The 56888-nt window shown below is 72.3% G+C and carries 52 protein-coding genes and 1 riboswitch (1 of these 53 only partly in view); of the genes, 45 read left to right on the plus strand and 7 right to left on the minus strand.

What is annotated here, in order from left to right; translation table 11 throughout:
* The 12 genes from alaS to nusB all read left to right on the plus strand — a co-directional run.
* A protein-coding gene (gene alaS, locus ACFUJY_RS10220; RefSeq protein WP_383297215.1) for an alanine--tRNA ligase crosses the window boundary here: on the plus strand, positions 1–415 show its end. 2255 nt of this gene lie to the left of the window's left edge; only the last 415 of its 2670 coding nucleotides appear in the window; the start codon falls outside the window, past its left edge; it ends in the stop codon at positions 413–415.
* Positions 416–423: 8 nt separating this feature from the next.
* Positions 424–897, plus strand: coding sequence for a Holliday junction resolvase RuvX (gene ruvX / locus ACFUJY_RS10225; RefSeq protein WP_383297473.1), 474 nt, complete (start codon positions 424–426; stop codon positions 895–897).
* A gap of 95 nt (positions 898–992) precedes the next feature.
* Positions 993–2804 (plus strand): endolytic transglycosylase MltG, encoded by a 1812-nt coding sequence (gene mltG / locus ACFUJY_RS10230; RefSeq protein WP_383297218.1) that lies wholly within the window; start codon positions 993–995, stop codon positions 2802–2804.
* Positions 2801–3628 (plus strand): shikimate dehydrogenase, encoded by an 828-nt coding sequence (locus ACFUJY_RS10235; RefSeq protein WP_383297221.1) that lies wholly within the window; start codon positions 2801–2803, stop codon positions 3626–3628. Before mltG ends, ACFUJY_RS10235 begins: the two co-directional genes overlap by 4 nt.
* Positions 3629–3772: 144 nt before the next feature.
* Entirely contained in the window at positions 3773–4957 is a 1185-nt protein-coding gene (gene aroC / locus ACFUJY_RS10240; RefSeq protein ID WP_383297223.1) for a chorismate synthase, read from the plus strand.
* Complete coding sequence (locus tag ACFUJY_RS10245; RefSeq protein WP_383297225.1) at positions 4954–5496, plus strand: shikimate kinase; 543 nt, start codon at positions 4954–4956, stop codon at positions 5494–5496. The genes aroC and ACFUJY_RS10245 overlap by 4 nt, the downstream gene beginning before the upstream one ends.
* Positions 5493–6587, plus strand: a complete 1095-nt coding sequence (aroB, locus tag ACFUJY_RS10250) for a 3-dehydroquinate synthase (protein ID WP_383297228.1) — start codon at positions 5493–5495, stop codon at positions 6585–6587. The genes ACFUJY_RS10245 and aroB overlap by 4 nt, the downstream gene beginning before the upstream one ends.
* Positions 6584–7024, plus strand: a complete 441-nt coding sequence (aroQ, locus tag ACFUJY_RS10255) for a type II 3-dehydroquinate dehydratase (protein WP_018103898.1) — start codon at positions 6584–6586, stop codon at positions 7022–7024. Before aroB ends, aroQ begins: the two co-directional genes overlap by 4 nt.
* 125 nt (positions 7025–7149) lie before the next feature.
* Positions 7150–8004 carry a Pro-rich N-terminal domain-containing protein gene (locus ACFUJY_RS10260; protein WP_383297231.1) on the plus strand — a complete coding sequence of 285 codons (855 nt, stop codon included), beginning with the start codon at positions 7150–7152 and terminating at the stop codon, positions 8002–8004.
* A gap of 91 nt (positions 8005–8095) precedes the next feature.
* Positions 8096–9202, plus strand: a complete 1107-nt coding sequence (locus ACFUJY_RS10265) for a M24 family metallopeptidase (RefSeq protein ID WP_383297234.1) — start codon at positions 8096–8098, stop codon at positions 9200–9202.
* Between the two features lie 51 nt (positions 9203–9253).
* Positions 9254–9820, plus strand: coding sequence for an elongation factor P (gene efp / locus ACFUJY_RS10270; RefSeq protein ID WP_365684109.1), 567 nt, complete (start codon positions 9254–9256; stop codon positions 9818–9820).
* Between the two features lie 2 nt (positions 9821–9822).
* Positions 9823–10254, plus strand: coding sequence for a transcription antitermination factor NusB (gene nusB, locus ACFUJY_RS10275; protein WP_365684107.1), 432 nt, complete (start codon positions 9823–9825; stop codon positions 10252–10254).
* A 157-nt stretch (positions 10255–10411) separates the two neighbouring features.
* Here nusB and bldD read toward each other — a convergent pair whose 3' ends face one another.
* A complete protein-coding gene (bldD, locus tag ACFUJY_RS10280; RefSeq protein WP_018103903.1) occupies positions 10412–10912 on the minus strand; it encodes a transcriptional regulator BldD in 501 nt (166 codons plus the stop codon).
* Between the two features lie 221 nt (positions 10913–11133).
* Here bldD and pyrR point away from each other — a divergent pair, with 221 nt between their 5' ends.
* The 14 genes from pyrR (at position 11134) to ACFUJY_RS10350 (ending at position 27736) form a co-directional block, all read left to right on the plus strand.
* Positions 11134–11718, plus strand: a complete 585-nt coding sequence (gene pyrR / locus ACFUJY_RS10285; protein WP_383297239.1) for a bifunctional pyr operon transcriptional regulator/uracil phosphoribosyltransferase PyrR — start codon at positions 11134–11136, stop codon at positions 11716–11718.
* Positions 11719–11802: 84 nt separating this feature from the next.
* Positions 11803–12792, plus strand: a complete 990-nt coding sequence (locus tag ACFUJY_RS10290; protein ID WP_383297475.1) for an aspartate carbamoyltransferase catalytic subunit — start codon at positions 11803–11805, stop codon at positions 12790–12792.
* Positions 12793–12794: 2 nt separating this feature from the next.
* Positions 12795–14081, plus strand: a complete 1287-nt coding sequence (locus tag ACFUJY_RS10295; protein ID WP_383297242.1) for a dihydroorotase — start codon at positions 12795–12797, stop codon at positions 14079–14081.
* Positions 14078–14653, plus strand: coding sequence for a hypothetical protein (locus tag ACFUJY_RS10300; protein WP_383297244.1), 576 nt, complete (start codon positions 14078–14080; stop codon positions 14651–14653). The genes ACFUJY_RS10295 and ACFUJY_RS10300 overlap by 4 nt, the downstream gene beginning before the upstream one ends.
* Positions 14650–15789, plus strand: coding sequence for a glutamine-hydrolyzing carbamoyl-phosphate synthase small subunit (gene carA / locus ACFUJY_RS10305; RefSeq protein WP_383297247.1), 1140 nt, complete (start codon positions 14650–14652; stop codon positions 15787–15789). The genes ACFUJY_RS10300 and carA overlap by 4 nt, the downstream gene beginning before the upstream one ends.
* A complete protein-coding gene (carB, locus tag ACFUJY_RS10310) occupies positions 15782–19090 on the plus strand; it encodes a carbamoyl-phosphate synthase large subunit (protein ID WP_383297250.1) in 3309 nt (1102 codons plus the stop codon). Before carA ends, carB begins: the two co-directional genes overlap by 8 nt.
* A gap of 63 nt (positions 19091–19153) precedes the next feature.
* A complete protein-coding gene (locus ACFUJY_RS10315) occupies positions 19154–20263 on the plus strand; it encodes a quinone-dependent dihydroorotate dehydrogenase (protein ID WP_383297477.1) in 1110 nt (369 codons plus the stop codon).
* Complete coding sequence (gene pyrF / locus ACFUJY_RS10320; protein ID WP_383297253.1) at positions 20260–21099, plus strand: orotidine-5'-phosphate decarboxylase; 840 nt, start codon at positions 20260–20262, stop codon at positions 21097–21099. Before ACFUJY_RS10315 ends, pyrF begins: the two co-directional genes overlap by 4 nt.
* A gap of 245 nt (positions 21100–21344) precedes the next feature.
* Positions 21345–21668 carry an integration host factor gene (locus ACFUJY_RS10325; RefSeq protein WP_018103912.1) on the plus strand — a complete coding sequence of 108 codons (324 nt, stop codon included), beginning with the start codon at positions 21345–21347 and terminating at the stop codon, positions 21666–21668.
* Positions 21669–21706: 38 nt separating this feature from the next.
* Positions 21707–22324, plus strand: coding sequence for a guanylate kinase (gene gmk, locus ACFUJY_RS10330; RefSeq protein ID WP_026171628.1), 618 nt, complete (start codon positions 21707–21709; stop codon positions 22322–22324).
* Positions 22325–22406: 82 nt separating this feature from the next.
* The gene (gene rpoZ, locus ACFUJY_RS10335) at positions 22407–22679 is read left to right on the plus strand and encodes a DNA-directed RNA polymerase subunit omega (RefSeq protein WP_003970369.1); all 273 of its coding nucleotides are present in this window, start codon (positions 22407–22409) and stop codon (positions 22677–22679) included.
* Positions 22680–22824: 145 nt separating this feature from the next.
* Positions 22825–24027 carry a bifunctional phosphopantothenoylcysteine decarboxylase/phosphopantothenate--cysteine ligase CoaBC gene (gene coaBC / locus ACFUJY_RS10340; protein ID WP_383297257.1) on the plus strand — a complete coding sequence of 401 codons (1203 nt, stop codon included), beginning with the start codon at positions 22825–22827 and terminating at the stop codon, positions 24025–24027.
* 237 nt (positions 24028–24264) lie between these two features.
* Positions 24265–25473 carry a methionine adenosyltransferase gene (gene metK, locus ACFUJY_RS10345; RefSeq protein ID WP_383297259.1) on the plus strand — a complete coding sequence of 403 codons (1209 nt, stop codon included), beginning with the start codon at positions 24265–24267 and terminating at the stop codon, positions 25471–25473.
* A 130-nt stretch (positions 25474–25603) separates the two neighbouring features.
* Positions 25604–27736, plus strand: coding sequence for a primosomal protein N' (locus tag ACFUJY_RS10350; protein ID WP_383297262.1), 2133 nt, complete (start codon positions 25604–25606; stop codon positions 27734–27736).
* A 124-nt stretch (positions 27737–27860) separates the two neighbouring features.
* Here the strand turns inward: ACFUJY_RS10350 and ACFUJY_RS10355 are convergent, their stop codons facing one another.
* Entirely contained in the window at positions 27861–28337 is a 477-nt protein-coding gene (locus ACFUJY_RS10355) for a hypothetical protein (protein WP_383297265.1), read from the minus strand.
* 243 nt (positions 28338–28580) lie between these two features.
* On the opposite strand from ACFUJY_RS10355, the gene fmt reads away from it, so the two are divergent.
* From fmt to ACFUJY_RS10375, 4 genes are all read left to right on the plus strand, one after another.
* Positions 28581–29513 (plus strand): methionyl-tRNA formyltransferase, encoded by a 933-nt coding sequence (fmt, locus tag ACFUJY_RS10360; RefSeq protein WP_383297268.1) that lies wholly within the window; start codon positions 28581–28583, stop codon positions 29511–29513.
* Between the two features lie 67 nt (positions 29514–29580).
* Positions 29581–31014: an RsmB/NOP family class I SAM-dependent RNA methyltransferase gene (locus ACFUJY_RS10365; RefSeq protein ID WP_383297271.1), complete on the plus strand. Its 1434-nt coding sequence runs from the start codon at positions 29581–29583 to the stop codon at positions 31012–31014.
* 113 nt (positions 31015–31127) lie between these two features.
* Positions 31128–31811 carry a ribulose-phosphate 3-epimerase gene (rpe, locus tag ACFUJY_RS10370; protein ID WP_383297273.1) on the plus strand — a complete coding sequence of 228 codons (684 nt, stop codon included), beginning with the start codon at positions 31128–31130 and terminating at the stop codon, positions 31809–31811.
* Between the two features lie 147 nt (positions 31812–31958).
* Positions 31959–32975, plus strand: a complete 1017-nt coding sequence (locus tag ACFUJY_RS10375) for a sugar-binding transcriptional regulator (RefSeq protein ID WP_018524258.1) — start codon at positions 31959–31961, stop codon at positions 32973–32975.
* Positions 32976–33046: 71 nt separating this feature from the next.
* Here the strand turns inward: ACFUJY_RS10375 and ACFUJY_RS10380 are convergent, their stop codons facing one another.
* Positions 33047–34069, minus strand: a complete 1023-nt coding sequence (locus tag ACFUJY_RS10380) for a terpene cyclase (RefSeq protein WP_383297276.1) — start codon at positions 34067–34069, stop codon at positions 33047–33049.
* Between the two features lie 307 nt (positions 34070–34376).
* Here ACFUJY_RS10380 and ACFUJY_RS10385 point away from each other — a divergent pair, with 307 nt between their 5' ends.
* The 4 genes from ACFUJY_RS10385 (at position 34377) to ACFUJY_RS10400 (ending at position 39179) form a co-directional block, all read left to right on the plus strand.
* Complete coding sequence (locus ACFUJY_RS10385) at positions 34377–35843, plus strand: GuaB1 family IMP dehydrogenase-related protein (RefSeq protein ID WP_383297278.1); 1467 nt, start codon at positions 34377–34379, stop codon at positions 35841–35843.
* Between the two features lie 94 nt (positions 35844–35937).
* On the plus strand, positions 35938–36381 hold the full coding sequence (locus ACFUJY_RS10390; RefSeq protein ID WP_383297281.1) for an Lrp/AsnC family transcriptional regulator: 444 nt from the start codon (positions 35938–35940) through the stop codon (positions 36379–36381).
* A gap of 246 nt (positions 36382–36627) precedes the next feature.
* Entirely contained in the window at positions 36628–37425 is a 798-nt protein-coding gene (locus ACFUJY_RS10395) for a carbon-nitrogen hydrolase family protein (RefSeq protein ID WP_383297283.1), read from the plus strand.
* 53 nt (positions 37426–37478) lie between these two features.
* The gene (locus ACFUJY_RS10400; protein ID WP_383297286.1) at positions 37479–39179 is read left to right on the plus strand and encodes a flavin monoamine oxidase family protein; all 1701 of its coding nucleotides are present in this window, start codon (positions 37479–37481) and stop codon (positions 39177–39179) included.
* Positions 39180–39192: 13 nt separating this feature from the next.
* Here the strand turns inward: ACFUJY_RS10400 and ACFUJY_RS10405 are convergent, their stop codons facing one another.
* Both ACFUJY_RS10405 and ACFUJY_RS10410 read right to left on the minus strand, forming a co-directional pair.
* A complete protein-coding gene (locus tag ACFUJY_RS10405) occupies positions 39193–40584 on the minus strand; it encodes a uracil-xanthine permease family protein (RefSeq protein ID WP_383297288.1) in 1392 nt (463 codons plus the stop codon).
* 148 nt (positions 40585–40732) lie between these two features.
* The gene (locus tag ACFUJY_RS10410) at positions 40733–41959 is read right to left on the minus strand and encodes an MFS transporter (protein ID WP_383297291.1); all 1227 of its coding nucleotides are present in this window, start codon (positions 41957–41959) and stop codon (positions 40733–40735) included.
* A 122-nt stretch (positions 41960–42081) separates the two neighbouring features.
* Between ACFUJY_RS10410 and ACFUJY_RS10415 the strand changes: the two genes are divergently transcribed.
* Complete coding sequence (locus ACFUJY_RS10415) at positions 42082–43275, plus strand: ROK family transcriptional regulator (protein WP_383297294.1); 1194 nt, start codon at positions 42082–42084, stop codon at positions 43273–43275.
* Between the two features lie 40 nt (positions 43276–43315).
* Here the strand turns inward: ACFUJY_RS10415 and ACFUJY_RS10420 are convergent, their stop codons facing one another.
* Entirely contained in the window at positions 43316–45661 is a 2346-nt protein-coding gene (locus ACFUJY_RS10420; RefSeq protein ID WP_383297297.1) for a chitinase C-terminal domain-containing protein, read from the minus strand.
* Positions 45662–45938: 277 nt separating this feature from the next.
* A riboswitch (FMN riboswitch) is annotated at positions 45939–46069 on the plus strand.
* 154 nt (positions 46070–46223) lie between these two features.
* On the opposite strand from ACFUJY_RS10420, the gene ribD reads away from it, so the two are divergent.
* The 10 genes from ribD (at position 46224) to ACFUJY_RS10470 (ending at position 54755) form a co-directional block, all read left to right on the plus strand.
* Positions 46224–47324: a bifunctional diaminohydroxyphosphoribosylaminopyrimidine deaminase/5-amino-6-(5-phosphoribosylamino)uracil reductase RibD gene (gene ribD / locus ACFUJY_RS10425; RefSeq protein WP_383297299.1), complete on the plus strand. Its 1101-nt coding sequence runs from the start codon at positions 46224–46226 to the stop codon at positions 47322–47324.
* Entirely contained in the window at positions 47325–47933 is a 609-nt protein-coding gene (locus ACFUJY_RS10430; RefSeq protein ID WP_383297302.1) for a riboflavin synthase, read from the plus strand. It abuts the gene before it with no gap.
* Positions 47930–48574 (plus strand): nicotinamide riboside transporter PnuC, encoded by a 645-nt coding sequence (locus tag ACFUJY_RS10435; RefSeq protein ID WP_383297305.1) that lies wholly within the window; start codon positions 47930–47932, stop codon positions 48572–48574. The genes ACFUJY_RS10430 and ACFUJY_RS10435 overlap by 4 nt, the downstream gene beginning before the upstream one ends.
* Complete coding sequence (locus tag ACFUJY_RS10440) at positions 48571–49869, plus strand: bifunctional 3,4-dihydroxy-2-butanone-4-phosphate synthase/GTP cyclohydrolase II (protein WP_383297307.1); 1299 nt, start codon at positions 48571–48573, stop codon at positions 49867–49869. The genes ACFUJY_RS10435 and ACFUJY_RS10440 overlap by 4 nt, the downstream gene beginning before the upstream one ends.
* A gap of 29 nt (positions 49870–49898) precedes the next feature.
* Positions 49899–50384 (plus strand): 6,7-dimethyl-8-ribityllumazine synthase, encoded by a 486-nt coding sequence (gene ribH / locus ACFUJY_RS10445; RefSeq protein WP_383297310.1) that lies wholly within the window; start codon positions 49899–49901, stop codon positions 50382–50384.
* Positions 50385–50418: 34 nt separating this feature from the next.
* Positions 50419–50691, plus strand: a complete 273-nt coding sequence (locus tag ACFUJY_RS10450; RefSeq protein WP_018103937.1) for a phosphoribosyl-ATP diphosphatase — start codon at positions 50419–50421, stop codon at positions 50689–50691.
* Between the two features lie 63 nt (positions 50692–50754).
* Entirely contained in the window at positions 50755–51603 is an 849-nt protein-coding gene (hisG, locus tag ACFUJY_RS10455) for an ATP phosphoribosyltransferase (RefSeq protein WP_383297313.1), read from the plus strand.
* Positions 51604–51628: 25 nt separating this feature from the next.
* Entirely contained in the window at positions 51629–52093 is a 465-nt protein-coding gene (locus ACFUJY_RS10460; protein WP_383297316.1) for a PH domain-containing protein, read from the plus strand.
* 206 nt (positions 52094–52299) lie between these two features.
* Positions 52300–53661 carry a hemolysin family protein gene (locus tag ACFUJY_RS10465; protein ID WP_383297318.1) on the plus strand — a complete coding sequence of 454 codons (1362 nt, stop codon included), beginning with the start codon at positions 52300–52302 and terminating at the stop codon, positions 53659–53661.
* Entirely contained in the window at positions 53658–54755 is a 1098-nt protein-coding gene (locus ACFUJY_RS10470; RefSeq protein WP_383297321.1) for a hemolysin family protein, read from the plus strand. The genes ACFUJY_RS10465 and ACFUJY_RS10470 overlap by 4 nt, the downstream gene beginning before the upstream one ends.
* A gap of 48 nt (positions 54756–54803) precedes the next feature.
* Here the strand turns inward: ACFUJY_RS10470 and ACFUJY_RS10475 are convergent, their stop codons facing one another.
* Positions 54804–56693, minus strand: coding sequence for an AAA family ATPase (locus ACFUJY_RS10475; protein ID WP_383297324.1), 1890 nt, complete (start codon positions 56691–56693; stop codon positions 54804–54806).
* Positions 56694–56888: the final 195 nt, after the last annotated feature.

A 56888-nucleotide genomic window follows, 5' to 3' on the forward strand; every position in this document is an offset into this window, starting at 1 on the left:
GAAGGAGATCGAGAAGTTCCGCGCGGAGAAGGTCCTCGCGGCCGCCGCCGGTCTCGTGGACTCCGCGATCGACGTCCGGGGCGTCGCCCTGGTCACCGGCCAGGTGCCGGACGGTACGTCCGCCGACGACCTGCGCAAGCTCGTCCTCGACGTGCGCGGCCGCATCCAGGGCGGCCGTCCGGCCGTCGTCGCGCTGTTCACGACGGCCAACGGGCGCCCGCTGACGGTCATCGCGACCAACGAGGCGGCCCGCGAGCGCGGCCTCAAGGCCGGCGACCTCGTCCGCACCGCCGCGAAGACCCTCGGCGGCGGGGGCGGCGGCAAGCCGGACGTCGCCCAGGGCGGCGGCCAGAACCCGGAGGCGATCGGCGATGCCGTCGCCGCCGTCGAACGCCTCGTCACCGAGACGGCGTGACGCCGGACATGACGCGGATGCGCCGCGGTCGCCGGCTGGCGATCGACGTCGGGGACGCCCGGATCGGGGTCGCCTCCTGCGACCCCGAAGGCATCCTCGCGACGCCGGTGGAGACCGTGCCGGGACGCGATGTCCCGGCCGCCCACCGGCGGCTCGGACAGCTCGTCGCGGAGTACGAACCGATCGAGGTCGTCGTCGGGCTGCCGCGCTCCCTGGGCGGCGGCGAGGGCCCGGCGGCCGTCAAGGTCCGCGCCTTCGCCGATGTGCTCGCCCGAGCGGTCGCACCCATTCCGGTGCGCTTGCTGGACGAGAGGATGACCACAGTGACGGCCGGCCAGGGGCTGCGCGCCTCAGGCGTGAAGTCCAAAAAGGGCCGATCCGTCATCGACCAGGCTGCCGCTGTGGTGATCCTGCAGAACGCTCTGGAGTCGGAGCGTGCTTCGGGCAATCCGCCGGGCGAGGCCGTCGAAGTAGTGGTCTGATCGCAATACGGTAACGTTCCGCGCGATGCGGCGGTGTTCGAACAAACACCGCACAGCAAAGAGGCGGAACATCGTCTCGCGGCTCAAGGGGATCGATGACTGAGTATGGCCGGGGCCCCGGCTCCGAACCGTGGCATCCCGAGGACCCCTTGTACGGGGACCAGGGGTGGGGCGGCCAGCAGCCTGCCCACGGCCAGGCCCAGTACGACGACCAGAACCAGTACGGCACCCAGCAGCAGTACCCGCAGGGCCAGTACGACCCGTACCAGCAGCAGCAGTCGCACGACCCGTACGCGCAGCAGGACCCGTACGCCGCGCAGCAGCACCAGCAGCAGGACCCCTACGCCGCACAGCAGCAGGACCCGTACGCACAGCAGCAGTACCAGCAGCAGGCGTACGGGAACCAGCACGCGCAGGACCCGTACGGGAACCAGCACCCGCAGGACCCGTACGGGCAGCAGCCCCAGCAGCCGCAGCCCGGCTACGACACCGGCTGGGACACGGGCGCGCAGGCGGTGCCGCCGTACGAGGGCCAGCCCGTCGCCACGTACGGCTACGACGAGTCGAACGACTACTACGGCACCCCCGACGCCTACCCGCCGCCGCAGCCCCCGGGCCGCCGCGAGGCCGCACCGGCCGCGGAGCCGGAGCCGGCCCCGGACTGGGACCCGGCGGAGCAGCCGGAGGAGACCCACCCCTTCTTCACGGGCGTGGACGAGAAGGACGGCCGCAAGGCGCCCCGGGACGACGACTACGACGAAGACGGTGACGACGACCGCGACACCCGCGACGGTGGCGGCGAACGCCGGGGCAAGGGCAAGAAGAAGAAGGGCCGCAGCGGCTGCGCGTGCCTGGCCGTCTCCCTCGTCCTGGTCGCCGGCGTCGGCGGCGCGGGCTACTACGGCTACTCCTTCTACCAGGACCGCTTCGGCCCCGCCCCCGACTACTCGGGCAGCGGCTCGGGCTCGGTCGAGGTGGAGATCCCGAAGGGCGCGTACGGGTACGACATCGGCAACATCCTGAAGAAGGCGGGCGTCGTGAAGAGCGTCGACGCCTTCGTCTCGGCGCAGAACGAGAACCCGAAGGGGAAGGGAATCCAGGCCGGGGTCTACCTCCTGCACGCGCAGATGTCGGCGGCCGAGGCCGTGAAGATGATGGTGGACCCGAAGAGCCAGAATCTTCTGATCATCCCGGAGGGCACGCCGAACCGGCTGGTGTACGCCTCGGTCGACAAGAAACTCGGCGTCGCCGAGGGGACGACCGCCAAGGTGGCCGAGAAGAAGGCCGACGACCTCGGCCTGCCGGGCTGGGCCAAGGGCCACAAGGACGTCATCGACCCCCTGGAGGGCTTCCTCTACCCGGCCGCGTACCCGGTCACCAAGGGCATGAAGCCGGAGACCGTCCTCAAGTCGATGGTCTCCCGCGCCAACGAGGAGTACGAGAAGGCGGACCTGGCGGAGAACGCCAGGAAGCTGAAGCTCAAGAGCCCCTGGGAGCTGATCACCGTCGCCAGCCTCGTCCAGGCGGAGGGCAAGTACAAGCACGACTTCGACAAGGTCGCCCGGGTCGTCTACAACCGGCTGAAGCCCAACAACGTCGAGACCAACGGGCTGCTCGACTTCGACTCCACCGTCAACTACGCGAAGAAGTCGAGCACGCTCGACATCGGTCCGGTGTCGCAGCAGCGGAACTTCAAGCACCCGTACAACACGTACTACATCCACGGTCTGCCGCCGGGCCCCATCAACAACCCCGGCGAGGCCGCCCTGCATTCGGCGATCAAGCCCACCCCGGGCCCCTGGTACTACTTCGTGTCGGTGACCGAGGACAAGACGCTCTTCGCCGTGACCAACAAGGAGCACAACCGGAACCGGGAGAAGTACGAGAAGGAGCAGTCCGGGCAGTGAGCACACACCGCCGCGCCGCCGTCCTCGGCTCGCCCATCGCCCACTCGCTCTCCCCGGTCCTGCACCGGGCCGCGTACGCCGAACTCGGCCTCGACCACTGGTCGTACGACCGGTTCGAGGTCGACGAGCAGGCGCTGCCCGGGTTCTTCGAAGGGCTGGACGGGAGCTGGGCCGGGCTCTCGCTCACCATGCCGCTGAAGCGGGCCGTCATCCCCCTGCTCGACGGGATCACCGACACCGCCGCCTCCGTCGAGGCCGTCAACACCGTGGTCTTCGGCGAGGACGGCCGCCGCACCGGTGACAACACCGACATCCCCGGCATGGCCGCCGCCCTGCGCGAACGGGGCGTCGAGAAGGTCGAGTCCGCCGCGATCCTCGGCGCCGGCGCCACCGCGTCCTCCGCGCTGGCGGCCCTCGCCGCGATCTGCGCCGGACCCGTCACCGCGTACGTCCGCAGCGCGGCCCGCGCCGACGAGATGCGCGGCTGGGGCGAACGGCTCGGCGTCGACGTCCGCGTCGCCGACTGGGCCGAGGCGGACCGGGCGCTGACCGCGCCCCTCGTCATCGCGACCACCCCCGCCGGCGCGGCCGACGCGCTGGCCGAGGCCGTACCGGAGCGGCCCGGCACCCTCTTCGACGTGCTGTACGAGCCCTGGCCCACCCGGCTCGCCTCCGCCTGGGCGGAGCGCGACGGCGCAGTCGTCGGAGGTCTCGACCTCCTCGTGCACCAGGCGGTCCTCCAGGTCGAGCAGATGGCGGGCCGCTCGCCCGCCCCGCTCGCCGCCATGCGCAAGGCGGGGGAAGAGGCGCTGGCCGCCCGCTGACCTCCGCCCGCCCCGCCCGCGCCGTCCGTCTGCTGGACCGGCGGCGGGCCGGGGGCCCCGGCCGTGGGAGGATCGGGGGCGGCGGGCCAGGGCCGCGCACCCGGTCGCGCCGCTGGATTTCAGGCGCGAGCATGAGGAGCACCGTTGAGCAGGTTGCGCTGGCTGACCGCGGGGGAGTCGCACGGCCCCGCACTGGTGGCGACGCTGGAGGGCCTTCCCGCCGGCGTCCCGGTCACCACGGAGATGGTGGCGGACGCGCTCGCCCGGCGGCGGCTCGGTTACGGCCGCGGTGCGCGGATGAAGTTCGAGCAGGACGAGGTCACCTTCCTCGGCGGGGTCCGGCACGGCCTCACCATGGGCTCCCCGGTCGCCGTGATGGTGGGCAACACCGAGTGGCCCAAGTGGGAGCAGGTCATGTCGGCCGACCCGGTCGACCCGGAGGCGCTGGCCGCCCAGGCCCGCAACGCCCCGCTGACCCGGCCCCGCCCCGGCCACGCCGACCTCGCCGGCATGCAGAAGTACGGCTTCGACGAGGCCCGCCCGGTCCTGGAGCGCGCCAGCGCCCGGGAGACCGCCGCGCGCGTCGCCCTCGGCGCCGTCGCCCGGTCCTACCTCAAGGAGACCGCGGGCATCGAGATCGTCAGCCACGTCGTGGAGCTGGCCGCCGCCAAGGCGCCGTACGGGGTCTACCCGGTCCCCTCCGACGTGGAGCGGCTCGACGCCGACCCGGTGCGCTGCCTCGACGCCGACGCGAGCAAGGCGATGGTCGCCGAGATCGACCAGGCCCACAAGGACGGCGACACCCTCGGCGGTGTCGTCGAGGTGCTGGCGTACGGCGTGCCCGTCGGCCTCGGCTCGCACGTGCACTGGGACCGCCGCCTCGACGCCCGCCTCGCCGGCGCGCTCATGGGCATCCAGGCCATCAAGGGCGTCGAGGTCGGCGACGGCTTCGACCTCGCCCGGGTGCCGGGCTCGAAGGCGCACGACGAGATCCTGGTGACCGAGGACGGCATCAAGCGCGCCTCCGGCCGGGCCGGCGGCACCGAGGGCGGACTCACCACCGGTGAGCTGCTGCGCGTCCGCGCCGCGATGAAGCCGATCGCCACCGTGCCGCGCGCCCTGGCCACGGTCGACGTGGTGACCGGTGAGCCGGCCAAGGCCCACCACCAGCGCTCCGACGTCTGCGCCGTCCCGGCCGCCGGGATCGTCGCGGAGGCGATGGTCGCCCTGGTCCTGGCCGACGCCGTGGCGGAGAAGTTCGGCGGCGACAGCGTCCCCGAGACCCGCCGCAACGTGCGGTCGTACCTCGACCACCTCCAGATCCGATGACCGGTCCCCTGGTCGTCCTGGTCGGCCCCATGGGCGTCGGCAAGTCCACGGTCGGCGAACTGCTCGCCGGCCGCCTGGGCACCGGCTACCGGGACACCGACGCGGACGTCGTCGCGACCGCGGGCAAGCCCATCGCGGAGATCTTCTACGACGAGGGCGAGGACCACTTCCGCGCGCTGGAGCGGGACGCCGTCCGCGCCGCCGTCGCCGAGCACACCGGCGTCCTCTCGCTCGGCGGCGGGGCCGTCCTGGACGAGTCGACGCGCGCGCTGCTCGCCGGCCACCCGGTCGTCTACCTCTCGATGGACGTGGACGAGGCGGTCAAGCGGGTCGGGCTCAACACCGCCCGCCCGCTGCTCGCGGTCAACCCGCGCCGGCAGTGGCGCGAGCTGATGGAGGCCCGCCGGCACCTCTACACCGAGGTCGCCCGCACGGTCGTCGCCACCGACGAGCGCACACCCGAAGAGGTCGCCCAGGCGGTCCTCGACGCACTGGAGCTGCCGGACGGGGCCCCGTCCGGCCGGGAGAACACACCATGACCCAGCAGGCACCCACCCGCGTCCGCATCGCCGGCAGCGCGGGCACCGACCCGTACGAGGTACTGATCGGCCGGCAGCTCCTCGGTGAGCTGCCCGGGCTCATCGGTGAGCGGGCCAAGCGCGTCGCCGTCCTCCACCCCGAGGCGCTCGCCGAGACCGGCGAGGCGGTCCGCCAGGACCTCGCCGACCAGGGCTACGAGGCGATCGCCATCCAGCTGCCCAACGCCGAGGAGGCCAAGACTGTCGAGGTCGCCGCCTACTGCTGGAAGGCGCTCGGCCAGACCGGCTTCACCCGTACCGACGTGATCGTCGGCGTCGGCGGCGGCGCCACCACCGACGTGGCGGGCTTCGTCGCGGCGTCCTGGCTGCGCGGAGTCCGCTGGATCGCCGTACCGACGACCGTGCTCGGCATGGTCGACGCGGCCGTCGGCGGCAAGACCGGAATCAACACCGCCGAGGGCAAGAACCTCGTCGGCGCCTTCCACCCGCCGGCCGGGGTCCTCTGCGACCTGGCCGCCCTGGACTCGCTGCCGGTCCACGACTACGTCTCCGGCATGGCCGAGATCATCAAGGCCGGCTTCATCGCCGACCCGGTGATCCTCGACCTGATCGAACAGGACCCGCAGGCCGCCCGTACGCCCGGCGGACCGCACACCGCGGAGCTGATCGAACGCTCCATCCGGGTCAAGGCGAACGTCGTCTCCAGCGACCTCAAGGAGTCCGGGCTCCGCGAGATCCTCAACTACGGCCACACCCTGGGCCACGCGATCGAGAAGAACGAGCGCTACAAGTGGCGGCACGGCGCAGCCGTCTCGGTCGGCATGGTCTTCGCCGCCGAACTGGGCCGGCTGGCCGGCCGCCTGGACGACGCCACCGCCGACCGGCACCGCGCGATCCTGGAGTCCGTCGGGCTGCCGCTCACCTACCGGGGCGACCAGTGGCCGAAGCTGCTGGAGAACATGAAGGTCGACAAGAAGTCGCGCGGCGACCTGCTGCGCTTCATCGTCCTGGACGGCCTCGGCAAGCCCGCCGTCCTGGAGGGCCCCGACCCGGCCGTCCTGCTCGCCGCCTACGGGGAGGTCGCGGCATGACCCGCCGGGTCCTCGTGCTCAACGGCCCCAACCTCGGCCGGCTCGGCTCCCGCGAGCCCGACGTCTACGGCTCCACGTCGTACGCCGGGCTCGTGGAGGCGTGCCGCACGCTCGGCAAGGAGCTGGGGTTCGACGCCGACGTGCGCGAGACCAACGACGAGGGCGAGCTGATCCGCTGGCTCCACGAGGCCGCCGACGGATCGATTCCGGTCGTCATCAACCCCGGTGCCTTCACGCACTACTCGTACGGGATGCGGGACGCGGCCGCCCAGCGCACCGCCCCGCTGATCGAGGTCCACATCTCGAACCCGTACGCACGGGAGGAATTCCGCCACACCTCGGTGATCGCCCCGGTCGCCACCGGGACCGTGGCCGGATTCGGCATCGGCTCCTACCGGCTCGCGCTGCGCGCCCTGGCGGACGAACTCGCGGACTGAGCAGGGCCCGTACCGGCTCGCGGGCACCCCGGGCCCTCCCCGGCCGTTGTCCGTGTGGCGGCCGGGGAAGGTACGGTTGCCGTTGCACCAGCGCCAGTTGCCTGTACGAGACGGAGTTGCACCGGATGCAGCACGCAGTGGGGGCCCCGCTGCCTCCGCCCCAGGGCCCCGGAAACGGCCCCGCCGGCTGGCCGCACCAGGCCCAGCACCCCGGCCCGCCGCACCAGCCCCCGGCCGGCCCGCCCGGCGGGCACCCCGGCCCGCCGCCCGCGGGCCCGCCCGTGCCGCAGGGCCACGGCTGGAGCGGACCGGCACCGCAGCAGGCCCCGGCCCCGGCCGCCCGCGAGACCACCGGGCACATCCAGCTGCCGCCCGGCAGACCCGTCCCGCTGCCCGCGCCGCCCGCCGAGCCCGGCACGGGCAACGCGACGCTCGCGGTGCTCCTCATCGGCCCGGCGGGCGCCGGGAAGACCACCGTGGCCCGGCTCTGGGCGGCCCGCCGCCGGGTGCCCACCGCCCACGTCAGCCTGGACGACGTCCGGGAGTGGGTCTGCTCCGGCTTCGCCGACCCGCAGGCCGGCTGGAACGACCAGTCGGAGGCCCAGTACCGCCTGGCCCGCCGCACCTGCGGCTTCGCCGCCCGCAACTTCCTGGCCAACGGGATCTCCTGCATCCTGGACGACGCGGTCTTCCCCGACCGGCCGGTCGTCGGCCTCGGCGGCTGGAAGCGGCACGTCGGCCCCGGGCTCCTGCCCGTGGTGCTGCTGCCCGGCCTGGAGATCGTCCTGGAGCGCAACGCCGAGCGCAGCGGCAACCGCCGCCTCTCCGACGAGGAGGTCGCCCGCATCCACGGCCGGATGGCCGGCTGGTACGGCTCCGGACTCCCGATCATCGACAACTCGACGTACGACGTGGAGACCACCGCCCGGGTGCTGGACGACATACTCGCCCGCTCGCTGGCCAGCCCTCCCGCCTGGTGAGGCGGCGGCGCCCGCCCCGCCCTCGGCCGTCCGACCCCCGGTCGGATGCGCCCGCCGGGCGGGCCCGGCGCCGCGCTCGTACGCTCGACGCATGTCAGAGGTGTACGCCGTCCGACGCGGGCTGCTCCGCGACCGGTGCGCCGCAGTCGGATCCGCGGCCGCCCTGGTCTCCCGCCCCGCCAACGTCCGCTACCTGGCCGGGGGCGCGCCCCCGGGGGCCGTGCTGCTGCTCGGCCCAGGGGAGGACGTCCTGCTCTGCCCCCGCCCGCCGACCGCCGACCCGGCCGACGGGCGCACCGACGAGCACCTGCGGGTCGACCTGCTGCCGGTGGCCGGCGGGGACCCCGTGGTCGCCGCCGCCGACGTGGCCGCCGGGGCCGGTGCGGAGTCGCTGGCCGTCGAGGAGCACGACCTGACGGTCGCCCGGCACCGGGCCATGGCCTCGGTCGCCCCGAAGCTGCGGCTGGCCGACCTGGGCGCGACGGTCGAGCAGTTGCGCATCGTCAAGGACGAGGAGGAGATCGGCTGCCTGCGGATCGCGGCCGAGATCACCGACCAGGCACTGGGCGAACTCCTCGAATCCATCCTCGTCGGCCGCACCGAACGCCACCTGGCGCTGGAGCTGGAGCGCCGGCTGGTTGACCACGGCGCCGACGGCCCCGCCTTCGCGACCTCCGTCGCCACCGGCCCCCACTCCGGGCGGGGCCGCCACCGGCCCTCGGACCGGCGGGTGGAAGAAGGAGATTTCCTCTCGGTCTGCCTGGGCGCCAACTACCGGGGCTACCGCTGCGAGATCGGCCGGACCTTCGTCATCGGAACGGCGCCCGCCGACTGGCAGATCGAGCTGTACGAGCTGGTTTTCGCCGCTCAGCGGGCCGGCCGCGAGGCCCTGCTGCCCGGCGCCGAGTACCGCGAAGTGGACCGGGCCGCCCGCCATCTCCTGGACTCCGCCGGCCACGGCGAGGGCCTGGCGCCCTTCACGGGCCACGGGGTGGGGCTCGAAATCGACGAGGACCCGCAGCTGGCACCCGCCGCCATGGGTAAACTGGACGCTTGTGTGCCGGTCACCGTCGAACCGGGGGTCCACCTCCCGGGCCGGGGCGGGGTCCGGATCGATGACACGCTCGTCGTGCGCCCCGAGGCGGACGGCGGACCCGAGCTACTCACCATTACGACCAAGGAGCTGCTCGCGCTCTAGCGCGCGTTTCTCGGTCGTTCCACCAGCTTCAGCCCAGGAGATTCTGCAACCGTGGCTTCCACGAACGACCTCAAGAACGGCATGGTGCTCAAGCTCGACGGAGGCCAGCTCTGGTCCGTCGTCGAGTTCCAGCACGTCAAGCCCGGCAAGGGCCCGGCCTTCGTGCGCACCAAGCTCAAGAACGTGCTCTCCGGCAAGGTCGTCGACAAGACCTTCAACGCCGGCATCAAGGTCGAGACGGCCACGGTCGACAAGCGCGACATGCAGTTCTCGTACATGGACGGCGAGTACTTCGTCTTCATGGACATGGACACCTACGACCAGCTGATGGTCGACCGCAAGGCCGTCGGCGACGCCGCCAACTTCCTGATCGAGGGCTTCACCGCCTCCGTCGCCCAGCACGACGGCGAGGTGCTCTACGTCGAGCTGCCGGCCGCCGTCGAGCTGACCATCCAGCACACCGACCCGGGCGTCCAGGGCGACCGCTCCACCGGCGGCACCAAGCCGGCCACGCTGGAGACCGGCTACGAGATCGGTGTTCCGCTCTTCATCACCACCGGTGAGAAGATCAAGGTCGACACCCGCTCCGGCGAGTACCTCAGCCGGGTGAACAAGTAGTCGTGGCTGCTCGTAACACGGCACGCAAGCGTGCCTTCCAGATCCTCTTCGAGGCCGACCAGCGCGGCGAGTCCGTGCTGACGGTCCTCGCGGACTGGGTACGGCACTCGCGGTCCGACACCCGCCAGCCGCCGGTCACCGAGTACACGATGGAGCTCGTGGAAGGGTACGCGCAGTACGCGGACCGCATCGACGACCTCATCGTGACCTACGCCGTGGACTGGGAGCTCGACCGCATGCCGGTCGCCGACCGGAACATCCTGCGGCTCGGCGCGTACGAGCTGATCTGGGTGGACGGGACCCCGGACGCGGTGGTCATCGACGAGGCGGTGCAGATCGCCAAGGAGTTCTCCACCGACGACTCCCCGTCCTTCGTGAACGGCCTGCTGGCCCGTTTCAAGGACCTCAAGCCGAATCTCCGCCGGGAGCAGTGACCCGGCGGCGTTCCGCCGACGAAGGGCCCATGGCTGATGCCGTGGGCCCTTCGGCATGTCCTCCCGCGCCTCCGGGGCGTACGAGAGAAGCCGGGCCCGGCGGGGCGTCCGTGAGGAGCCCCGCCGAGCCCGGCGGCACGTTTCTCCGAGGGGCTGCTCAGCCCTCGTCGTGGGCGACGGCGCGGCGCGCGTCCGCGTCGAGCACGCCCCAGCTGATCAGCTGCTCCGTCAGCACCGAAGGCGACTGGTCGTAGATCACGGCCAGCGTGCGCAGGTCGTCCTGGCGGATCGACAGCACCTTGCCGTTGTAGTCGCCGCGCTGGCTCTGGATCGTCGCCGCGTAACGCTGGAGGGGGCCGGCCTTCTCCGGCGGCACGTGCGCCAGGCGCTCCAGCTGGAGGACCAGCTTCGGCGGCGGCTCGGCGGCACCGCCGGGCGTCGTGCCCGGCAGGAGCTCCTGGACCGGGACGCCGTAGAAGTCCGCCAGCTCGGCAAGGCGCTGCACGGTCACGGCACGGTCGCCGCGCTCGTACGAACCGACCACGACGGCCTTCCAGCGGCCCTGGGACTTCTCCTCCACGCCGTGGAGGGAGAGGCCCTGCTGGGTGCGGATGGCACGGAGCTTGGCCCCGAGCTGTTTTGCGTATTCGCTGGACATAAGGCTCCCCGGACGCTGGAACGTACGCGGCTGGGCCGCGTGGCTGGTAACTCACTGTGAGGTTACGCAGCGTTACTTGGTCGCGTCAAGCTGAGATGGTCCGTACCGGCTCTTCCCAGGGGTGGGGGCGAACTCCGGCAGCGGCCCTGGTAACGTGGACGACGCAATTTCGACGTCCTTTAAGGTCCGTCCCGTGAGGCGGAGAAGGAGGTCCGTTTCTTATGGACGCACAGCACGACGCCACCGGCAATGCGGCACGCCCCGTTCTGGAGGCTCCCGACATCGCCCGGGTCCTGACCCGCATCGCCCACGAGATCGTCGAACGCGCCAAGGGCGCCGACGACGTGGTGCTCCTCGGCATCCCGACCCGCGGGGTCTTCCTCGCCCGCCGGCTCGCCGCCAAGCTCGAAGAGATCACCGGCCGCACGATGCCGGTCGGCTCCCTCGACATCACCATGTACCGCGACGACCTGAGGCTGCGCCCCGCGCGCGCCCTGGCCCGCACCGAGATCCCCGGAGAGGGCATCGAGGGCCGCCTGGTCGTCCTGGTGGACGACGTCCTCTTCTCCGGCCGCACGATCCGCGCCGCCCTCGACGCGCTCGGCGACATCGGCCGGCCCCGCGCGGTCCAGCTCGCGGTCCTCGTCGACCGCGGCCACCGTGAACTGCCGATCCGCGCCGACTACGTCGGCAAGAACCTCCCCACGTCGCTGCGGGAGACGGTCAAGGTCCAGCTCGCCGAGGAGGACGGCCGCGACGCCGTGCTGCTCGGGGTCGAGCAGGCCGCCCCCGCGGTCGAGCGCTAGCTTCCCGCCGTACGGCCGCCCGCCGTGCGGCGGCTTCCGCGCGCCCGCATGCCTGAAACCTCCAGCCACCCGGAGAACACCCAGATGAAGCGTCACCTCATCTCGGCCGCCGACCTCACCCGCGACGACGCCGTCCTGATCCTCGACACCGCCGAGGAGATGGCCAGGGTCGCGGACCGGCCGATCAAGAAGCTCCCGACCCTGCGCGGCCGGACCGTCGTCAACCTCTTCTTCGAGGACTCGACCCGTACCCGCATCTCCTTCGAGGCGGCGGCCAAGCGGCTGTCCGCCGACGTCATCAACTTCTCCGCGAAGGGCTCGTCCGTCTCCAAGGGCGAATCCCTCAAGGACACCGCCCTCACCCTGGAGGCCATGGGCGCCGACGCGGTCGTCATCCGCCACGGCGCCTCCGGAGCCCCGTACCGGCTGGCCACCTCGGGCTGGATCGACGGCGCCGTGGTCAACGCGGGCGACGGCACCCACGAGCACCCCACCCAGGCCCTGCTGGACGCCTTCACGATGCGGCGCCGGCTCGTCGGCGCCGACGCCGGGCTCGGCAAGGACCTCGACGGCCGCCGGATCACCATCGTCGGCGACATCCTGCACAGCCGGGTCGCCCGTTCCAACGTGCACCTGCTCAACACGCTCGGCGCCCATGTCACCCTCGTCGCCCCGCCCACCCTGGTCCCGGTCGGCGTCGAGCAGTGGCCCTGCGACGTCAGCTACAGCCTGGACGACGTGCTGCACCGGTCCGACGCTGTGATGATGCTGCGTGTGCAGCGCGAGCGGATGAACGCCGCCTACTTCCCGACCGAGCGCGAGTACTCGCGGCGCTACGGCCTGGACGGCGAGCGCATGGCGAAGATGCCCGAGCACGCCGTCGTCATGCACCCCGGCCCGATGGTGCGCGGCATGGAGATCACCGCCGAGGTCGCCGACTCCGACCGCTGCACGGTCGTGGAGCAGGTCGCCAACGGCGTCTCCATCCGCATGGCCGTGCTGTACCTGCTGCTCGGCGGCTACGAGTCCGCCCACCCGTCGCCCACCCCCGCCCGTACCGAGGAGAACAAGTAACCATGAGCAAGATCCTTATCCGCGGCGCGAAGGTACTCGGCGGCGACCCGCAGGACGTCCTCATCGACGGCGAGACCATCGCCGCCGTCGGCACCGGCCTCGACGCCGGCGACGCCACCGTGATCGAGGCGGCCGGCCGCGTCCTGCTCCCCGGTCTGGTGGACCTGCACACCCATCTGCGCGAGCCCGGCCGCGAGGACTCCGAGACCGTCCTCACCGGCACCAAGGCGGCCGCGGCCGGCGGCTTCACCGCCGTCCACGCCATGGCCAACACCTTCCCGGTCGCCGACACCGCCGGCGTGGTCGAGCAGGTCTGGCGCCTCGGCAAGGAGTCCGGCTACTGCGACGTGCAGCCCGTCGGCGCCGTCACCGTCGGCCTGGAGGGCAAGCAGCTCGCCGAGCTCGGCGCCATGCACGACTCCGCCGCCGGCGTGAAGGTCTTCTCCGACGACGGCAAGTGCGTGGACGACGCGGTCATCATGCGCCGCGCCCTGGAGTACGTGAAGGCGTTCGACGGCGTCGTCGCCCAGCACGCCCAGGAGCCCCGCCTCACCGAGGGCGCCCAGATGAACGAGGGCGTCGTCTCGGCCGAGCTGGGCCTCGGCGGCTGGCCCGCCGTCGCCGAGGAGTCGATCATCGCCCGCGACGTCCTGCTCGCCGCGCACGTCGGCTCCCGGGTCCACATCTGCCACCTGTCGACCGCGGGCTCCGTGGAGATCGTGCGCTGGGCCAAGTCCAAGGGGTGGAACGTCACCGCCGAGGTGACCCCGCACCACCTGCTCCTCACCGACGAGCTGGTCCGCAGCTACAACCCCGTCTACAAGGTGAACCCGCCGCTGCGCACCGAGGCCGACGTCATGGCCCTGCGCGAGGCGCTCGCCGACGGCACGATCGACTGCGTCGCCACCGACCACGCCCCGCACCCGCACGAGGACAAGGACTGCGAGTGGGCCGCGGCGGCCATGGGCATGGTGGGCCTGGAGACCGCGCTCTCCGTCGTCCAGCAGACGATGGTCGAGACCGGGCTGCTCGACTGGGCCGGCGTCGCCGACCGCATGTCGGCGCGCCCCGCGGCCATCGGACGGCTCGAAGGACACGGCCGCCCCGTCTCGGCCGGTGAGCCTGCCAACCTCACGCTGGTCGATCCGGCATACCGTGGAGAGGTGGACCCCGCGGGCTTCGCCTCCCGCAGCCGCAACACCCCGTACGAGGGGCGCGAGCTGCCGGGCCGAGTGACCCACACCTTCCTGCGGGGCCGTGCCACGGTCGTCGACGGGAAGCTCGCGTGACAACACAGACCCTGTACCAACTGGCCGCCGAGCAGAAGTCGGCGGAAGTGACCGACTGGTCCGCACGGATCAGCTGGGTGATCGGACTCGTCGTCCTCGTCGTGTTCGTCTACTGGCTGATGCGCCAAGGCTGGAAGTGGCGCGGCAACCTCCAGTCCGACCTGCCCGCCCCGGCCACCGCGCCGGCGGGCTCCGCGGACGGCGAGAAGCTGCTCACCCTCTCCGGCCGCTACCACGCGTCGACCACGGCCGGGCAGTGGCTCGACCGGATCGTCGCCCACGGCCTCGGCACCCGCAGCCGCGTCGAGCTCACCCTCACCGCCGAGGGCCTCGACGTCGTACGGCCCGGCGCCTCGGACTTCTTCGTCCCGGCCGCCGACCTGCGCGGCGCCCGCACCGAAAAGGCACTGGCGGGCAAGGTCCTGCCCGAGGGCGGACTCCTCGTCATCACCTGGGCGCTCGGCGACCGGCTGATCGACTCCGGATTCCGCTCCGACCACTCGGCCGAGCACCCCGTCTGGGTCGACGCCGTCAACCACCTCACCAGCACTACGGAAGGCATCGCACGATGACGACCTCCACCCGGGGAGCCCAGGTTCCCGCCGTACTCGTCCTGGAGGACGGCCGCACCTTCCGCGGCCGCGCCTACGGGGCTGTGGGGGAGACCTTCGGCGAGGCGGTCTTCTCCACCGGCATGACCGGCTACCAGGAGACGCTGACCGACCCCTCGTACCACCGCCAGGTCGTCGTGATGACCGCCCCGCACGTCGGCAACACCGGCGTCAACGACGAGGACCCCGAGTCCCAGCGGATCTGGGTCTCCGGCTACGTCGTCCGCGACCCCGCCCGCACCCCCTCCAACTGGCGCTCCCGCCGCACCCTCGACGAGGAGCTGGCGAACCAGGGCGTCGTCGGCATCAGTGGCGTCGACACCCGCGCCCTCACCCGCCACCTGCGCGAGCGCGGCGCCATGCGCGTCGGCATCTTCTCCGGCGACGCGGTCGCCGACGAGGCCGCGATGCTGGCCCGCGTCCAGGAGGCCCCCGAGATGACGGGCGCCGACCTGTCCGCCGAGGTCGCCACCAAGGAGGCGTACGTCGTCCCCGCGATCGGCACCAAGAAGTTCACGGTCGCCGCGGTGGACCTGGGCATCAAGGGCATGACCCCGCACCGGATGGCCGAGCGCGGCATCGAGGTCCACGTGCTGCCCGCCACCGCCACCCTGGAGGAGGTCTACGCGGTCGCCCCGGACGGCGTCTTCTTCTCCAACGGCCCCGGCGACCCGTCCACCGCCGACCACCCCGTCGCGCTGATGCGGGGCGTCCTGGAGCGGAAGACCCCGCTCTTCGGCATCTGCTTCGGCAACCAGATCCTGGGCCGCGCGCTCGGCTTCGGCACGTACAAGCTGAAGTACGGCCACCGCGGAATCAACCAGCCCGTGCAGGACCGTTCGACCGGCAAGGTCGAGGTCACCGCGCACAACCACGGCTTCGCCGTCGACGCCCCCCTCGACGAGGTCTCCGACACCGCCTACGGGCGGGCCGAGGTCTCCCACGTCTGCCTGAACGACCAGGTCGTCGAGGGCCTCCAGCTGCTCGACCGGCCGGCCTTCAGCGTCCAGTACCACCCCGAGGCGGCCGCCGGCCCGCACGACGCCGCGTACCTCTTCGACCGCTTCGTTTCCCTGATGGAGGGCCAGCGTGCCTAAGCGCTCCGATATCCAGTCCGTCCTGGTCATCGGCTCCGGCCCGATCGTCATCGGGCAGGCCGCCGAGTTCGACTACTCCGGCACCCAGGCGTGCCGCGTGCTCAAGGCCGAGGGCCTGCGCGTCATCCTGGTGAACTCCAACCCGGCGACGATCATGACCGACCCGGAGATCGCCGACGCCACCTACGTCGAGCCGATCACCCCGGAATTCGTCGAGAAGATCATCGCGAAGGAACGCCCCGACGCGCTGCTGCCCACTCTGGGCGGCCAGACCGCGCTGAACACCGCGATCTCCATGCACGACAACGGTGTGCTGGAGAAGTACGGCGTCGAGCTCATCGGCGCCAACGTCGAGGCCATCAACAAGGGCGAGGACCGCGACCTCTTCAAGGGCGTCGTGGAGGCCGTCAAGGAGAAGATCGGCTACGGCGAGTCCGCCCGCTCGGTCATCTGCCACTCCATGGACGACGTCCTCGCCGGCGTCGAGACGCTCGGCGGCTACCCCGTCGTCGTCCGCCCCTCCTTCACCATGGGCGGCGCCGGCTCCGGCTTCGCGCACGACGAGGAGGAGCTGCGCCGCATCGCGGGCCAGGGCCTCACGCTCTCCCCGACCACCGAGGTGCTGCTCGAAGAGTCCATCCTCGGCTGGAAGGAGTACGAGCTGGAGCTGATGCGCGACCGCAACGACAACGTCGTGGTCGTCTGCTCCATCGAGAACTTCGACCCGATGGGCGTCCACACCGGTGACTCGATCACCGTCGCCCCGGCGATGACCCTCACCGACCGCGAGTACCAGCGGCTGCGCGACATCGGCATCGCGATCATCCGCGAGGTCGGCGTCGACACCGGCGGCTGCAACATCCAGTTCGCGATCGACCCCGCCGACGGCCGCGTCATCGTCATCGAGATGAACCCGCGCGTCTCCCGCTCCTCGGCGCTCGCCTCGAAGGCCACCGGCTTCCCGATCGCCAAGATCGCCGCCAAGCTGGCCGTCGGCTACACGCTGGACGAGATCCCCAACGACATCACCGAGAAGACCCCGGCCTCCTTCGAGCCGACCCTCGACTACGTCGTCGTCAAGGCCCCGCGCTTCGCCTTCGAGAAGTTCCCCTCCGCCGACTCCACCCTCACCACCACCATGAAGTCGGTGGGCGAGGCCATGGCGATCGGCCGGAACTTCACCGAGGCCCTGCAGAAGGCCCTGCGCTCCCTGGAGAAGAAGGGCTCGCAGTTCACCTTCACCGGCGAGCCCGGCGACAAGGCCGAGCTGCTGGCCGAGGCGGTCCGCCCGACCGACGGCCGCATCAACGCCGTCATGCAGGCGATCCGGGCCGGCGCCACCCAGGAAGAGGTCTTCGACGCCACGAAGATCGACCCCTGGTTCGTGGACCAGCTCTTCCTGATCAAGGAGATCGCCGACGAGCTGGCCGGCGCCGACAAGCTCGGCCCCGAGCTGCTGGCCGAGGCCAAGCGGCACGGCTTCTCGGACGTCCAGATCGCCGAGATCCGCGGCCTGCGCGAGGACGTCGTCCGCGAGGTCCGCCACGCGCTCGGCATCCGCCCGGTCTACAAGACGGTCGACACCTGCGCCGCCGAGTTCGCCGCGAAGACCCCGTACTTCTACTCCTCCTACGACGAGGAGACCGAGGTCGCGTCCCGCACCAGGCCCGCGGTGATCATCCTGGGCTCCGGCCCCAACCGCATCGGCCAGGGCATCGAGTTCGACTACTCCTGCGTCCACGCCTCCTTCGCGCTCAGCGACGCCGGCTACGAGACCGTGATGGTCAACTGCAACCCGGAGACGGTCTCCACCGACTACGACACCTCCGACCGCCTGTACTTCGAGCCGCTGACGCTGGAAGACGTGCTGGAGATCGTGCACGCGGAGTCCTTGGCGGGCCCGATCGCGGGCGTCGTCGTGCAGCTCGGCGGCCAGACCCCGCTGGGCCTGTCGCAGGCGCTCAAGGACAACGGCGTGCCCGTCGTCGGCACCTCCCCGGAGGCGATCCACGCCGCCGAGGACCGCGGCGCCTTCGGCCGCGTCCTGGCCGAGGCCGGCCTGCCCGCCCCCAAGCACGGCACCGCCACCACCTTCGCCGAGGCCAAGGAGATCGCCGACGAGATCGGCTACCCCGTCCTGGTACGCCCCTCGTACGTGCTCGGCGGGCGCGGCATGGAGATCGTGTACGACGAGACCCGGCTCTCCGCCTACATCTCCGAGTCCACCGAGATCAGCCCCACCCGGCCGGTCCTGGTCGACCGCTTCCTCGACGACGCCATCGAGATCGACGTCGACGCCCTCTACGACGGCACCGAGCTCTACCTCGGCGGCGTCATGGAGCACATCGAGGAGGCCGGCATCCACTCCGGCGACTCCGCCTGCGCCCTGCCCCCGATCACCCTCGGCGGGCACGACGTCAAGCGGCTGCGCGCCTCCACAGAGGCCATCGCCAAGGGCGTCGGCGTCCGCGGCCTGATCAACATCCAGTTCGCGCTCTCCGGCGACATCCTCTACGTCCTGGAGGCCAACCCGCGCGCGTCCCGGACCGTGCCCTTCACCTCGAAGGCGACCGCGGTCCCGCTCGCCAAGGCCGCCGCCCGCATCTCGCTGGGCGCGACCGTGGCCGAGCTGCGCGAGGAGGGCCTGCTGCCGAAGAGCGGCGACGGCGGCACGCTGCCGCTGGACGCGCCGATCTCCGTCAAGGAGGCCGTCATGCCGTGGTCGCGCTTCCGCGACATCCACGGCCGGGGCGTCGACACCATCCTCGGCCCGGAGATGCGCTCCACCGGCGAGGTCATGGGCATCGACTCGGTGTTCGGCACCGCGTACGCCAAGTCGCAGGCCGGCGCCTACGGACCGCTGCCCACCAAGGGCCGCGCGTTCATCTCGGTGGCCAACCGCGACAAGCGCTCGATGATCTTCCCGGCCCGCGAGCTGGTCGCCCACGGCTTCGAGCTGCTGGCCACCTCCGGCACCGCCGAGGTCCTCAAGCGCAACGGCATCAACGCCACGGTCGTGCGCAAGCAGTCCGAGGGCGAGGGCCCGAACGGCGAGCCGACCATCGTCCAGCTGATCCACGAGGGCGGTGTCGACCTCATCGTCAACACCCCGTACGGCACCGGCGGCCGGCTCGACGGCTACGAGATCCGCACCGCGGCCGTCGCCCGCTCCGTGCCCTGCCTGACCACGGTCCAGGCGCTCGCCGCGGCGGTCCAGGGCATCGACGCCCTCAACAACGGAGACGTCGGCGTCCGTTCCCTCCAGGAACACGCGGAACATCTCACCGCGGCCCGCGACTAGGAACCCACAAGGGGGACACCGGAAACGGTGTCCCCCTCTTCATGAGGACACCGTGACACCGTGATGTACAAGTTCTTCTTCCAGCTGGTCTTCAAGCGGATGGACCCCGAGCAGGCCCACCACCTCGCCTTCCGCTGGATTCGCCTGGCCGCCCGCGTCCCCGTGCTGCGCACCTTCCTGGCCGCCGCCCTCGCCCCCCGGTACAAGGAGCTGCGTACCGAGGCGCTGGGGCTGCGGATGCACGGCCCCTTCGGGCTCGCCGCGGGCTTCGACAAGAACGCGGTCGCGATCGACGGCATGGCCATGCTCGGCTTCGACCACGTCGAGATCGGCACCGTCACCGGCGAGGCGCAGCCCGGAAACCCGAAGAAGCGGCTGTTCCGCCTGGTCGCGGACCGGGCGCTGATCAACCGCATGGGCTTCAACAACGAGGGCTCCGCCGCCGTCGCCGAGCGCCTGGCCGCCCGCTCCCCGGTCTTCCGCACCACCGTCGGCGTCAACATCGGCAAGACCAAGGTCGTCCCCGAGGCCGACGCCGCCGCCGACTACGTGAAGTCCACCGAGCGCCTGGCCGCCCACGCCGACTACCTCGTCGTCAACGTCTCCTCGCCCAACACCCCCGGCCTGCGCAACCTCCAGGCCACCGAGTCGCTGCGCCCGCTCCTCACCGCCGTGCGCGAGGCGGCCGACCGCACCGTCACCCACCGCCGCGTCCCGCTGCTCGTCAAGATCGCCCCGGACCTCGCGGACGAGGACGTGGACGCGGTCGCCGATCTGGCCGTCGAGCTGGACCTGGACGGCATCATCGCCACCAACACCACCATCGCGCGCGACGGGCTGGGCCTGAAGTCCCCGGCGGCCCTGGTGAAGGAGACCGGCGGCCTGTCCGGCGCCCCCCTCAAGGAACGCTCCCTGGAGGTCCTGAGCCGCCTCCACCGGCGCGTGGGGGACCGGATCACCCTGGTGGGCGTCGGCGGCGTCGAGAACGCCGAGGACGCCTGGCAGCGCATCCTGGCCGGCGCCACCCTCGTCCAGGGCTACAGCGCCTTCATCTACGAGGGCCCGTTCTACGCCCGCGCGATCCACAAGGGCCTGGCCGCCCGCCTGGCCGCCTCCCCGTACGCCACGCTCGCCGACGCCGTCGGCGCGGAATCCCGGAAGGCAGCGAAATGACCCTGGAACCCTTCGGCGCCCGGCTGCGCCACGCCATGGACACCCGAGGCCCGCTCTGCGTCGGCATCGACCCGCACGCCTCGCTGCTCACCGCCTGGGGGCTGAGCGACGACATCGCGGGCCTGGAGCGGTTCACCCGTACCGTCGTCGAGGCGCTGGCCGACCGGGTCGCCGTGCTCAAGCCGCAGTCCGCGTTCTTCGAGCGCTTCGGCTCGCGGGGCGTCGCGGTCCTCGAAAAGGCCGTCGAGGAGGCCCGCGCGGCCGGCGCCCTGGTCCTGATGGACGCCAAGCGCGGCGACATCGGCTCGACCATGGGCGCCTACGCGGCGACCTACCTCGACAAGGACTCGCCGCTGTTCTCGGACGCGGTCACGGTCTCGCCGTACCTCGGCTTCGGGTCGCTGCGCCCGGCGCTCGACGCGGCGGCGGTCTCCGGCGCCGGTGTCTTCGTCCTCGCGCTGACCTCCAACCCGGAGGGCGCCGAGGTGCAGCGCGCCACCGCCGCCGACGGCCGTCCGCTGGCCCAGCTGATGCTCGACCACATGGCCGCCGAGAACGCGGGCGCCACCCCGCTCGGCTCGGTCGGCGCGGTCGTCGGCGCCACGCTCGGCGACGCCGGCGTGGACCTCGCGATCAACGGGCCGCTGCTGGCCCCGGGCATCGGCGCGCAGGGCGCGACCCCGGCCGATCTGCCGGGCGTCTTCGGCGCCGCGGTGCGCAACGTGGTGCCCAGCGTCAGCCGGGGCGTGCTGCGCCACGGGCCGGACGTCGCGGGGCTGCGCGGGGCCGCCGAGCGGTTCGCGGACGAGGTCCGCGCGGCCGTCTCGGACCGCTGACCCTGCCACGTAACCGTGTGTTGACGGAATCCTGACGAAAAAACTCGGTGGTTATGCCTGAAAAGTCCTGGTCGGCAGAGGCTGACCAGGACTTTTCGTCTGTTCTCGCTGACTCCGGCGGCCTTGGCCGCTAGTCTCCGTCGAGAGCCGACGCGCACAGGGTGTTCGCGGCTCACCAGGTGAGGGGCGATCCCGCCGCCTCACCGGTCCGTATCCGACAGATCGACATCCGAGGTGACGTAGGCGTGGCTCTTCCGCCCCTTACCCCTGAACAGCGCGCAGCCGCGCTCGAAAAGGCCGCCGCGGCTCGCCGGGAGCGGGCCGAGGTCAAGAATCGACTCAAGCACTCCGGCGCCTCCCTCCACGAGGTCATCAAGTCGGGCCAGGAGAACGACGTCATCGGCAAGATGAAGGTCTCCGCCCTGCTGGAGTCCCTGCCCGGTGTGGGCAAGGTCCGTGCCAAGCAGATCATGGAGCGGCTCGGCATCTCCGAGAGCCGCCGTGTGCGGGGTCTTGGCTCCAACCAGATCGCATCCCTGGAGCGCGAGTTCGGCGGTACCGCCGCCTGACGTTCTCAGGCACCCCTGAGAACCTGGATAATCGCTCCATGGCTGCAACATCCCGGGGGACGTCCCCCGTACCCCCGGACGTACGTCCGCGGCTGACCGTGCTCTCCGGCCCCTCGGGGGTCGGCAAGAGCACGGTCGTCGCGCATATGCGCAAGGTCCACCCCGAGGTGTGGCTCTCGGTGTCGGCGACGACCCGCAAGCCCCGCCCCGGCGAACGCAACGGCGTCCACTACTTCTTCGTGGACGACGAGGAGTTCGACAAGCTGATCGCCAACGGCGAGCTGCTGGAGTGGGCCGAGTTCGCCGGCAACCGCTACGGCACGCCGCGCCGCGCCGTGCAGGAGCGGCTGGAGGCGGGAGAGCCGGTGCTCCTGGAGATCGACCTCCAGGGCGCCCGGCTGGTCCGCCAGTCCATGGCCGACGCCCAGCTGGTCTTCCTCGCCCCGCCGAGCTGGGAGGAGCTGGTCCGCCGGCTCACCGGCCGGGGGACCGAGGCGCCCGAGGTGATCGAACGCCGGCTCGGCGCCGCCAAGGTCGAACTGGCCGCCGAGGCGGAGTTCGACACGACCCTCGTCAACACCTCCGTCGAGGACGTGGCACGTGAGCTGCTAGCCTTGATGCTGGAGGCTTCCGGCCACCGCGCCGCCGGCGAGTGAACCACCGGCAGCGGGGGCCCGGCACCAAGGCCCCTGACTGTCAAAGAATTCTTTGATCTTCATCCCCTTCGGAAGGCAGAGCGTGTCCTCTTCCATCACCACGCCCGAGGGCATCATCAACCCGCCGATTGATGAGCTCCTCGAAGCAACCGACTCGAAGTACAGCCTCGTGATCTACGCCGCCAAGCGCGCGCGCCAGATCAACGCGTACTACTCGCAGCTTGGTGAGGGCCTCCTCGAGTACGTCGGTCCGCTCGTCGACACCCACGTGCACGAGAAGCCGCTCTCCATCGCGCTCCGCGAGATCAACGCGGGCCTGCTCACGTCCGAGGCCATCGAGGGCCCCGCCCAGTAAGCAGCGACGACGCACCTTCGTCCCGGGCCCGGCGGATCATCCGCCGGGCCCGGGGTGTCCGGGCCGACCGTCCGGCGCCCGCGCCCGTGAGGCAGCATGGGAGACGCACGTACGCAGGGTGCGTGACCGAGTGCGGGGAGACGCAGTGGACAAGCCGAAGGTCGTTCTGGGGGTCAGCGGCGGCATCGCCGCGTACAAGGCGTGCGAGCTGCTGCGCCGGCTCACCGAGTCCGGCCACGACGTACGGGTCGTCCCCACCGCGTCCGCCCTGAACTTCGTCGGCGCCGCGACCTGGTCCGCGCTCTCCGGCCACCCCGTCTCCACCGAGGTGTGGAACGACGTCCACGAGGTGCCCCACGTCCGGATCGGGCAGCACGCCGACCTCGTCGTCGTCGCCCCCGCCACCGCCGACATGCTGGCCAAGGCCGCCCACGGCCTCGCCGACGACCTGCTCACCAACACCCTGCTCACGGCCCGCTGCCCGGTCGTCTTCGCCCCGGCCATGCACACGGAGATGTGGGAGCACCCCGCCACCCAGGAGAACGTGGCGACGCTGCGCCGCCGGGGCGCCGTCGTCATCGAGCCCGCCGTCGGCCGCCTCACCGGCGTCGACACCGGCAAGGGCCGGCTCCCGGACCCGGGCGAGATCTACGAGGTCTGCCGCCGGGTCCTCGCCCGGGGCACCGCCGCGCCCGACCTCGTCGGCCGGCACGTGGTGATCAGCGCCGGCGGTACGAGGGAACCCCTCGACCCGGTCCGCTACCTCGGCAACCGCTCCTCCGGCAAACAGGGCTACGCGCTCGCCCGCACCGCCGTCGCACGCGGCGCCCGGGTCACCCTGGTCGAGGCCAACACCGGGCTGCCCGACCCGTCCGGCGCCGACGTCGTCCGGGCCGGCACCGCGACGCAGCTGCGCGAGGCCGTGCTGAAGGCGGCCCGGGACGCCGACGTCGTGGTCATGGCGGCCGCCGTCGCCGACTTCCGGCCCGCCGAGTACGCCACCGGGAAGATCAAGAAGAAGGACGGCCGGGAGCCCGCCCCCCTCGCTCTCGTCCGCAACCCGGACATCCTCGCCGAGGTCTCCGCCGAGCGCGCCACGCCCGGGCAGGTCGTCGTCGGATTCGCCGCCGAGACCGACGACGTCCTGGCCAACGGCCGCGAGAAGCTGCGCCGCAAGGGCTGCGACCTGCTGGTGGTCAACGAGGTCGGGGAGCGCAAGACCTTCGGCTCCGAGGAGAACGAGGCCGTGGTGCTCGCCGCCGACGGCACCGAGATCCCCGTCCCGTACGGTCCCAAGGAGGCCCTGGCCGACACGGTGTGGGACCTCGTCGTGGCGCGCCTCGGATGAATTCCAGGTGACACGCCGGTACCGGCAGCGCCCCCGCGACCCGGTCCGGAGCCTTGTGGCAGCGGGCTTCCGGGGCCCGGGCCCGGTGGAACACGTCACAGGAAGGCCAAAGGGCGAGACACGTTGTCCGACGGCCGGAGCCGACCGATAAACTGCTCCCCGGACCGTGCCCGGGCGCAGCTCCCGGACCGTCCGGCCAATGATCAGCCAGCAGCCGCTGCAACCCCAGGGAGCGATGTGTCCCGCCGTCTCTTCACCTCGGAGTCCGTGACCGAGGGCCACCCCGACAAGATCGCCGACCAGATCAGCGACACCATTCTCGACGCGCTCCTGCGCGAGGACCCGTCCTCCCGCGTCGCGGTCGAGACCCTGATCACCACCGGTCTCGTGCACGTCGCGGGTGAGGTCACGACCAAGGCGTACGCCGACATTCCGACGCTGGTCCGCAACAAGGTCCTGGAGATCGGCTACGACTCCTCGAAGAAGGGCTTCGACGGCGCCTCCTGCGGCGTCTCGGTGTCCATCGGGGCCCAGTCCCCGGACATCGCCCAGGGCGTCGACACGGCGTACGAGAAGCGCGTCGAGGGCGACGAGGACGAACTCGACAAGCAGGGCGCCGGCGACCAGGGCCTGATGTTCGGCTACGCCTGCGACGAGACCCCCGAGCTCATGCCGCTGCCGATCTACCTCGCGCACCGGCTCTCGCGCCGGCTGTCCGAAGTCCGCAAGAACGGGACCATCCCGTACCTGCGCCCCGACGGCAAGACCCAGGTCACCATCGAGTACGACGGCGACAAGGCCGTCCGCCTCGACACCGTCGTCGTCTCCTCGCAGCACGCCAGCGACATCGACCTCGACTCGCTGCTCGCGCCCGACATCCGCGAGTTCGTGGTCGAGCACGTGCTGAACCAGCTCATCGAGGACGGCATCAAGCTCGACACCGAGGGCTACCGCCTCCTGGTCAACCCGACCGGGCGCTTCGAGATCGGCGGCCCGATGGGCGACGCCGGCCTCACCGGCCGCAAGATCATCATCGACACCTACGGGGGCATGGCCCGCCACGGCGGCGGTGCCTTCTCCGGCAAGGACCCGTCGAAGGTGGACCGCTCGGCCGCGTACGCCATGCGCTGGGTCGCCAAGAACGTCGTCGCGGCCGGTCTCGCCGCCCGCTGCGAGGTCCAGGTCGCGTACGCGATCGGCAAGGCCGAGCCGGTGGGCCTCTTCGTGGAGACCTTCGGCACCGCCGCGATCGAGACCGAGAAGATCGAGCACGCCATCGCCGAGGTCTTCGACCTCCGCCCGGCCGCGATCATCCGCGACCTCGACCTGCTGCGCCCGATCTACGCCCAGACCGCCGCTTACGGCCACTTCGGCCGCGAGCTGCCCGACTTCACCTGGGAGCGCACGGACCGGGTGGACGCGCTGCGCGCCGCCGCCGGTCTGTAAAGCACCGCGCCCAGGCGGTCTTCCGCCGGAGCCCGGACACCACCACGGTGTCCGGGCTCCGGCGTTTCACGGTGGGAGGTGACGCGGACGGGCGGCGCCGTTGTCCGAGGCGTCTGGTAGGGATGGAGCTGTGAGCAGCGAGAACGAGGGGTCCGACGAGCCCGTGGCCGGGGCGCCGGAACAGCTTGCGCTGATCCGGGAAGCCGTCCGCCGGGCCGACGTGCCGCGCGCGAAACCGCGCACCTGGCGCGGTGCCGCCCTCGCCGAGGAACTGCCCGTCGCCCGCGTCCTCGTCAACAAGGGCGCGCTCCACCTCGACCAGTACTTCGACTACGCCGTCCCCGCGGAGCTGGACGCCGACGCACAGCCCGGGGTCCGCGTCCGCGTCCGCTTCGGGGCCGGGGGCCGCCAGGTGCGCGGCGGCCGGCGCGAGGGCGGGGGCCTCGTGGACGGCTTCCTCGTCGAACGGCTGGCCGCGTCCGACTACAACGGGGCGCTCGCCGCGCTCGCCTCCGTCGTCTCGCCCGAGCCGGTCCTCGGGCCCGGCCTCCTCGCCCTCGCCCGTGCCGTCGCCGACCGGTACGCGGGCAGCCTCGCCGACGTCCTCCAGCTCGCCGTCCCCCCGCGCAACGCGCAGGCCGAGGCCAAGCCGTCACCCCCGCCCCTGCCCGCCCCCGCGCCCCCCGCCCCGGGGAGCTGGGAGCGGTACGCGCAGGGGCCCGCGTTCCTCTCCGCGCTGGCCGGCGGGGGCGCGCCCCGGGCCGTGTGGACCGCACTGCCCGGACCGCACTGGCCGGCCGAGATCGCCACGGCCGTCGCCGCGACCCTGTCGTCCGGGCGCGGCGCCCTCGTCGTCGTCCCCGACGGGCGGACCGCCGCCCGGGTCGACGCCGCGCTCACCGCCGTCCTCGGCGAGGGGCGGCACGCGCTGCTCACCGCCGGCTCCGGGCCCGCGAAGCGCTACCGGGAATGGCTCGCCGTGCGGCGCGGCTCCGTCCGGGCGGTGGTGGGGACCAGGGCGGCGATGTTCGCGCCCGTCGCCGACCTCGGGCTCGTCGTCGTCTGGGACGACGGGGACTCCAGCCACAGCGACGACCGCGCCCCCTTCCCGCACGTCCGGGAGGTCCTGGAGCTGCGGGCCACGCACGGCCGGTGCGCCTTCCTGCTCGGCTCCGTCAGCTGCACCGTGGAGGCGGCGCAGCTCGTGGAGAGCGGGTGGGCGCTGCCGCTGCGCGCCGATCGGGACCAGGTGCGGGCGGCGGCGCCCGTCATCCGCACCGTGGGCGACGGCGAGCTGGCGCGGGACGGGGCCGCCCGGGCCGCCCGGCTGCCCAGCCTCGCCTGGCAGACCGTCCGGGACGGGCTGCGCACCGGTCCGGTGCTGGTCCAGGTGCCCCGCCGGGGTTACGCCCCCCGGCTCGCCTGCGAGCGCTGCCGGGAGCCCGCCCGGTGCCGGCAGTGCGCGGGGCCGCTGGAGGCGCCGGACCAGCAGGACCTGAACTGCGCGTGGTGCGGGCGGGCCGAGACGTCCTGGCACTGCGTGGCCTGCGGTGGGCGGCGGCTGCGCGCGCAGATCGTGGGGGCCCGGCGCACGGCGGAGGAGCTGGGGAGGGCGTTCCCGGCGGTGCCGGTGCGGACGTCCGGGCGCGACCACGTCCTCGACTCGGTGCCGGGCCAGCCCGCGCTGGTCGTCAGTACGCCGGGCGCCGAGCCGGTCGCCGAGGGCGGGTACGCGGCGGCGCTCCTGCTCGACGGCTGGGCGATGGTCGGCCGGCCCGACCTGCGCGCCGGTGAGGAGGCGCTGCGCCGGTGGACGTCCGCCGCCGCGCTGGTCCGGGGGCGGCCCGAGGGCGGCACGGTGGTCGTCGTCGCCGAGCCGACGCTGCGGCCCGTGCAGGCGCTGGTCCGCTGGGACCCGGTCGGCCACGCCCGGCGGGAGCTGGCGGACCGGGCCGAGCTGGGCTTTCCGCCGGTCTCCCGGATGGCGTCGGTGACGGGGGCGCCGGAGGCGCTGGCCGCGTTCTTCGCGGGGGCGCGGCTGCCTTCGGACGCGGAGGTGCTGGGCCCGGTGCCGGTGCCGGCCGCGGAGCCGGGGCGGCCCCGGCGGGCGTTCGAGGCGCCGGCGGGGGAGGTCTGGGAGCGGGCACTGGTGCGGGTGCCGCCGGGGAGCGGGGCGGCGTTGGCCGCGGCGTTGCGGCTTGCGCGCGTGGCGCGTGGCGGGGGTGGGGTGCGGGTGCGGGTCGATCCGGTGGACATCGGCTGAGGGGTTGCCCTCAAGCGCCCGTTGCCCGCAAGCGCCGGACGGCCCGGATCGTGCCGGCGGGCTCGACCGTGCGCGGATGGGCCGCCCCCTCGCGTGCGCGAGGGGGCGGACCGCTCACCGGTGGTCAGCCGTTGCGGGGGCCCGGGAAGGGGTTGGGGCGGTCCGAAGGGGACTGCGGTGCCCGGGCGGCGGGGACCGTGGGGCCGCGCTGGGGGACCACCTCCGCGGCCTCGGGCGGCGCGGGCTGCGGGGCCGTGCGCCGTGATCCGTAGCGGCGGTGGACGGCCTGCTTGGTGACCCCGAGCGCGGAGCCCACCGCGTCCCAGGAGAAGCCCAGCGAGCGGTCGAAGTCCACGGCCGCCGTGACCAGGGTCTCGACGCTGTCCCGCAGTTCCTGGGCCAGTCTGACCGTCGGGGCCGGGGCCCTGCCGTAGACGACGAAGCCCGCGGACGGGCCGGTGCGGCGCGGACGGTAGACGTTGCCCAGCTGGGCGGTGAGCGTGCGCAGTGCGTCCACCTGCCGCCGGACCCGCTCGATGTCCCGCACCAGGAGATGCAGGCTGGCCCGCGCTTGGGCGTCGTGGGTTGCGTGGTCGGCCATGAAGAAGCCTCTCGAACCGGCGTTGAAAGGGATCGGGCCGCACCAGGGCGGCTCGCTTCGGTCAATCTCTCTTGACCAACGCCGCACCCGGGGATCTGGTCACGCTCAGGGGGCGTATGCACCCCTGCGAGGGGCGCGCGATCGCGCGTACGCCCCCCGGCCCGCCGCCCCATAGACTTGTGCGTTGCTCGTCACCGTAACGTTTCGGCCTGAGAGTCCGGCCTGAGAGGCAGTCAGCCACCCATGAAGCTCGTCTTCGCAGGCACCCCCGAGGTAGCCGTTCCCGCACTCGACGCCCTGATCGCCTCCGGCCGCCACGAGGTGGCCGCGGTCGTCACCCGGCCCGACGCCCCCGCGGGGCGTGGCCGGCGGCTGGTGGCCAGTCCGGTCGCCGAGCGCGCCGAGGAGGCCGGGATCGAGGTGCTGAAGCCCGCCAGGCCCCGGGACGAGGACTTCCTCGCGCGGCTGCGGGAGATCGCGCCGGACTGCTGCCCGGTCGTCGCCTACGGCGCGCTGCTGCCCAAGGCGGCGCTCGACATCCCGGCGAAGGGCTGGGTCAACCTGCACTTCTCGCTGCTGCCCGCCTGGCGAGGCGCGGCCCCGGTGCAGCACGCGGTGATGTCCGGCGACGAGGTGACGGGGGCGTCCACCTTCCTCATCGAGGAGGGGCTCGACTCCGGGCCCGTCTACGGCGTGCTGACCGAGGAGGTCCGCCCGACCGACACCAGCGGGGATCTGCTGACCCGGCTGGCGTTCGCCGGGTCCGGGCTGCTCGCCGCCACCATGGACGGCATCGAGGACGGCACCCTGCACGCCGTTCCGCAGCCCGCCGACGGGGTCACCCTCGCGCCGAAGATCACCGTCGAGGACGCCCAGGTCCAGTGGTCCGCGCCCGCCCTGCGCGTCGACCGGGTCATCCGCGCCTGCACCCCCGCCCCCGGCGCGTGGACGCTGTTCCGGGGCGAGCGCCTGAAGCTCGTCCAGGCCACCCCCGCCGTCGACCGGTCCGAGCTGGCGCCCGGTGAGCTGTCCGTCGGCAAGAACAACGTGTTCGTCGGCACCGGGTCGCACGCCGTCGAGCTGCTCTGGGTGCAGCCGCAGGGCAAGAAGCCGATGCGCGCCGCCGACTGGGCGCGCGGGGTGCGCATCGCCCCCGGCGAGCTGGCCGGGAGCTGAGGCCCCGGGGGCGGGGACGTAGGCTGGGAGGGTTCGTCCTCTCGATCTTCAGCGGAGCACCTTTCACGTGAACGACCAGCCGCGTCGCCGTCCCGCCAAGCCCCACCGCCGCCCCAAGAAGGACCCGGTCCGCTTCCTCGCCTTCGAGGTCCTGCGGGCCGTGGACGAGCGCGACGCGTACGCCAACCTCGTCCTGCCCCCGCTGCTGAAGAAGGCCAGGGCCAAGGACGACTTCGACCACCGCGACGCCGCCCTGGCGACCGAGCTGGTCTACGGCACGCTGCGCCGCCAGGGGACGTACGACGCGATCGTCGCCGCGTGCATCGACCGGCCGCTGCGCGAGGTGGACCCGCCGGTCCTGGACGTGCTGAACATGGGCGTGCACCAGCTCCTCGGCACCCGTATCCCGACCCACGCGGCGGTCTCCGCCAGCGTCGAGCTGGCCCGGGTGGTGCTGGGGGAGGGGCGCGCCAAGTTCGTCAACGCCGTCCTGCGCAAGGTGTCCGCCGACGACCTCGACGGCTGGGTCGCGAAGGTGGCCCCGGCCTACGAGGACGACGCCGAGGACCACCTCGCGGTCGTCCACTCCCACCCGCGCTGGGTCGTCTCCGCGCTCTGGGACGCCCTCGGCGGTGGCCGCGCCGGGATCGAGGACCTGCTCGACGCCGACAACGAGCGGCCCGAGGTCACCCTCGTCGCACGCCCCGGCCGCTCCACCACCGCCGAGCTCACCGCGGAGCTGGGCGAGGACAACGCGCTGCCCGGCCGCTGGTCGCCCTACGCCGTGCGGATGGCCGAGGGCGGCGAGCCCGGCGCCCTGACCGCCGTGCGCGAGGGCCGGGCCGGGGTGCAGGACGAGGGCAGCCAGCTCGTCGCCGCCGCCCTGGCCGCCGCCCCGCTGGAGGGCTCCGACGCCCGCTGGCTCGACGGCTGCGCGGGCCCCGGTGGCAAGGCCGCCCTGCTCGCCGCCCTCGCGGCGGACCGCGGCGCCGCCCTGCTGGCCGCCGAGAAGCAGCCGCACCGCGCCCGCCTCGTGGAACGCGCGCTGGCCGGCAACCCCGGCCCGTACCAGGTGATCACCGCCGACGGCACCCGCCCACCGTGGCGCCCCGGCAGCTTCGACCGGGTCCTGGTGGACGTGCCCTGCTCCGGGCTCGGCGCGCTCCGCCGCCGTCCCGAGGCCCGCTGGCGCCGCCGCAAGGAAGACCTGGAAGGCTTCGCCCCGCTCCAGCGCGGACTGCTGCGCGAGGCGCTGAAGGCCGTGCGCGTCGGCGGCGTCGTCGGGTACGCGACCTGCTCGCCGCACCTCGCGGAGACCCGCGTCGTGGTCGAGGACGTGCTCAAGGGGCGCGGCGGGGCGCCCGCCGAGGCCGAGTGGATCGACGCCCGTCCGCTGCTGCCCGGCGTGCCCGCGCTGGGCGACGGGCCCGACGTCCAGCTCTGGCCGCACCTGCACGGCACCGACGCGATGTACCTCGCGCTGCTCCGCCGTACCGGCTGATCAAGGGCCCCGCGCGGGGCGAAACGCCGGGAATGCGCGAACCGTAATGATCCCGTGAGCCTTTGGGGCGCACCGAGGCCGGGAAGTGACGCAGAACATGGCAGGCTTGGCCCATGGCCCAGATCAACCCGAGTATTCTCTCCGCCGACTTCGCGCGCCTCGCCGATGAGGCCAAGGCCGTCGAAGGCGCCGACTGGCTCCATGTCGACGTCATGGACAACCACTTCGTGCCCAATCTGACCCTCGGCGTTCCGATCGTGGAATCGCTCAGCAGGGCCACGGACACGCCGCTGGACTGCCATCTGATGATCGAGGACGCGGACCGCTGGGCGCCCCAGTACGTCGAGGCGGGGGCCGGGTCGGTCACCTTCCACGCCGAGGCCGCCGCCGCCCCCGTGCGGCTGGCCCGGGAGATCCGGGCCAAGGGCGCCCGCGCCTCCATGGCGCTCAAGCCGGCGACGCCCATCGAGCCGTACGAGGACCTGCTCCCCGAGCTCGACATGCTGCTGATCATGACCGTGGAGCCGGGCTTCGGCGGCCAGGCGTTCCTGGACATCATGCTGCCGAAGATCCGCCGCACCCGTGAGCTGATCACCAAGCACGGCCTCGATCTGTGGCTCCAGGTCGACGGCGGCGTCTCCGAGTCCACCATCGAAAGGTGCGCCGAGGCGGGCGCCGATGTCTTCGTCGCCGGCTCGGCGGTGTACGGGGCGGGGGACCCGGCCGCCGCGGTGCGGGCGCTGCGCGCCAAGGCCGACGGGGCCATCGGCGCGGCCGGCTGGGGCTGCGCGCACTGAGGCCGGGGCGGCCCGCGGGAGGGAGCGTCGCCCGGGCCAAGGGCAGATGAACGGGGTCCGACGGGACCGGTCAGGGATCGCCGTATCTGACAGGATGAACGGCGTATCAAGAGCGTGAACAGCAGTGAGGAGAACGCGGTGTCTGCAATGTCGGCGGGCCGGTCCGCCCTGCGGATGGGGCCCGCGGAGCTGGTGCAGGCGGCGGCCATGGCCCGCCGCTTCTACCTCGAGGGCAAGTCCAAGATCCAGATCGCCGAGGAGTTCGGCGTCAGCCGCTTCAAGGTCGCCCGGGTCCTGGAGACCGCCCTGGAGCGCGACCTCGTACGTATCGAGATCCGGGTCCCGGCGGAGCTGGACGCCGAGCGCTCCGACGCGCTCCGGGCCCGCTACGGGCTGCGTCACGCGGTCGTCGTGGAGTCCCCGGCGGAGGAGCAGGACGACGCGGCGGACCCGGAGAACCTGGGCGAGGTCGCGGCCGACCTGCTCGGCGAACTGGTGACCGAGGGCGATGTGCTCGGGCTCGCCTGGGGCCGCTCCACCATCCACATGGCCGCCGCCCTGGACCGGCTGCCCCCGTGCACGGTCGTGCAGCTCACCGGGGTGTACGACGCGGGCACCGCCGAGCGCGGTTCGGTGGAGGCGGTGCGGCGCGCCGCGCAGGTCTCCGGCGGGGAGGCCCACCCGATCTACGCGCCGATGCTGCTGCCGGACCCGGCGACGGCCGCCGCGCTGCGCCACCAGACGGGGATCGCCCGCGCCTTCGAGTACTTCGACAAGGTGACGGTCGCGGCCGTCTCCATCGGTTCCTGGGAGCCCGGCATCTCGACCGTGCACGACATGCTCTCCGACGAGGAGCGCCGGCACTACGCCTCGCTGGGGGTCGCCGCCGAGATGTCGGCCCACCTCTTCGACGCGGAGGGCCGCCGGGTCGGCCGGGACCTCGGCGAGCGGTGCATCACCGTCGAGGCGGACCGGCTGCGCCGGATTCCGGAGGTGGTGGCGATCGCGGGCGGGCAGCGCAAGGCCGCCGCGATCGGCGCGGTGCTGCGGTCCGGCCTGGTCACCAGCCTGGTCACGGACACCGCCGCCGCCGACTACCTGCTGACCGAGTCGGCCGCCCCGCGCCGCCCGGCCCTGGAGCGCGCGGACCCGGACGGCGACTGAGACGTACGGGCACACGGGAAGGGGGGCGAGCGGTCCGCGACCGCTCGCCCCCCTTCCCGTGCCTGCGGCGTTCAGTCCTGGCAGACGCCCAGGACCGTGGACTCCAGATACTGCTCCGGCTGCTCGTACTGGCTGACGTCGGCCGGGTTGTACCGGGGTGTCTGGCGGGACCAGTCGAGGTTGCCGCGCATCCAGCTGCGCATGCCGTCGAGATACGGCTCCAGCATCCCCGCGAGCTGCGGATACGCCTCCAGCAGCTCGCGTTCCGCCGTCAGGAAGCGCTCCGTCTCGGCGGCGATCTCCGCGCAGACGTGCTCCAGCGCCTGCTGCTTGCCGTAGCCGCGGTGGTGGCGGACCAGGTGGACGAGGTTGTGGATCTCGCCGAGCACCTGCTCCTTCTCGTACGAGTACACGTCGTTGGCCCAGCAGACGTGGTTGCAGGACGCTTCGAGGGCGGTGATGAACCGGGGGTCGTTGTGGATCGAGGAGGGTGCCTCGATGCCCGCGACGATCTCTATCAGGTCCATGCAGACGATGATCGCGCCAGTGTGACGGCGCTTCTCTATGTACAGTTCCTCCGACGGCACCACGCCCGCCGCCCGGTTCCCGGCTTCCCAGGTGGTGGCGGTCGTGAGGTACTTCTTCAGGTGCCAGGCGAACCTGCGCCGCCAGTGCACCGCCGCGGTCGGCGTCGTACGTTGCCACAGGTCGACGAGGGCCACCACGGCGGCGGGCAGCTCCTCGTTCTCCAGCACTCCGGTGCGGGTGCCCTCGACCACCGCCAGCATCAGGGCGACGACGTCCCGCACCCGCTCCGGGCTGCGGCCGAGGTGGCCGTCGTCGAGCTGGTCGTCCACGAGGAAGAGCCAGACGAACCAGTCGGCGACCAGGTCCAGAGTCTCACTGTCGGCGGTCGGGTAGACCATGCCGACGAACGCTCCGAAGTCGGCCTGCTCGAAGCGCTCCCTGGCCGAATCCCGGTGCACCAGACCGGTGTTGCGGGTCCAGCTGTCCAGATGCTTCCGTACGTGGGCGACGTGCGCGTTCGTCCGCTGGGGGAACGGGCAGTAGATGTCCGGCAGTTCGTTCTCCACGGGCGGGTCGTAATCCTCTCCGGTCGTACGGGTGACGGAAGTTGAGCATGATCCGTCCGTTCCTCCGGGGCGTTGTGGTGACCCACGGGACCTGCGGGTTTGAAGCTACCTGACCCCTTGTCACCAGGTCCAGGGCAGATGATCGGGAATGGTTGAAAGCTGTTCGGGTAAGGTCTCGGGGCAAGGCAGGTGGCACTTGCCCGGGACTCCCACAGCGGCTTCTTCGTAGGAACATACGAGCGTGGGAGTCATTTGCTGTGTCTTCGTGGAAACGACCTGCGCCATTTCGTATGAAAAAATGGGTGTTATGCGTTTTCTTGAGCCCGGCACCGGTCGCTACACAGAGTCCCCCTCGGTCCCGTACGACCTCACGTACGACGACGTCTTCATGGTCCCGGGCCGGTCGGCGGTCGGATCGCGCCAGGGCGTCGACCTGGCCTCGCCCGACGGCAGCGGCACCACCATCCCCCTCGTCGTCGCCAACATGACCGCGATCGCGGGCCGCCGGATGGCCGAAACCGTCGCCCGCCGCGGCGGCCTCGTCGTCATCCCGCAGGACATCCCGATCGAGGTCGTCACCGAGGTCATCTCCTGGGTCAAGACGCGCCACCTGGTGCTCGACACGCCCATCGAGCTGTCGCCGGGCCAGACCGTCGCCGACGCGCTGTCCCTGCTGCACAAGCGCGCGCACGGCGCCGGAGTCGTCGTGGACGCCGACCGCCGGCCCGTCGGCGTGGTCACCGACCACGACCTGTCCGGCGTGGACCGCTTCACCCAGCTCTCCGAGGTCATGTCCAAGGACCTGGTCCTGCTGGACGCGGACATCGACCCGCGCGACGCCTTCAACAAGCTGGACGGCGCCAACCGCAAGCTCGCCCCCGCCGTCGACGCGGACGGCCGCCTCGTCGGCATCCTCACCCGCAAGGGCGCCCTGCGCGCCACGCTCTACACCCCCGCCGTCGACGCGGCCGGCAAGCTGCGGATCGCCGCCGCCGTCGGCATCAACGGCGACGTGGCCGGCAAGGCGAAGCAGCTCCTCGACGCCGGGGTGGACACCCTCGTCGTGGACACCGCCCACGGCCACCAGGAGTCCATGATCAACGCGGTGCGCGCGGTCCGGGCGCTGGACCCGCGGGTGCCGATCGTGGCGGGCAACATCGTCGCCGCCGAGGGCGTGCGCGACCTCATCGAGGCCGGCGCGGACATCATCAAGGTCGGCGTCGGACCCGGCGCCATGTGCACCACCCGCATGATGACCGGTGTGGGGCGCCCCCAGTTCTCGGCCGTGCTGGAGTGCGCCGCCGAGGCGAAGAAGTACGGCAAGCACGTCTGGGCCGACGGCGGGGTCCGCCACCCGCGCGACGTCGCCATGGCACTCGCGGCCGGCGCGTCCAACGTGATGATCGGCTCCTGGTTCGCCGGTACCTACGAGTCCCCGGGCGACCTCCAGCAGGCCGCCGACGGGCGCTTCTACAAGGAGTCCTTCGGCATGGCGTCCGCGCGCGCCGTGAAGAACCGGACCTCCGACGAGTCCGCGTACGACCGCGCCCGCAAGGCGCTCTTCGAGGAGGGCATCTCCACCTCGCGGATGTTCCTGGACCCGGCACGCCCCGGTGTCGAGGACCTGGTCGACTCGATCATCGCGGGCGTCCGCTCCTCCTGCACGTACGCGGGCGCGGCCTCCCTCGCGGAGTTCGCCGAGAAGGCCGTCGTCGGCGTCCAGAGCGCCGCCGGCTACGCGGAGGGCAAGCCGCTGCACGCCAGCTGGAGCTGACCCGTGGTCTACTGCCGGGGGGCGGCATCTGCCGCTCCCCGGCACAGTCATGCCCGGCTCCGGCCGTGCCCCGCAGAGAAGTGACCCGTACGACGTGCGACTGAACGACCTCGACGAACGCATCGTCCACGCCCTGGCCGAGGACGCCCGCCGCTCCTACGCCGACATCGGCTCCCTCATCGGCCTGTCCGCGCCCGCCGTGAAACGCCGGGTGGACCGGCTGCGCGCCGAGGGGGCCATCACCGGGTTCACCGTGCGGGTCGACCCGGCCGCGCTCGGCTGGGAGACCGAGGGGTACATCGAGATCTACTGCAGCCGCAACACCTCCCCGGAGTCCATCAAGCAGGGCCTCGCCCGCTACCCCGAGGTCGCGTCCGCGTCCACGGTCACCGGGGACGCGGACGCGCTGGTCCAGGTCTTCGCGGCGGACATGCGGCATTTCGAGCAGGTGCTGGAGCGGATCGCGGGGGAGCCGTACGTGGAGCGGACGAAGTCCGTGCTGGTGCTCTCGCCGCTGCTGCGGCGGTATCCGGGGTAGCGGCCGTCCGCCGGGCGGGCCCGGTCCTCCGGCGTCGGTCCCGTCCTCGAACGCCGGACGGGCTGAACGGGTGCCACGGTCGCGAAGCGCGGATCCGGCCGGAGCCGGCGCAATGAATCTTCGCGTTCCACGCGATCCGCGCAACGGATCGGCCGTCGATGCGCAACGGTCGCGCCTTGTCCGGGCCGAATCGCGGAACGTACCGTTTCTACGTCCCCGCCCCGCCCGTATCGTCCGAGGTCAGCCATGCCGTCGTTGCGCACCGCCCTGCTCCAGAGCTCCGGGCGTCCCGGCTCGGTCGCCGGCTCCGTCGAGCTGCTGGCGGACGCCGCGCGCCGCGCCGCCGGCACCGGGGCCCGGCTCCTGGTCTGCCCCGAGCTGTACCTCACCGGGTACGCCATCGGCGACGACGTCCCCCGGCTGGCCGAGGCCGCCGACGGGCCCGCCGCCCGCGCCGTCGCGGAGATCGCCGTGCGGCACGGGATCGCCGTGCACTACGGCTACCCCGAACGAGACGGCGACACCCTGTACAACTCCGCGCAGCTCATCGGCCCCGACGGCACCACGCTCGCCAACTACCGCAAGACCCACCTCTTCGGGGAGTTCGAGCAGCGCTGGTTCACCCCCGGCGGGCAGCCCGTGGTCCAGGCCGAGCTGGACGGCGTCCGGATCGGCCTGCTGACCTGCTACGACGTCGAGTTCCCGGAGAACGTACGGGCGCACGCCCTGGCCGGCACCGACCTCCTGCTGGTCCCGACCGCGCTGATGCACCCCTTCTCGTTCGTCGCCGAATCCCTCGTCCCGGTCCGCGCCTTCGAGAGCCAGCTGTACCTCGCGTACGTCAACCGCACCGGTCCGGAAGGCGCCTTCGACTTCACCGGGCTGAGCTGCCTGGCCGGTCCCGACGGCACGGTCCGCGCCCGTGCGGGGCGCGGCGAGGAGCTGGTCACCGGCGACGTCGACCTCGGCCTGCTCGCGGAGTCGCGGGCCGCCAATCCGTATCTCCGCGACCGCCGCCCCGGCCTGTACGGCTCCCTCGTCTGAGCCCGCCCGCCCCCTCCCACGTCCTCACCCGTCCCGCTAGGAGCCCGTACCCCATGACCGCCGTGCCCCCCGCCGTACAGCACACCGAGGAAGCGGCCCCGCCGATCACCATGTTCGGGCCGGACTTCCCGTACGCGTACGACGACTTCCTCGCCCACCCGGCGGGCCTCGGCCAGATACCGGCGACCGAGCACGGTACCGAGGTTGCCGTCATCGGCGGCGGGCTCTCCGGCGTCATCACCGCGTACGAGCTGATGAAGATGGGCCTGAAGCCGGTCGTCTACGAGGCCGACCGCATCGGGGGACGGCTGCGCACCGTCGAGTTCGAGGGCTGTGCCACGGACGGCGAACCGCTCACCGCCGAGATGGGCGCGATGCGCTTCCCGCCCTCCTCGACCGCCCTCCAGCACTACATCGACCTGGTGGGCCTGGAGACGAAGCCGTTCCCCAACCCGCTCTGCCCGGCCACCCCTTCGACCGTGGTCGACCTCAAGGGCGAGTCGCACTACGCCAGGACCATCGACGAACTCCCGCAGGTCTACCGCGATGTGATGGACGCCTGGAACCGCTGCCTGGAGGAGGGCGCCGACTTCTCCGACATGAACCGGGCGATGCGCGAGCGCGACGTGCCCCGGATCAGGGAGATCTGGTCCCGGCTGGTCGAGAAGCTGGACAACCAGACCTTCTACGGCTTCCTGTGCGACTCCGACGCCTTCAAGTCGTTCCGGCACCGCGAGATCTTCGGCCAGGTGGGCTTCGGCACCGGCGGCTGGGACACCGACTTCCCCAACTCCATCCTGGAGATCCTCCGCGTCGTGTACACCGAGGCGGACGACCACCACCGCTCCATCGTCGGGGGCAGCCAGCAGCTCCCGCTGCGGCTGTGGGAGCGCGAGCCGCGGAAGATCGTGCACTGGCCGCTCGGCACCTCGCTGTCCTCGCTGCACGGCGGCGAGCCGCGCGGGGCCGTCACCCGGCTGAACCGTACGGCCGGCAACCGGATCACCGTCACCGACGCCTCCGGCGACATCCGCACCTTCCGGGCGGCCGTCTTCACCGGGCAGTCCTGGCTGCTGCTCTCCAAGATCGCCTGCGACGACGCGCTCTTCCCGATCGACCACTGGACGGCGATGGAGCGCACCCACTACATGGAGTCGTCCAAGCTGTTCGTCCCCGTGGACCGGCCGTTCTGGCTGGACGAGGACGAGACCACCGGCCGCGACACGATGTCGATGACGCTGACCGACCGGATGACCCGGGGCACGTACCTGCTGGACGACGGGCCGGACCGGCCGGCCAGCATCTGCCTCTCGTACACCTGGTGCGACGACAGCCTGAAGTGGCTGCCGCTCTCGGCGACCGAGCGGATGGACGTCATGCTGAAGTCGCTCGGCGAGATCTACCCGAACGTCGACATCCGCAGCCACATCACCGGCAACCCGGTCACCGTCTCCTGGGAGAACGAGCCGTGGTTCATGGGCGCGTTCAAGGCCAACCTGCCCGGCCACTACCGCTACCAGCGGCGCCTGTTCACCCACTTCATGCAGGACCGGCTGCCCGCCGACAAGCGGGGCCTGTTCCTGGCCGGTGACGACATCTCCTGGACGGCCGGCTGGGCCGAGGGGGCCGTGCAGACCGCGCTGAACGCCGTGTGGGGCGTGATGACCCACTTCGGCGGCGCGACCGACGCGACCAACCCCGGCCCCGGCGACCGCTTCGACGAGCTGGCCCCGGTCGAACTCCCCGAGGACTGAGCGGGCGCCCCGGTCACGAACGCGTGGCCGGGGGCTCCTCGTCGTAGGCGGACGTGCCCGAGTCGAGCAGCGGCTCCTGCGTCTTGAGGTGCGCCGGGGCGAAGGCGCGCAGCACGTGATAGCCGGTGATCACGACGATGGTGCCGAGGGCGATCCCGCTCAGCTCGAAGTCGTCCGTGATCTTCAGGCTGACCCCGCCGACGCCGATGATGATGCCCGCCGCCGCCGGCACCAGGTTCAGCGGATTGCGCAGGTCCACCTTGGCGTTCAGCCAGATCTGCGCACCGAGCAGGCCGATCATGCCGTACAGGATGACCGTGATACCGCCGAGCACCCCGCCCGGGATCGCCGCCACGACCGCGCCGAACTTGGGGCAGAGACCGAAGAGCAGGGCGAAGCAGGCGGCGGCCCAGTAGGCGGCGGTGGAGTACACCCGGGTCGCGGCCATCACGCCGATGTTCTCGGAGTACGTGGTGTTCGGCGGGCCGCCCACCGCCGTCGACAGCATCGAGGCGGCGCCGTCCGCCGCGATGGCGGTGCCCAGCTTGCCGTCCAGCGAGCGGCCGGTCATCTCGCCGACCGCCTTCACGTGGCCGGCGTTCTCCGCGATCAGGGCGATGACGACGGGCAGGGCGACCAGGATCGCCGACCATTCGAAGCTCGGCGCGTGGAACGAGGGCAGCCCGATCCAGTCGGCCTTCCCGACGCCCGAGAGGTCCAGCCGCCAGTGGTCCACCGACTCGGCGCCGCCGGCGGGGGAGTGGATCTTCCCGAAGACCCGGTCGAGCAGCCAGGACAGCGCGTAACCGAAGACGAGCCCCAGGAAGATCGCGATCCGGGAGAGGAAACCGCGCAGGCACACCACGGCCAGCCCGGTGAACAGCATCACCAGCAGGGCCGTCCACTGGTCCTGCGGCCAGTACGTCGAGGCGGTCACCGGTGCCAGGTTGAACCCGATGAGCATGACCACCGCGCCCGTCACCACCGGCGGCATCGCCGCGTGGATGATCCGCGCACCGAACCGCTGCACCGCGAGACCGGTCAGGAAGAGCACCACACCGACCACGAAGACCGCGCCGGTCACCACCGCGCTGTCGCCGCCGCTCGCCCGGATCGTCGCGGCGACCCCGACGAACGAGAGCGAACAGCCCAGGTAGCTCGGCACCTGGCCGCGCGTGGCCAGCAGGAAGACGGCCGTCGCGACGCCGGACATCATGATCGCCAGGTTCGGGTCGAGCCCCATGAGGACCGGCGCGACGAACGACGCGCCGAACATGGCGACCACGTGCTGCGCGCCGAGCCCGAAGGTGCGGGGCCAGGAGAGCCGCTCGTCGGGGCGGACCACCGCTCCAGGTGCGGGTGTCTTCCCGTCGCCGTGCAAGGTCCAGCGCACGCCGAGGCCCATGGTTGCTCCCTGTGTGTAGGTGCGTGAGCCCGTGGAGACGGCGCTCGTCGCGGAAAAGATCAGCGCCATGGTAGTGCCGCCGGGTCCGCGCCCCCCGGCCGGACCCACCCGTTCCGGTTCGCCGGTGTCGCGGCGTCCGGGGGAGGGGTCAGGCGTGGGGCCCGGCCGCCGCGTCCGGTACCGCCGCGCCCCGGGACGTCGGCTTGCGGTCACCGGCCCGCAGCACCCCAGCCCCCAGGACCAGACCGAATGCCAGCGCCGTCACCAGGCCGAACGACACGACCAGCGAGGTGGCCTCGGCCAGCGAACCGATCGCCGACGGGGCGATGAGGCCGGAGGTGTACGTGATCGTCGCGACGCCCGCGATGGCCTGGGCCGGCTTGGGCCCGCTGCGCCCGGCCGCCGCGAAGGCGAGCGGCACCACCACGGCGATCCCGAGGCCCATCAGCCCGAACCCGCACATCGCGAGCGCCACGTGCGGAGCGGTGACCACCAGGACCCCGCCGGCCGTGGCCAGGACGCCGCCGGCCCGTACGGTGCGCACCGCGCCGAAGCGGTCGACCACGCGGTCGCCGGCGATCCGGGCGATCGCCATCGTCAGCGCGAACGCGGTGGTGGCCACCGCCGCGAGACCGGCCGAGCTGTCCAGCGTGTCGCGGAGGTAGACCGCCGACCAGTCGAGGCTGGCCCCCTCGGCGAACACCGCGCAGAAGCCGACCGCGCCGATGATCAGGGCCGACTTGGGCGGCAGCGCGAAGCGCGGCGGCGGCTCCTCGTCCGGCTCGCTGCGCAGGTCGAACACCCACTGGCAGGCGATCAGGCCGAGCAGGGTCAGCACCACGGCGGCTATCACGTGGTGCAGCCGGGCGTCGGTGCCCGCGTGGGCGGCGACCGTGCCCGCCGCCGACCCCAGCAGGGCGCCCACGCTCCACATGCCGTGCAGCCCGGACATGATCGACTTGTCGAGGCGGTTCTCCACCTCGACCCCGAGCGCGTTCATCGCCACGTCGGAGACGCCCGCCGACGCGCCGTACACGAACAGCGCCGCGCACAGGGTGAGCAGGTTGGGCGCCAGGGCGGGCAGGATCAGCGACAGCGTCCACAGGGCCAGCAGCCCGCGCAGCGCGGTCCGCGCGCCGAAGCGGTGGCTCACCGCGCCGGCCAGCGGCATCGCGACCGAGGCGCCGATGGCGGGGAAGGCCAGTGCGAGGCCCAGCTGGCCCGCGCTCACGCCCGCGTGGTCCTGAATCCAGGGGACCCGGGTGGCGAAACTGCCGGTCACCGACCCGTGCACGGTGAAGACCGCGGCGATGGCATACCTGGCCCGCCGCACCTCCTCGGTGCCGAAGACCGTAGCCGTGGATGTGGTTGTCATACCGCCGTGCCCTCCCCTGAAGTCATGTTCCACGATGCGGGCGCTAAACTATCAGGAACCCTGCCTGATAAATAGACCGCCCGCACGTCTCCGGTTCGGCGGTCATCTGGAAGGATTCCGGCATGCCCGCATCACCGAGCACCGCCCGGGCCATCAACGACCGGCTCGCCCTGCGGCTCCTCCAGCAGGACGGCCCTCTGACGGCCACGCAGTTGAAGACCCTGACCGGGCTCTCCCGGCCCACCGTCGCGGACCTCGTGGAACGCCTCCAGGGCGCGGGTCTGATCCACGTCGTCGGCGAGACCGGGGCCGACCGCCGCGGCCCCAACGCCCGGCTCTACGGCATCGTCGCCGACCGCGCGCTGCTGGCCGGCCTCGACGTGCGCACCGACAGTGTCGCCGTCGTCGTCGCCGATCTGCTGGGCGTGACGCTGGCCGAGGCGGTCCTGCCCATCGGCAGCGAGACCGCCGCCGAGGACGCCGTCGAGCAGGCGGCGGCGCTGCTGGCCTCCACCGCCCACAGCGCGGGCACGGCCCCCCTGCACAGCGTCGGCATCGGCGCGCCCGGGCTGATCGACCCCGTCACGGGGGAGTTGCGGGACAGCAGCGGGCTGCCGTCCTGGCACCGCAGCCTGGTCCGGGCGCTCCAGGAGCGGCTGCCGGCGACGGTGCTGGTCGAGAACGAGACCAACCTCGCCGCCGTCGCCGAGCACCGCGTCGGCGCCGCCCGCGACCACGACACGTTCGTTCTGCTCTGGCTGGGCCACGGGGTGGGAGCGGCGGTCGTGCTCGACGGCACGGTGCGCCGGGGGGCCTCGGGCGGCGCGGGCGAACTCGGCTTCCTGCCGGTCCCCGGCACGGCCGGCACGCCCTCGGCCGTCAACTGCGACGGGGGCTTCCACTCACTGGTCGGCTCGGCGCCCCTCTGCGAACTGGCCGCGCGGTACGGGATCACCGTGACGGAGGAGGGCCAGGAGCCCGGCGCGGCGGCGGCCGTCCGGGCGGCGCTCGCGGGGGAGGGCGACAGCGAGGGCTTCCTCGGCGCCCTGGCCGACCGGGTCGCGCTGGGCGCCGCCGCGGTGGCCTCGGTCCTCGACCCGGGGCTGGTCCTGCTCTCCGGGGAGGTGGGGCACGCGGGGGGTGAGGCGTTGGCCGCCAGGGTCTCGGAGCGGCTGGAGGCGATGTCCCCGCTGCGGACGGAGGTCCGGGCGGGGCTGCTGGGCGGCACGGCGGTCCGCCGGGGGGCGCTGCTCGCGGCGCGGGATGCGGCGCAGGACGTGCTGTTCGCGCCGCAGTCGAGCCCGTCCGGCGTGTGAGGGCGGAACCGGTACGCCGGACGGGCTCACGAGGCAGGGTTCAGCAGGCGCCCAGGTCCTGCCAGACGCCCCACTCACCGGTGGAGCCGGGCTTCTCGCCCTTCGTCCACCACTTCGCCTTCCACTGGTGGCCGTCCTGGCTCACCGTGGTACCGGCTCCGTACGCCTCGCCCGCGCTCCACGCCGCGGCCGTGCACGTGCCGCCCGACGGGTCGGGGCTCGGGCCGGTGGAGCCGGACGGGTCGGGCGCCGGGGTCGAGCCCGTGCCCGGCTCGACCAGGGTCGTGCCCCGGGCCAGGTCCGCCGCCAGCGCGTAGGACGTGCCGCCGAAGGTCACCGTCCAGTTGGACGGCGTGGACGTCGGCAGGTAGTACACGAAGTCGACCTGGACCGACGCGCCGGGCGCCAGGCTCTGCCAGGACGGCAGCTTCAGCGAGACGCGGTTGTAGTCGCCCTTCAGTCCGCCGATGTTGTTCGCGGCGGTGTGGTCACTGCGCACGATCGTGGTGCCGAAGCCCGACTGGTCCTTGGCGTTGGCGGGCGCCGAGGTGGAGTAGTCGAACTGGAACTCCGTACCGCCCGGCAGCGTCGCCTTCGTGTGGTTGGTGATCGTCAGCTTGGGGCTGATCGGGTAGTTGGAGTCGCCCAGCGGGAACTGGCCGAAGGAGACGTCGATGTCCAGCGCCTGCGTCGGCAGGTCGATCGTGGAGCGCTTCGCCCCGTACGGCGCGGCCTTCTTGAAGGTGTCGTACATGGTCGAGGTGAGCGTGGAGCCGGGCTCGTACTGCCCCTTGGCCGCGTTCCAGCCGTAGTCGCCGGCCAGCTCCCAGATCATCGTGCCGCCGATGCCCTTGTCGGCCACGTAGTCCGCCTTGGCCCGCACGGACTGCTCGTCCTCGGTCGACAGGAAGACCTTCTTCTCGGCGTTCCACAGCCACGGCGCGACCAGCGTCGAGTCGTAGTTGCGGACGTAGCTGCCGGTCAGCTTCGTGTCCGCGGGGAACCCGTAGTCCGTGACGTAGTCGCCGACGATGCCCTTCTCCAGGTTCTTGGCGTGCCACATCGGGTTGGAGCCGGCCGGCGACTCCTCGCCGTCGGTGTCCAGGTCGTGCCAGAGGTTGTCGATGCCGACGGCACCGTCACCGCACTTGGTCAGCCCCGCACCGGCCGGGCAGTCGGTCGAAGCGGCCTTGCCCCACAGGCCGTTGGTGCCGCCCTGCACGTTCTTGAAGCCGCGGGTGTAGTACGGCAGGCCGATGTTGATGCGGCCCGACGGCATCGAACCGCGGAAGTAGTGGTAGGCCCAGTCCGTGTTGAGGTAGCCGGTGCCGCCGTACTGCGAGGTGGAGTAGACGCTCGCCTGGGCGAGTTCCGCGTCCTTGCCGTCGTCGTAGAGCGCGGCGTTGGGGCCGACGTACTCGTTCCAGGCGCCGTGCAGGTCGTACGACATGATGTTGACGTAGTCCAGGTACTTCTGGACCTGGAACGTCTCCATGCCGCGCAGCAGATAGCCCGAGGAGGGCGCGGCGACGCTGAGCAGGTAGTGGTGGCCGTCGGCGGCCGAGGCCCGGTCCAGCTTCTCCCGCAGGGTCTTCATCAGCGCGGCGTAGCCCTTGACCAGACCGGCGCGGCGGGCGTTGGACAGCGTCCAGTCCAGCGGGTTGCCCGCGTCCTTCATGGTGGTCGGGTACTCGTAGTCGATGTCGACGCCGTTGAAGCCGTACTTCCGGACGAAGTCGACCGCCGAGTCCGCGAAGGTGTCGATCCCGCCCTGGTTGACGGAGCCGTCGGCGTTGGTGGCCATCGCGTAGAAGCCGCCCGAGCCGACCCGCTCGCCGTCGTCGCCGAAGTACCCGCCGGTCTCGGCCCAGCCGCCGACCGAGACCATCGTCTTCACGTTCGGGTACTGCTTCTTGAACTTGTTGAGCAGGTTGAAGTGGCCCTGGTAGGGGAGGTTCGGGTCCATCTCGGCACCCTTGACGCCCGGCCAGGTCATGCCGGTGGAGGCGTTTTCCGGCCCATCCGCGCCGACCGAGAGCTTGTTGGCTCCGTCGACGTGGGCGAAGGCGTAATTGAGGTGGGTGACCTTGTCCCAGGGGATGTCGGAGGCCAGGTAGGCGGGCTTGCCGTCCTTGCCGGTCCGCCAGTTGGTGAAGTAGCCGATGACGCGCCGCGGGTGGTCGGCGCCCATCTTCTCGCGGCCCTCGGAGTCGTACACGGAGCAGTAGGGGACGGAGACGCCCGGCGTCTCGTAGAGCCCGTCGGGGCGGCAGGACTCCTGGTCGGCGGCTTGCGAGGGGGTCGCGGAGAGCGAGCCGATCAGCAGTGCGGCGATGCCCGCGGCGGCGGCGAGGAGCGACGCTCTCGCACGGGTGGGGGACAGCACGTTCGGTTCCTCCTGGGGAGGTCGGCAGAACACAACTGAACAGAGGGGGGTGGGTCGTGCCTGGTCCCGGGCGTGCGCACACCGCGGAACCGCTCCTCGGAGGTGACGCAGAGATTAAGAGGACTAGACCAGTGCGTCAATAGGTCTGGACCAATCGGGGTTCATTCCTGTACGGATGTCCGAAAGAGTTCTTGTCACGTGCTGTCTGTGAGCCACTCCACAGCGTTCACCCGGTTGGCCCCCGCCGGGTCGTGGCACACTGATCGTGTACCAGCAGCAGCGCACTCCGGGGTCGGTGCAATTCCGAACCGGCGGTTACAGTCCGCGACCCGTCCGCATCCAGCGGCCGGTTGACCAGGTGAAATTCCTGGACCGACGGTTAAAGTCCGGATGGGAGGCAGTGCGCGGCGGGCCGTTTCGCGGGTACGCCGCCGTCGGCGGAGGTTCCGGACCACCGGACCCTCCGTGTTTTCCGGCATCCGGCGTCCCCCTCGTGCGTTCCGCTTCTTCTGTCGTCATCGACAGGCCCCGGAGTCCGTGCCCGAAGAGGCAGGAGGACCCGGTGGACACCGCAGCCGACACGACCGCCATGCGCCGAGCCATCACGCTCGCCGCCCGCGGCCTCGGCTCCACCAGCCCCAACCCGGTCGTCGGATGCGTCGTCGTCGACGCCGCCGGCGAGACCGCGGGCGAGGGCTTCCACCAGCGCGCCGGCGGCCCCCACGCCGAGATCCACGCCCTGCGCGCGGCCGGCGACCGGGCCCGGGGCGGGACCGCCTACGTCACCCTGGAACCGTGCAACCACACCGGCCGCACCGGCCCCTGCGCCCAGGCGCTCGTCGAGGCCGGCATCGCCCGGGTCGTGTACGCGGTCGGCGACCCGAACCCGCAGGCCACCGGCGGCGCCGAAACGCTGCGCGCCGCCGGAGTCCGGGCCGAGGCGGGCCTCCTCGCCGACGAGGCCGAGGCGGGCAACGCCGCCTGGCTCACCTCCGTCCGCCGGGGCCGCCCGCACGTCACCTGGAAGTACGCGGCGAGCCTGGACGGCCGGGTCGCCGCCGCCGACGGCACCAGCCGCTGGATCAGCTCCGCGGAGTCCCGCGCCGACGTGCACCGGCTGCGCGCCGAGGCCGACGCGGTCCTCGTCGGCTCCGGCACCGCCCGCGCCGACGATCCCCAGCTCGGGGTGCGCGGCATCGACGGCGCCGTCCAGCCCCTGCGCGTCGTCATGGACACCGGCGCCACCGCCGTACGGCCCGGCGCCCGGGTCCTCGACGCCACCGCGCCCACCCTGATCGCGGTCGCCGAGGACGCGGACACCGGCCACCTGCCCGACGAGGTGGTCCTGCGGCTGCCCCGCGCGGCCGGCCGGCCCGGCCTCGACCCGGCCGCCCTGCTCGCCGCCCTCCACGAGCGCGACGTGCGCTCCGTACTCCTCGAAGGCGGCCCGGTCCTGGCCGGCGCCTTCGTCGCCGCGGGACTCGTCGACAAGGTCGTCGGCTATCTCGCTCCCGTCCTCATCGGCGCGGGCCCCGCCGCCCTCGCCGACGCCGGAATCTCCACGCTGACCGAGGCGTTGCGCCTCGACGTGACGGAGACCGTCCGCATCGGCCCCGATCTGCGCGTCACCGCCGTCCCCGGCCCCGTCCGGAAGGAGAACTGAATGTTCACCGGAATCGTCGAAGAACTGGGCGAGGTCACCGCCGTCGAGCAACTGGACGACGCCTCCCGCTTCCGCCTGCGCGGACCCGTCGTCACCGAGGGCGCCAAGCACGGCGACTCGATCGCCGTGAACGGCGTCTGCCTGACCGTCGTGGACCTCGGCGAGCACGAGTTCACCGCCGACGTCATGGCCGAGACGCTGAACCGCTCCAGCCTCGGCGCCCTGACGACCGGCTCCCGCGTCAACCTCGAACGGCCCATGGCGCTCGGCGGACGCCTCGGCGGCCACATCGTCCAGGGCCACGTCGACGGCACCGGCCGCATCCTGGAGCGCCGCCCCTCCGAGAACTGGGAGATCGTCAAGATCTCGCTCCCGGCAGCCCTCACCCGGTACGTGGTGGAGAAGGGCTCGATCACCGTCGACGGCGTCAGCCTGACCGTGGTGGACGCCGGACCCGACTACTTCACCATCAGCCTCATCCCCACCACCCTCGCGCTGACCACGCTCGGCATCAAGGGGCCCGGCGACCCGGTCAACCTCGAGGTGGACGTCATCGCGAAGTACGTCGAGCGGCTGCTCGGCGACCACGCGCCGGAGGACACGAAGTGAGCGCCCTCGACTGGCTGAACTCCGAGGCGTTCACCGTCCTCGACCAGCACATCATCTGGTCCGACATGATCGGCAACACCGTCGGCCTGATCGCCCTCGCGCTCGGCTGGCTGCGCTCGATCTGGACCTGGCCCGCCCAGCTCCTGTCCGGCGCCGTGCTGGTCGCCGCCAACGTCTCCGTCCAGCAGGCGGGCAGCGTCGGCAAGCAGGTCATCGTCATCGCGGTCGCCGTCTGGGGCTGGCAGCAGTGGACCCGGGGCAGGCAGCAGGCCCAGGACGGCTCCATAGCGGTCCGGTTCGCCACCTGGCGCGAACGCGGCTACCTGGTCGGCGGGGCGGCCCTCGGCACCCTCGCGGTCGGCGGCCTGTTCACCGCCTTCCCCTCGCTCTCCTGGAGCCCGTGGGCGGACGCCTACATCTTCGCCGGCACGCTGGTCGCGATGCTCGCCCAGGCGCGCGGCATGGTCGAGTTCTGGTTCGCCTGGCTCCTGGTCGACCTCGTCGGCGTCCCGCTGAACTTCCACAGCGGACTCGCCTTCTCCGGTCTCATCTACGTCGTCTACGGCGCCCTGGTCCTGTGGGGCATGCGCGACTGGTGGCTGCGTACGCGGACACCCGCTCTGGAAGGAGCCACGGCATGACTGCCCAGCCCACCTGGTTGCACCGGGAACACCACGGGTCCGTCGAGGACCTGGCCCTCGACCCCGTCGAGCAGGCCGTCCGCGACATCGCGGCGGGACGGCCCGTCGTGGTCGTGGACGACGAGGACCGCGAGAACGAGGGCGACCTCGTCATCGCCGCCGAGAAGGCCACACCCGAGATCGTCGCGTTCATGATGAGCGAGTGCCGCGGCCTGATCTGCGCACCCATGGAGAGCGACGAGCTGGAACGGCTCGAACTGCCCCAGATGGTGGACCGCAACACCGAGTCGATGCAGACCGCCTTCACCGTCTCCGTCGACGCCACGGCCGCCCACGGCGTCTCCACCGGCATCTCCGCCGCCGACCGCGCCACCACGCTCCGCCTGCTCGCGGGCGGTACGGCGGGCCCCGGCGACTTCGTGCGCCCCGGCCACGTCTTCCCGCTGCGCGCCCGCTCCGGCGGGGTCCTCGTGCGCAACGGCCACACCGAGGCCGCCGTCGACCTCGCCCGGCTCGCCGGACTCCGGCCCGCCGGGGCGATCGTCGAGATCGCCGGCGAGGACGGCGTCATGCTGCGGCTGCCCCAGCTGGTGCCGTTCGCCCGCAAGCACGGCCTCACGATCATCTCCATCGAGGACCTGATCGCGTACCGGCGCAGCAACGAGCCCACCGTCCGCCGCGAGGCCGAGGTCCGGCTCCCCACCCGCTTCGGCGCCTTCACCGCGTACGGCTACCGCTCCACGGTGGACGGCGTCGAGCACGTCGCGCTGGTCCACGGCGACCTCGGGAACGGCGACGACGTCCTGGTGCGGGTCCACTCCGAGTGCCTGACCGGCGACATCTTCGCGTCCGAGCGCTGCGACTGCGGGCCCCAGCTGCACGCCTCCATGGAGCGCATCACGGACGAGGGACGCGGTGTCGTCGTCTATCTGCGCGGCCACGAGGGCCGGGGCATCGGCCTGCTCTCCAAGCTCCGCGCGTACGAGCTCCAGGAGCGCGGCGTCGACACGCTCGACGCCAACCTGGAGCTCGGCCTGCCCGCCGACGCCCGGGACTACGCGGCGGGCGCCCAGATCCTCGGCGACCTCGGCGTGCGGAGCCTGCGCCTGATGACGAACAACCCGGACAAGACCGCCGCGCTCACCCGGCACGGCCTGACCGTCACCGGGCGGGAGCCGATGCCCGTCCAGGCCGGCGAGCACAACCTGCGGTACCTGCGCACCAAGCGCGACCGCATGGGACACGACCTGCCCTGGCTCGACGCGGTCCCCGCCTCGGCCTGCGGCAACCAGTAGCACACCCGTACAGAGAACCCAGGAGAGACATGAGCGGCAAGGGCGCACCCGAACTGTCCGTACGCAACTGCGGTGACCTCCGTGTGGCGGTCGTCGCCGCGCAGTGGCACGAGAAGGTCATGGACGGGCTCGTCGACGGCGCGCTGCGCGCCCTGCACGAGCTGGGCATCGACGAGCCGACCCTGCTGCGGGTCCCGGGCAGCTTCGAGCTCCCCGTCGTCGCGAAGGTGCTGGCCGGGCGCGGGTACGACGCGATCGTCGCCCTCGGCGTGATCATCCGCGGCGGCACCCCGCACTTCGAATACGTGTCCCACGGCGTCACCAACGGCCTGACGCAGGTCGCCGTCGAGACCGGCGTCCCGGTCGGCTTCGGCGTACTCACGTGCGACAACGAGGAGCAGGCGCTCGACCGCGCCGGTCTCGAAGGGTCCAACGAGGACAAGGGGCACGAAGCGGTCACCGCCGCGATCGCCACCGCCGCCACGCTGCGCTCGGTCAGCGAACCCTGGCGCTGAGTGCGGGCCGGGCACCCCGTATTCTGAGCACATCATGGCGAACAAAACCTTCGAAGAGCTCTTCGCCGAGCTGCAGCTCAAGGCCGCCAACGGCGACCCGTCCACCTCCCGCACCGCCGAACTGGTGGAGAAGGGGGTCCATGCCATCGGCAAGAAGGTCGTCGAGGAGGCCGCCGAAGTCTGGATGGCCGCCGAGCACGAGAGCAAGGACGCCGCCGCCGAGGAGATCTCGCAGCTGCTGTACCACGTCCAGGTGATGATGGTCGCGCGCGGGATCTCCCTGGACGACGTATACGCCCACCTCTGAGCCAGGCCCCGCACTCTCCCGTACGTCATCCCGCCTCACCCTTCGCAAAGGAAACCCGACCTCATGCTGCGCATCGCCGTCCCCAACAAGGGTGCTATCTCCGGGCCTGCGATGGCGATGCTCCATGAGGCGGGCTACAAGCAGCGCAAGGAGTCGAAGGAACTCGTCCTGGTGGACCCCGCCAACGAGGTCGAGTTCTTCTACCTGCGCCCCCGCGACATCGCGATCTACGTCAGCTCGGGCCGTCTCGACATCGGCATCACCGGCCGCGACCTGCTGCTGGACTCCGGCGCCGAGGCCGAGGAGATCCTCCAGCTCGGCTTCGCCCGCTCCACCTTCCGTTACGCCACCAAGCCCGGGACCGTCGCCGGACCCGAGGACTTCGGCGGCCTGACGATCGCCACCTCCTACGAGGGCATCGTCGCCAGGCACCTCGCCGAGTCCGGCGTCGACGCCTCCGTCGTCCACCTCGACGGCGCCGTCGAGACCGCCATCGAACTGGGCGTCGCCCAGGTCATCGCGGACGTCGTCGAAACCGGCACCAGCCTGCGCAACGCCGGCCTCGAAGTCATCGGCGAGCCCATCATGACCTCCGAGGCGGTCGTCATCCGGCGTACCGGCGCCCCCGGCGACGAGCCCAAGGTGCAGCAGTTCCTGCGCCGCCTCCAGGGCGTCCTGGTGGCCCGCAGCTACGTGATGATGGACTACGACTGCCGCGTCGAGCACCTGGAGCGCGCCGTCGCCCTCACCCCGGGCCTGGAGTCGCCGACCATCTCCCCGCTGCACCACGAGGGCTGGGTCGCCGTCCGCTCGATGGTCGCCGCCGCCGAGGCGCAGCGGATCATGGACGACCTGTACGACCTCGGGGCCCGCGCCATCCTCACCACCGCGATCCACGCCTGCCGGCTCTGACGGCGGGAAACGGAAGAAGAGCACGATGTCAGCCCCCGCACCCCGGCCCGGCCCGCCGGCCCTGCCGGTCACCTTCCGGCCGACCCGCACCCGGGTGGTTCTGCTGACCGTCGGCGCGATGATGTTCGCCGTCATCACCGTCGTCGCCTTCACCCTCGAACAGCTCAGCGGGGGAGAGCGGGTCAGCTTCGTCTTCACCGCGCTGCTCTTCTTCGGCGTCCTGGCGCTGCTCAGCCGCCCCAAGATCGTCGCGGACGAGGACGGCGTGACGGTGGTCAACCTCACGCGCAGCCGCCGCCTCTCCTGGGCCGAGATCGTCCGTGTCAACCTGCGGGTGGGCGACCCGTGGGTCTTCCTCGACCTCAGCGACGGCACCAGCATGCCCGCCCTCGGCATCCAGCCCGGCATCGCCAAGCAGCGGGCCATCCAGGACGTCAGGGCCCTGCGCGCCCTCGCCGAGAGCAGGGGCACCGGCACCGACAACGCCTAGCGGGCGGCTCGTCGGGCACGGCCCCCTGCCCCGTACGACCCCTTGTTGATTACTCTGGAGGGCGGCGGCGCCCCGTGCGCGCCCCGCCCCGCCCGAAGGCCCACGCGGCCGGCGGGGATTTTCCTGCGACCCGAGGAGTGACTCCCTCCAGCAATGGACGGATCGTCCGGTAGTACCTGCGCCGCCCCCTCCGTGGAGGCGGCGGCATGACAACCCCCCTGTTGCTGCTCTGCGCGGCATTCCTTCTCATCCTCGCCAACGGATTCTTCGTGGCGGCCGAATTCGGTCTCGTCACCGTGGAACGCGCGGACGCCGAGCGCGCCGCCGCCGAAGGTGACCGGCGGGCCCGCTCGGTCACCGACGCCCTGCGCGAGCTCTCCTTCCAGCTCTCCGGCACCCAGCTCGGCATCACCATCACCTCCCTGGTGGTCGGCATGCTCGCCGAACCGGCGCTCGCCCAGCTGCTGGACGGACCCCTCGCCCTGACCGGGCTGCCCGACGGCGCCGTGCCCACCATCAGCGTGGTGACCGGCATGCTGCTCGCGGCGGCCGTCCAGATGGTCATCGGCGAACTCGTCCCGAAGAACTGGGCGGTCTCCCGCCCGCTCACGGTCGCCCGGTTCGTCGCCGGACCGCAGGCCCGGTTCACCCGGCTCTTCCGGCCGGTCATCGGCGCCCTGAACACCGCGGCCAACCGGCTCGTACGCCTCCTCGGCGTCGAGCCCACCGAGGAGCTGGCCTCCGCCCGCACCCCCGGCGAGCTGGTCTCCCTCGCCCGGCACTCCGCCGAGGCGGGCACCCTCGAACAGGACACCGCCGACCTCTTCGTACGGACCCTGTCGCTCGCCGGGCTCACCGCCCAGCACGTCATGACGCCGCGCGTGAAGGTCAGCGCCCTCCAGACCTCCGCCACCGCCGAGGACGTCCTCAACCTCACCCGCGCCACCGGCCTGTCCCGCTTCCCCGTCTACCGGGAACGCATCGACGAGGTCGTCGGCATGATCCACCTCAAGGACGCCCTGGCCGTCCCGGCTCCCGAACGGCTGCGGACCACGGCCGGCCGGATCGCCGTGCCGCCGCTCCTGGTGCCCGAGACGCTGCCCGTCGAGCAGCTCCTCCAGCGGCTGCGCAAGGAGCAGCCGATCGCCGTCGTGGTGGACGAGTACGGCGGCACCGCCGGGGTCGTCACCCTGGAGGACATCATCGAGGAGCTGGTCGGCGAGGTCCGCGACGAGCACGACGCCGAGGGCGCCGACCGCCCCGAACTGGCCCCCGCCCCGCCCGAGGACGGCAGCCCCGCCTGGGACGCCGAGGGCAGCTGCCGGGTCCTCACCCTGCGCCGCATAGGACTCGACGTACCCGACGGCCCGTACGAGACGGTCGCCGGGCTCGTCGCCGACCTGCTCGGCCGCATCCCCGCCCCCGGTGACCGGGCCGAGCTCCCCGGCTGGCGGATCGCGGTCCGCCAGGTCGGCCACTACCGGGCCGAGAAGGTCCGCTTCGTCCGGACGGCCGGTGCAGCCGGTGCGGACGCCGCGGAGCCGGCGGTCCTGGAGGCGGCGCGATGAGCCTCGTCCAACTGGTCTTCGCCGGACTCCTGGTCCTCGCCAACGGCTTCTTCGTCGGCGCCGAGTTCTCCCTCGTCTCCGTACGCCGCAGCCAGGTCGAACCCCTCGCCGCCGCCGGTTCCGGCCGCGCCCGCCAGGTCCTGTACGGCCTGGAGAACCTCCCCCAGATGATGGCGGCGGCCCAGTTCGGCATCACCATCTGCTCCCTGACCCTGGGCGCCGTCGCCGAACCCACCGTCGCCCACCTCCTGGAGCCGGTGTTCGCCGCCGTGCACCTGCCCGAGGGGCTGATCCACCCGCTCGGTTACGTGCTCGCGCTCGTCCTCGTCGTCTTCCTCCACCTCGTGATCGGCGAGATGGTCCCGAAGAACCTGGCGATGGCGGCGCCCGAGAAGACGGCGCTCTGGCTGAGCCCGGGCCTCGTCGGCTTCGCCCGGCTCTGCCGTCCGGTCACCGCGGCGCTCGGGGCCTGTGCCCGGCTGGTGCTCCGTCTCTTCGGCGTCGAACCGAAGGACGAGGTGGAGGCCGTCTTCACCAGCGAGCAGCTCAACCGCCTCGTGGAGGACTCCGGGCAGGCCGGTCTCATCGAACCCGAGGCGCGGGAGCGCCTGGAGGACGCCCTGGAGCTGGGCAGCCGCCCGGTCACCGACGTCCTGCTGCGCCGGGCGTCCCTGGTGACCGTGGACCCCTCGGTCACCCCGCGCCGCATCGAGGAGCTGACGGTCCGCACGGGCTTCTCGCGCTTCCCGGTCTGCGCCGAGGGCGGCGGCCCCTTCATGGGCTACCTGCACGTCAAGGACGTCCTGGACCTGGAGGACGGCGAGCGCGCGGTGCCGCAGCAGCTCTGGCGCCCGATGGCCACCGTACGGGCCGAGCTCCCGCTGGACGACGCCCTCACCGTGATGCGCCGCGCCGCCACGCACCTCGCCCAGGTCGCGGACGCCTCCGGCCGGGTGCTCGGCCTGGTCGCGATGGAGGACGTGCTGGAGACGCTGGTCGGCGAGGTCCGCGACCCGGCGCACCGGGTGGCGGAGCCGCGCCGCACGGAGGAGCGGACGACGGACCCGGACGGGGCCACGGCCCTGGTGGGCTGACACCCGTTCCGGCCGCCGGAGGAGTCCGGCGGCCGGAACGGGCGCGGCTCACGGCGCCGGCGGCTCCTGCTGCCCCCGGCCCACCGGTCCGCGCCCGGAAAGGACCTCGCCGTACGCCTGCATCAGGTCCGGCAGCCGCAGCGTGGCCAGGTCGTCCCGGGTGGGCATCGTCGTGCAGCCGGAGAGCCGCAGATCGCGGTAGGCGCAGCTCTTCTCGTACAGCGTCCGCAGGAAGCGGCCGTTCCCCAGCTCGTCCAGCCAGCCCTGGTCCACCACATGGCCGCTGATCGAGCGCAGCTCCTCCAGCGACTCCTCGTCCCACACGTCGCCGTTCTCGGCGGCCAGCACCTCGCCGATCGCGGTGAGTTCCAGCGGGCGGTAGCTGGGGAAGTCCACCCGGGTGGTGAAGCGCGAGGAGAGCCCGGGGTTGGTGGACAGCAACCGGTCCATGCCCTCCGGATAGCCGGCCAGGATGACGACGAGGTGGTCCCGGTTGTCCTCCGCCCGCTTGAGCAGCACCTGAAGCGCCTCGTCGCCGTACGCGTCGCCCTTGCTGTACCCGGTGTTGGACAGGCTGTACGCCTCGTCCACGAACAGCACCCCGCCCAGCGCCGAATCGATCAGCTCGTTCGCCTTCACGGCGGTCTGGCCCAGGAACTCGCCGACCAGATCCGCCCGTTGCGCCTCCACGAGGTGATCGCCGCCGAGCAGGCCCAGCGCGTAGAAGACCCGGCCCAGGATGCGGGCGACGGTCGTCTTGCCGGTGCCGGACGGCCCGGAGAACACGAAGTGCCGCTTCGGCGGCTGTACGGGCAGCCCCTGGCCCGCCCGGAGCCGCGCCATGTTGAGCTGCGCCGAAAGGGCCTTGACCTGGCGTTTCACCGGCTCCAGACCGACCATCCGCTCCAGCTCGGCCAGCGCCTCGGCCAGCAGCGCGGGGTCGCTGGGCCGGGCCGGGAACGGCTGCGGCGCCGGGGCCTTCGCCCGCGCCCCGCCGGGCAGCGGGACGCCCCCGGCGCCGGGCACGTCCTGCGGTTCCCCGCCGGGCGGCAGCTCCCGGCCGTCCCCCTGGTCGGCACCCGGCGCCGCGGCGCCCTCCGCGTAGAACGCGTCCGCCTCCACGCCGGTCAGGGACACGGCCGCCAGCCCCGGCAGGTCGTCGGAGCCGTCCAGCCCGTCGTAGTCCGCGATGGCCGCGAGGCGGGCGGAGGTGTCCATGAAGGCGGGGTCGATGCGGTGCACGGCGCGGTAGAGGGGGAGGGCGGCGGCGCTGCGGCCGGTGCCCTCGTGGGCGCGGGCCAGCCAGTAGCGGAGCTCCTTGCGCTGCGGCTGCTCGCTGCGGCACCGCATCAGGGCCGTCGCGAGCATCGGCTCCGCCTGCCCGTACATCTCCAGGCGCACCCGGGCCATCCCGCCGAACAGCCCCGCCTCGATGCCCAGCAAGGGGTCCTCGATCAGCTGCTCGGTGTGGCGGACGAGCTGCTCCCAGTCCTTGACCAGGTAGGAACGGCAGGCGTGCAGGAAGCGGACCTGGGGGTCGGTCTCCACCGGCGGCAGGGCGGCCAGCGCCCGGTCGAGCTCCGCGACATGGCGGCCGTCGAGCCAGTGCGAGGCGTGCGCCAGCAGCAGGTCGCGCGGGGTTTCGAGCACCGGCTGCACCCACCAGCCCAGCCAGTACCAGGAGTTGAGCGTGCGCCGGTAACGGGTGCGCTGCTCGCCGAAGCGGTCGCGGTGCCGGTGCATGTGCAACAGCGCCGACGCGGTGTCGACGCGCAGCGCGTGCAGGCCGAGCCAGGCGTCCGCCATGCCCGGGTCCTGGCCCACCGCCGCCCGGAACTCCTCCTCGGCCTGCGGATACGCGCCCATCGTGTAGGCGTCCACGCCCCGCAGCCAGGCGAGGTCGGCCGGGGCCTGCGCGCCCTGCGTACCGAAGTCCATCAGGTCCCCCACAAACGTGCCCCCAGGATGTCCCGCCGCCCGAAAGCCCGCTCCGGGCCCGCCGAATCGCTGTGCCGTGGACGGGAATTGACCGCACCGAGAGGCATCGTACCTGTGCGGTGCGTATCCGACGAAGGGCGCCGCAGGCCGAAGGAACGCCGTGACCCAGGGTGAGGAAGAGGGCGGCGCGCAGGG

The sequence above is a fragment of the Streptomyces sp. NPDC057249 genome, from assembly GCF_042669245.1.
GTDB lineage: Bacteria > Actinomycetota > Actinomycetes > Streptomycetales > Streptomycetaceae > Streptomyces.

Coding starts and splice junctions, on each gene's coding strand:
- ACFUJY_RS10450 (WP_018103937.1), top strand. CDS start 50,419: ATGGCGAACAAAACCTTCGAAGAGCTCTTCGCCGAGCTGCAGCTCAAG.
- aroQ (WP_018103898.1), top strand. CDS start 6,584: ATGACCCGCCGGGTCCTCGTGCTCAACGGCCCCAACCTCGGCCGGCTC.
- aroB (WP_383297228.1), top strand. CDS start 5,493: ATGACCCAGCAGGCACCCACCCGCGTCCGCATCGCCGGCAGCGCGGGC.
- ACFUJY_RS10470 (WP_383297321.1), top strand. CDS start 53,658: ATGAGCCTCGTCCAACTGGTCTTCGCCGGACTCCTGGTCCTCGCCAAC.
- ACFUJY_RS10295 (WP_383297242.1), top strand. CDS start 12,795: ATGAGCAAGATCCTTATCCGCGGCGCGAAGGTACTCGGCGGCGACCCG.
- ACFUJY_RS10245 (WP_383297225.1), top strand. CDS start 4,954: ATGACCGGTCCCCTGGTCGTCCTGGTCGGCCCCATGGGCGTCGGCAAG.
- ACFUJY_RS10395 (WP_383297283.1), top strand. CDS start 36,628: ATGCCGTCGTTGCGCACCGCCCTGCTCCAGAGCTCCGGGCGTCCCGGC.
- ACFUJY_RS10415 (WP_383297294.1), top strand. CDS start 42,082: ATGCCCGCATCACCGAGCACCGCCCGGGCCATCAACGACCGGCTCGCC.
- ACFUJY_RS10440 (WP_383297307.1), top strand. CDS start 48,571: ATGACTGCCCAGCCCACCTGGTTGCACCGGGAACACCACGGGTCCGTC.
- ACFUJY_RS10315 (WP_383297477.1), top strand. CDS start 19,154: ATGTACAAGTTCTTCTTCCAGCTGGTCTTCAAGCGGATGGACCCCGAG.
- mltG (WP_383297218.1), top strand. CDS start 993: ATGACTGAGTATGGCCGGGGCCCCGGCTCCGAACCGTGGCATCCCGAG.
- ribH (WP_383297310.1), top strand. CDS start 49,899: ATGAGCGGCAAGGGCGCACCCGAACTGTCCGTACGCAACTGCGGTGAC.
- ACFUJY_RS10460 (WP_383297316.1), top strand. CDS start 51,629: ATGTCAGCCCCCGCACCCCGGCCCGGCCCGCCGGCCCTGCCGGTCACC.
- ACFUJY_RS10405 (WP_383297288.1), bottom strand. CDS start 40,584: ATGGGCCTCGGCGTGCGCTGGACCTTGCACGGCGACGGGAAGACACCC.
- hisG (WP_383297313.1), top strand. CDS start 50,755: ATGCTGCGCATCGCCGTCCCCAACAAGGGTGCTATCTCCGGGCCTGCG.
- carA (WP_383297247.1), top strand. CDS start 14,650: ATGACGACCTCCACCCGGGGAGCCCAGGTTCCCGCCGTACTCGTCCTG.
- ruvX (WP_383297473.1), top strand. CDS start 424: ATGACGCGGATGCGCCGCGGTCGCCGGCTGGCGATCGACGTCGGGGAC.
- ACFUJY_RS10260 (WP_383297231.1), top strand. CDS start 7,150: ATGCAGCACGCAGTGGGGGCCCCGCTGCCTCCGCCCCAGGGCCCCGGA.
- ACFUJY_RS10475 (WP_383297324.1), bottom strand. CDS start 56,693: ATGGACTTCGGTACGCAGGGCGCGCAGGCCCCGGCCGACCTCGCCTGG.
- ACFUJY_RS10355 (WP_383297265.1), bottom strand. CDS start 28,337: ATGGCCGACCACGCAACCCACGACGCCCAAGCGCGGGCCAGCCTGCAT.
- ACFUJY_RS10385 (WP_383297278.1), top strand. CDS start 34,377: ATGCGTTTTCTTGAGCCCGGCACCGGTCGCTACACAGAGTCCCCCTCG.
- ACFUJY_RS10410 (WP_383297291.1), bottom strand. CDS start 41,959: ATGACAACCACATCCACGGCTACGGTCTTCGGCACCGAGGAGGTGCGG.
- ACFUJY_RS10375 (WP_018524258.1), top strand. CDS start 31,959: ATGTCGGCGGGCCGGTCCGCCCTGCGGATGGGGCCCGCGGAGCTGGTG.
- ACFUJY_RS10265 (WP_383297234.1), top strand. CDS start 8,096: ATGTCAGAGGTGTACGCCGTCCGACGCGGGCTGCTCCGCGACCGGTGC.
- ACFUJY_RS10400 (WP_383297286.1), top strand. CDS start 37,479: ATGACCGCCGTGCCCCCCGCCGTACAGCACACCGAGGAAGCGGCCCCG.
- bldD (WP_018103903.1), bottom strand. CDS start 10,912: ATGTCCAGCGAATACGCAAAACAGCTCGGGGCCAAGCTCCGTGCCATC.
- ACFUJY_RS10465 (WP_383297318.1), top strand. CDS start 52,300: ATGACAACCCCCCTGTTGCTGCTCTGCGCGGCATTCCTTCTCATCCTC.
- fmt (WP_383297268.1), top strand. CDS start 28,581: ATGAAGCTCGTCTTCGCAGGCACCCCCGAGGTAGCCGTTCCCGCACTC.
- ACFUJY_RS10430 (WP_383297302.1), top strand. CDS start 47,325: ATGTTCACCGGAATCGTCGAAGAACTGGGCGAGGTCACCGCCGTCGAG.
- pyrF (WP_383297253.1), top strand. CDS start 20,260: ATGACCCTGGAACCCTTCGGCGCCCGGCTGCGCCACGCCATGGACACC.
- ACFUJY_RS10290 (WP_383297475.1), top strand. CDS start 11,803: ATGAAGCGTCACCTCATCTCGGCCGCCGACCTCACCCGCGACGACGCC.
- pyrR (WP_383297239.1), top strand. CDS start 11,134: ATGGACGCACAGCACGACGCCACCGGCAATGCGGCACGCCCCGTTCTG.
- rpe (WP_383297273.1), top strand. CDS start 31,128: ATGGCCCAGATCAACCCGAGTATTCTCTCCGCCGACTTCGCGCGCCTC.
- gmk (WP_026171628.1), top strand. CDS start 21,707: ATGGCTGCAACATCCCGGGGGACGTCCCCCGTACCCCCGGACGTACGT.